Source organism: Priestia filamentosa, assembly GCF_900177535.1.
GTDB lineage: Bacteria > Bacillota > Bacilli > Bacillales > Bacillaceae_H > Bacillus_I > Bacillus_I filamentosa.
The window spans coordinates 689,501-747,171 of the sequence record NZ_FXAJ01000002.1; the positions used below are offsets into that span (position 1 = coordinate 689,501).

Consider the following 57,671-nt stretch of genomic DNA (forward strand, 5'->3'; position numbering starts at 1 on the left):
TGACACCCGGCTTATTCTTTATGATTTCATGCTGCTCAGCGCTTTTTATGATCGGATTTGCCTGTTACTTCGGGTTAAAAGCATTTCATACGTTGTTTTAAATCTTGGACAGTCACCCTTTCCTCTTTCTGGTAATAAGTTGTAACAGAGGAGGAATCAAGAATGACAATCCTATATACAAAAGAAACGCTAGAAGAAAATCCAACCTTGTTAGAGCCTTGGGAGCGAGATGTGTTTACTCGTTTTAGTGAAAAGCTCTCTGACAAAAAAGCACCTTTCCCTTGTATTCCAGCTACGCAAGGATTTGCATTAAACCAATTACGGTATGGATTTTTACGTGATATCCGAACAGAAGAATCAGCTCAAAATTTAAAAGAGCTGTTATCCCGCTATACAACGATTTCTCGTTCGACGGGGAAATACGCTTCCTTAATTATATTTGCCGAAACGCCAGAAGAAGTAGTGGAAGAGTATGAAATTGAGGACTACTATCACTGGTTTTGGAATACGTTAAATACACTTGCCAGAGAAGATGAAAAAGAGTGGCCAACGCACATTCCAAAAGATGCAAACGATTCAGCATGGGAATTTTGCTTTCACGGTGAGCGATATTTTATGTATTGCGCCACTCCAGCCCACCAAAGACGTCAAAGTCGTTCCTTTCCGTGCGTGATGATGGCCATTACACCACGCTGGGTATTAGAGACGTTTAATAATGCATCAAAGCAACAAAGTCAACGTGTACAAGAAGCTATCAGAAAGCGCCTTGCTGCCTATGATAGCATTGGTCCTCATCAAGATTTGAACGTGTACGGAACAGAAAATAACTATGAGTGGAAGCAGTATTTCCTCACAGATGATGAAACGTCTCCTACAAAATGTCCGTTTGAATATCTCTGGAAAGAAAAACATGTTAAATAGCGTAAAAAGAGCCGAGAAAAGGAGAGAAAACCTCTCTTTTTTCAGCTCTTTTTAATTTGTTTTACTCCATATGCGCCTCATCTGCTCTCAGGACAGATGGAAGGAGACCAGGAAAAAGCGCTTCTAAATCTTCCGTTCGAAGAGAATAGAAATGCTGCGTTCCTTCAATACGCACTTTAATCACACCCGCTTCCCTTAGCACTTTAAAATGATGGGAAAGCGTGGATTTTGCGACGTTTAAATGTAAATAAGGACTGCAATATTGCTCTGTTGTTTCCGAAAGTCCTTTCACAATCTTCAAACGAAGCGGATCGCTCAGCGCATGTAAAACAGACGGTAATTTAATATCTTGTCTTGATGGTTGATATGGTGTTCTCATAGATTTACTGTATCATACTTACTAAGCTAGAGCTACTTCTTCTTCTTCTCAACATTTCCCAGGTCAAAATGATTGCAGTCTTAATTCCTTTGTGATAAAGTTTCATTGTTCGATACTTATAGAACGAATAACAAACGTGTAATCTCATCTCTCTTTGGGAAAAAGAAGAGGGAAAGAATGATTTTAAAGTTCGATGAAAGCCGAACAAACTAAAGGAGGATATCTCATATGATCGGAATCGAAGCAAAAATGGTAGTAAGAGAAGACAAGCGCGAAGAGTTTTTACAAGAAGCAAAAGCGTTAATTGCAGGAACGCGCAATGAAGAAGGAAACATCAGCTATACGCTATTTGAAAGCACAGAAAACAAAAATGAATTTTTAATGTTAGAAGAGTGGAAAGACGAAGAAGCTGTAGCTTTTCATAATGGAGCTCCTCATTTTGTAGCATTTGTAGGCAAAGCAAAAGAACTTCTTGCAGGTCCTTTACAAGCTAAAAAATTTGAAAAGAACGTCTAATGTGTCGAAAGAAAGGGAGATGATCATTATGAATTCAGTACTTGAAACATTAAACGATCATCGTTCTATTCGTCAGTATACGAATGAACCGGTGTCAGAAGAGCAACTCACTGCGATTATTGATGCTGTACAAGCGGCGCCATCTTCTATTAATGGTCAACAAGTTACAGTGATTACCGTGCAAAATCTTGAAACAAAGAAAAAGGTAGCAGAGCTTACAGGAGGTCAAATGTGGATTGAGCAAGCTCCTGTATTCCTTTTATTTTGCGCAGATTTTAACCGTGCGAAAATCGCAACAGAGCTTACAGGCACAGAGCTAGAAGTGACAGACGGAGCAGAAGCGGTGCTTGTTGGTGCGACAGATGTGGGGATTGCTGTTGGAACGGCAACAGCAGCGGCTGAGTCTATGGGGCTTGGTACAGTACCAATCGGGGCAGTGCGCGGCCGTGCGGACGAGATGATTGAGCTGTTTGATATTCCAGAATACGTATTTCCTGTATGCGGTCTTGTTGTTGGTCATCCGGCAGACCGCTCAGCGAAAAAACCGCGCTTCCCGCAAGAAGCTGTACGTCATGCTGAAAAATACAACAATAATCTTAAAGGATTCGTTCAACAATACGATGAACAAATCTCGGCTTATATGACAAACCGCACAAATGGAAAAGAAACGCGCACATGGTCAGAAACCATTTCTTCTCTTTATACACGCGTTTACTATCCACATATTAAAGAAATGCTGAACAAACAAGGCTTCAGCTTGAAAGAATAGATTCAACAAAACGAGGGGACAACATCTGTCTCCTCGTTTTTTATGATTTGTCCCATTTTATAAGCTTAATGATAATAAAAACCGCTTGCAAAATGGCTAAAAACACCGCGAGACAAAGAACAGCAATCAGCACCATTATGAGGTTTGCACTTAATAAGTTTGGAAAAAATATGTTCATAAAAAAGACTACAACGCTTGCTGAGATTAACGCAAGGGTAATATAAGCAGAAATCCATTTATCCCACATAAACTCGCTCCTTTTTCTTCCTTTATTGTTGATATGTCCCCAGCGCCTCGTTTTTATGCATGCTAGGTTTTCCTTTTCAGGAGGCGGGGAATAATCCTTTATACAGCGGAATGAAAAAGGAGAGATAGAATGAAAAAACTAGATGCAGTAATTATCGGCGGAGGCCCCTATGGATTAGGACTTGGCGTTCTTGCTGAAGAAATAGAGAATTTAGAGGTTCTTGTATTTGAGCGGGAAGATTCCCTTGAGTGGCATCCAGGCATGTTACTTGATGGTACAACGCTACAAGACGCTTTTTTAGCTGATTTAGTCACGCTATTAAACCCCAAAAGTCCTTATACATACTTAAACTATCTTCATGAACATGATCGTCTTCATGCTTTTTTCTTTTTTGAAGACTTTGAAGTGCCACGAAAAGAGTTTAGTTCTTATTTGAAATGGGCCGGAAGTCAGCTCCCAACGCTTCGTTTGCGTCATGAAGTCACAGACGTGTTAGAAACGGGAGATGGATACACGGTAAAGGTGCAAAACCATGAAAGTGGGGAAGAAGAAACATACGAAACACGCCATGTTGTACTTGGAACAGGGCATGAACCAAATGTTCCGGAATTTGTGCATTCTTTACCTTCACATGATGTATTTCACACAAGCAGCTATCTGTATCGAAAAGAGGAGATTAAAGAAGGAGAGACCGTCACAATTATCGGCTCTGGTCAAAGCGCTGCTGAAATTTATTATGACCTTCTACAGCGAAAGCGAGACGAATCGTTCACCTTAAATTGGTATACACGTTCTGGCGGTTTTTTTCAAATGGAATCTGCTAAAATGGCTCAGCAGTTATTTTCGCCAGACTATATCCGCTATTTCCGAACACTTCCTGTTAACAAGCGAAAAGGCACATTAGATGACTTAGCAAAGCTACGACACGGGGTGAAAGGATCTTTGCTAGAGTCCATTTATAAAGAGCTTTATCATCAATCAATTGATGGGGAATCTCTTACTACCACGATTATGCAAACAACGTCTCTTGAAGATATCGAAGAAAAAGAAGAAGGCTACACGCTTACGCTTCATCATACAGAGAAAGACGAAACTTTTCACGTTCACTCCAATAAAGTTATTTTAGCTACAGGTTATAAACCACGGATCCCTCACTGGTTAGAACGATTCGAAAACAAAATTGTATGGGAAGATGAACACGTATTTAAAGTAGATGATCATTACCGAATTGTAAGAGAAGAAGAAAGCAAGGGACATCTTTACACGCTTACAAACCTAGAATACTCGCACGGCTCTGGAGCAACAAATTTAAGCTTATCTCCATACCGAAATGCGACCATTTTACACCATATGACCGGAAAGGAACATTTTCGTATTCCGAAAAACTCGGTATTTCAAACTTTTTTCCCAAAGGAAGAAGAGCTATAATATAAGAAAGCCACACAGAACAGGCTGTGTGGCTTTCTTATTCACCAATGAATTTAGGACTTGTGATGAGAGCGGTGTTCTTTTTCTTGTATTCCTGCTAGTTCGTTTCGAAATGGACGAAACGGGCGTTGTACAACATTTGAAGTTAAAAACCACAGCGTTGCCAAAAAACCAATTCCAATAAAAGCGATTCCCGCGAGAATTCCATACAGCCATAGGGAATGATCGAACAGGAAAGAAAGAATCACTGACCCAACACCTCCTTCACTATTATTGTAAATGACAAATATTTCATCGACAAGTTAATCTTTTATTACATTTTATTTATTATATGAGAAAAATAATTATTTTATAAAACCCCGTTTTTTTTGGCATTTTGCCTTTATTATCATATATTAAAATAATAAAAATGAGAGAAAAGAGAGAAATGGGAGGAAAAACGTATGCTTGTAACCAAAAGACTTCGTTTACGACCGATGCTGCTCGGGGATGCTTCGTCTCTTTTTAACGTGTGGTCTGATGCAGAAACAACGAAATACATGGACATTGAGCCCTTAACATCACTCCATCAAGCAGAAGAGATGATTTCATTTTTTATCGTGTTAACACAGAGAGGAAAAGGCCATCATTTTACGCTTGTTACCGAAGATAGTAAAGACATTATTGGTACGTGTGGATTTCATGAATGGAATCATGATCATCACCGAGCGGAAATTGGCTATGAATTAAGTAGAGACTACTGGGGCCATGGCTATATGAAAGAGGCGCTTCTTGTTCTGCTTCATACAGGATTTCATCAATATGACTTAAAACGTATTGAAGCAAAAATTGATCCTCATAATCATCGGTCACGTTACTTACTAGAGAGTCTTGGATTTCAAAAAGAAGGCGTACTTCGTTCATATGAAGAGCTGAAGGGACGCCGAGTAGATCTTGAACTTTATTCACTTCTTAAAGAAGAATTTACGCTTTCGTTGAAAAAAAATTCTTAATATTGTGTTTTATCCTATCTCTCAACACGAGAGGATCAAGGGATTTTAAAGAAGACACCGTTTTTTCGACATGCGGAAGCAATAAAGGTGACGTTTCGCAGTGAGCAAACCGTTCTTGAAAAGGCCACGGACCGTCTGTCTCAAGAAGAAGCTGCGAAAGCGGAATACGCTTCACTAACTCTTGATCTCGTTTCCGGTAGCACACTTCAGGCGTTACCGAGACATAATAGCCTGCATTTATAATGTGTTGCGTTGTCTGTTCATCGCCTTTAAACCAGTGAAAATGCGCTTTCTTAATCTTATGTGCTTGAAGATGGCGGTAAACAAGCGGAGCACCCGTATGAACCGCATGCAAAAGAAGAGGGAGGTGATACGTTTTAGCCGTTTGGACCATCTCTAAAAATAGCGCTTCGTATTGTTCTTTAACGTACGGATGAAAGGCATCTTCACGGTATTGTGGCATCCCAACTTCACCTATAGCTGAGAAATGAGACGTTTCATGACTCATTAAATCATGCCACTCATGGAGATCACGAGAAGATGGAAGCGGATGCTCTGGATGAAAACCAGCGGCTGCAATAATGAAGTTCGGATAGCGGCTTTTTAATTCTAATGTACGATAACTCGAAGTTAAATCTGTTGAAACAGCTACAACGCCCGTAATTCCATAATCTTGCCAGCGTTTAATTCGTTCTAGAATATTGGAGTATTCAGCAAGGTGCAGGTGCGCATCAATCATCTAAAATCATCCTTTATGTATATAAGAGTTATCATTTATTATAAAGAAATGAGACGCCTTCGAAAAGAATTCTTGTTTAAACTAGATGATTCACCGAAAATATAAAAAACCTTATTTAGGACTGATTCTGTGCGTAAACTCACAATGAATGAGATGAAAAGCAATCATCTAAAATCGCATAAAATTCCTAAGCATTTTATTTTTTCTCATCTCAAAACGTTAAGTTAACTTAGTTTATGAGATGAGAAATCGCTCTTTTACTCAACTTCCTATAATATATATTATGTAAACTAGAAAATTGAAGAAAGTGAAGAGGCTTTATTTCTTTATCCCCTATACTCATGTTTCTCAGAGAAGTTTTTCTTTTTGGTTTTTAGATGTAAGCTCCAGCTCTTCGTGTTAACATTCTCATTTATTTTAAACTTTTATGCCGCTTTTATAAATCTTGCTTCATAATGTCTTAACTCCTCATGATTTTAATGTAAAAACACATATTACAATCACTATTAATGAGTTAAGCGCATTTTGATCATTTTTTACATCTCATTTGGTATATTCCACTGGTACATTAAAATCCTAAGGTTATCTTAGAAATGATTAAATGGCGAATCTCGTTTGTCTCAGAATATTGAATTCGCTGTGTATTTGTATATGAATTAGTAAATTAAGGTGTTGAGAAAGCCCGCTTCTTTAAAAGATATGGTCTGAATTTAGAGTAACAAATTGACTTGAAATCAAAAAAAGGTTTTAGTTTTAGGAGGAGATGAAAACGAGCGCTTCTTCCCCTTTATCCGCTTGTTATTGAGCTTTTTACAGATTGTAAAGAATCACGAATGTAAAATATTGTATAAAGTAAATTTATCACTTAGCCGCTTTTCCTTACATCATTTGATTTTTAGATTTAATTATTTTCTGTATAATTTAAATATTGAAAAATAAGTTATGTGAGGTATAATTTATTGATATGAAAATTACTTAAAGGGGTTTAATGAAAATGTTATGGTTTCTAGCTGCTTTGGGAACGGCTCTATGCTTTGGAGTGAATAATACTTTATTTAAATGGGGTGCTCAACAGCATTTAAATAAAGTTTGCATTCAACTTTTCTTCTATTGGATGTCTTTTATTATTATCTTGTCATTTACGTTTATTACAGGCAATTTTAAGTTTCATCTATTTCCTATTTTAACAGGCGCTCTAATCGGGATTTTAAATGCTAATGGGAACATCCAAATGTCAAAAGCATTTGAAAAAGGACCTGCTAGTATCACTTCTACCATTATTGCTATGAACACAGTAATCGTGGTCATAGCTACATCTATTTTATTTCCTCAATCTATACCTTTAACAAACTGGATTGGAATCTTCATTATTATATTTGCTGCTATGATTATTCAGTACCAACCCCAAAAAGCCATTATGGTGGACTATAAAATATGGCTTTTAAGTTGTTGTTTAGCTCTTATATCTATAGGTATGGTTGGTGTAATTATGAAATATGGTACATATGAGCACTATAGTTTTATGGAAATGCTTGTTTCAATGTATGGAGGCGGAGCTGTTTATTTAAGTTTCTTAGCTCGCAAGGAGTTAAAGAAATCACTTGCTCATAGGATTGAAATAAAAATAGGAATACTCGTTGGTGTATTAAGTACTATTGGATATAGTTGTTATTTGTTTGCTTTGAAAGAAGGTCCGTCTAGTGTAGTTTATCCGATCATTAGTTTAAATTGCGTTGTTGTATTAATTGGAAGCCTCATTATTTTTAAGGAGAAACTTAAAAGATATCAATTAGTCGGGATTATTCTCACTCTATGCGGAGTAATATTAACAAAATTATAAATGATTATATACTAAAAAGCCTCTATCTAACTAAGAGGCTCTCTTTATATCTATAAATGTACAGCAAAATATAACGGGAATATATAACGTATTCCTTTTCATTTTTAAGGAATACCATTCCCTTGAAGACGTTCTACATAGGTTGGATCTATAGGGTTATTTCCTCCCCACTGTACATATCCACTACTATGTCCTTGTGTATTAAAATATAGAAATACAGTTATGGTTAAGCTTGTGATACCTAGTAAAGGGATTACAAATTTCTTCATCTCTTTCTCCTTTGTAAATATAATCATCAGTTATTAAACTATTCTTTCATAGTATCGTACAAATTGCCAAGGTTTGTGTGCACAAGAGAAGATGCCGCTTATTCCAGATCCAGAGCTAAAAGAGCAATCTCCGTTCTATAATAGCATGCAGATAGTAAGGGTCAAACCTAAATTGAGCCCCAACATTGGTAACGTACAAATACTCCTTTAATTATTACTAAGAATTTTGGACTTATTATAAGATTATTGCCCTATGCCTTCTCCTGTTTGAATTAGCTCTACAACGTATCTATAAGCCTTGAAAAGCAAAAAACCAATCCCTTTGTTTAACGCTGCATAAACAATGAGGTTGGTTTTCACTTATTATTTTTATTTAAATACAAATTTTTTAGAATACTTAACTTTTAGAACACTGTATAATCAAAAAATAGATTATAATACACTACATTACTTAGCTTAAGACCTAATCAAAAGTGGGATTTATTGTGAATTAAGCATATATCACAAGCCACTTGTCAAGGCTACTGATTTTGGAATGCAGGAAATAAACTGATTGATAAATTCATCGATTTCTGCTTTTGTAATGATATACGGAGGAAGTAAACGAATCGTATTTCCATTTGTAACGTCCACTAACATTCCCTTATTCAGTAATTCTAGTTGCAGTTTTTTGACGTTTTTATGAGTGTCATGCATACTGATTCCAAACATCATGCCGCAATAACGTACTTCTCTAATAAAAGAGGAATGTTCCATCTGTATTTTTTGAAGTTTTTCATTTAAATATAAGGACATTTCATAAGACTTTTGCATTAAACCATCATCAATTAATGTTTTTAATACCGCTAACCCTAAAGCCGTACCAAGTGGAGAATGGGCGAATGTTGTTCCATGGTCACCTGGTGAGAATATATCATAAAGTCGTGTTCCTACTATTATCCCTCCTAATGGTGTACCTCCACCCGCTGCTTTACCGAATTGAATAATATCAGGAGTAATATCAAAATGCTGATAAGCAAACAATTTTCCCGTTCTCCCTATACCACTTTGCACCTCGTCAACAATAAATAACATATTATATTGTCTACAAAGCGCTTCGACACCTTTTAAATACTCCCTTGACAAAGGATATACCCCACCACTTCCTAATACTGGCTCAAGCATAAGAGCAAGCGGTTTTTTCTTGAGTATTGTTCTTTCTAGTTCCTCTAAATTCTCGCGTTCCACTTCATATACGGGAATAGATGTACGAGGGAAATTCTGATATACATTTTCTTGTCTTGTAAAATGAAGAGCACCTAATGTACGTCCATGAAAACTTTCTTTGAGTACAACCACTCCATCCCTTTTTTGATTTGTTAGATGTCTATACTTGTGGATTAGTTTTAAGGTTGCCTCGGTAGCTTCCGCGCCAGAGGTTGTATAATAGACTTTCCCATCCCTTAAAGAATAATCAACCAATTGTTTAGCATATTCAATAGCAACTGGGTTCGAAAAATGAAAAGGAAGATGTAAACACTTTTCAACTTGTTCAAAGGCAGCCTTTATAATATTAGGATGATTGTAGCCTAATATATTCACTCCTACACCAGAAAATAAATCAAGGTATTCTTTACCGTTGACATCATAAAGCTTACAACCTTTTCCCTTTTCTATAGCCACTGGCATACGGAGGTACGTAGACATTAAATATTCTTTATCTAATTGAAACCAATTGATCATAACTGATCCCCCTTAGGTGCTGTCACATTCATAGCGATACACAATTTTGAGCCAACTTTTGGATTGAATTTACAGCACCATCATCTTCTATAATTTGAGTTTATGATATTTTTAATCTTCTACTGTAATATGCGATTAGAAACCTTCGCTTCTCCTAACTTGCAAGGAGGTGTCAATAATGATATCCAACAGCTTGTTATAGGGAATTCCTGCCGCATGAGCACTTTTAGGAAGTAAACTGTTTTTTGTCATTCCAGGCAATGTATTCACTTCCATAACATACGGAATTCCATCTTTTATAATCATATCAACTCTAGCATAAACACTACATTTCAACGCTTTATAGCAAGACATTGCAGCTTCAGAGACGCGATCATGGATTGGAGGTGGAAGTTCGATAACCTCCTCAATCGTAGCACTATCATGGTATTTCGTATGATAATCAAAAAACTCAGCCGTATGTTGAATTGAAATGATGGGTAAGAGATTTCCGTCCAAAATAGAACATGTAATTTCTTCGCCCTTTATATATTTTTCAATGACTACTTCAGAATCCCATTTGAATACCTCTTCAAGAGAGGAAAGTAAGGAATCCTGATTGTTTACGATTTTTACTCCTATACTAGAACCACCTAAATTTGGTTTTACGACTAATGGATACCCCATTTTATCTATCTCATCTAATTGAAGATTTTCTATATTGGAAAGGTGAATCCAATCTGGTGTTTGAATCCTCTCATAACGAATCATTTTTTTCGCTATATGTTTATCCATACAAATCCCGCTGGATAGCATTCCACTTCCGGTGTATGGGACGTCAAGAATTTCTAGAGTACCTTGAACCATGCCGTCCTCCCCATATTTACCATGAAGAGCTAATAGGGCAATATCAAGATCTTTTATATTTTCAATAAGATCTTTTTTGTTATTTAATTTAATAGGTAAAACTTCGTATTTATTCTTATCCAAATGTGCAATCATTTCTTCCCCTGTCATGAGGGATACTTGTTTTTCGGAAGACACTCCTCCCATAATAACGCCAACTCTCATTTTTCCAACTCCTCATTCAATGTATCACCAATTATTCTAATTCCTTGGATAATATCCTCTTCGTTCAATCTAGAGAACCCTAATCGAAACGTATTGCCTCCTCTTCCATCCGTGTAAAAAACATCCCCAGGAGAAAAAACAACTCCCTTTTCATAACACTTTTTCAAAAGTGTACGAGTATTAATTTCTTTTTCTAACTCTATAAAAAGATGAAGTCCCCCGTCTCCCGTTATTCTCTTTAATGGAATGTATTGATTACAAGCCTGAAGGGATAGTTCATATTTCTTCTTATAAACAGCCTTCGCTTTTTTTAAATATTTTTCAAAATAGCCATCATGCAAATATTGAAAAAGCACTGCCTGATCCAGTGTGGAGGTGTGAATAGTCCTTGCTCTTTTCATACTTTCCAGCCAGTGAATTAATTCTTTATCTGCTAAAATCCAACCAACACGTAAGCCTGGAAAAAGAATTTTTGAAAAGCTGCTGATGTAAATAACGTTGTTTCCAGATCCGGCGAAAGTCAATAAAGGTGCTAGATGGGAACCTGAGTAACGTAACTCCTCATTAAAACCATCTTCTATAATAGGAATTTGATATTTTGAAAAGAGTTTCATGATTTTGGTCCTTTTTTCAGAGGAGGTCACAATCCCGGTCGGATTATGATAGGACGGAATTAAATATGCAAAATCAAAATCCGCTTGTGATAAGCTTTTCTCAACTTGATCAATATCGATACCATCATCCTTCATGTCTATCCCATGGACCTCAAGTCCATGTAATCGAAAAAGTTTTAATGCGGTATGATGAGTAGGATTTTCACATATAATACGTCCTGATTTTTTAGTTAGGGAAGACAAGAGGATATCCAGCCCCTCAGTGAAGCCATTTGTAATAAGAATATCCTTATTCGAAATATCTATCCCTTTCATTTCCATATAGTGTAGAAGGTAATTTATTAGGGGTTTATAACCTTTTGCATATCCGTAGTTCAAAACAATATCTCCTTCAATTGACATCCGAGTGAGAAAAGCCCTTTTAAAGTTTTCCATATCAAAAAGCTTTTCGTCTGGCGCAATGCTATTGAATGAAATCATTCCTTTTTCCCAGCGAACACCATGTTTCATCAAATCTAATTCATCCGCTAGCAAGGTAGCGGTATTGACCTTTTCCTTCCAGTCTAGTTTTATAGATGGTGTTTTGGATACATCGACTTTCCCTACAAAATTTCCTTTCCCCTTTATCGCATAAATGAGGCCTTCTTGTTCTAAGTCCGCGTAAGCTGTGAGAACAGTATTTCTACTGACCGATAATAATTTACTGAGTTCTCGGGTAGATGGAAGCTTCTGGTCCTCCAACAGGTGTCCTTTCATAATCATTTTTTTAAAGTAATCCTTTAATTGAATATAAACCGGCCGATTATCCGTAAGCTTAAAATCATTAAACACTTCCTTTTCCCCCTTGCTATCATTTTTACATAAGTCAACGCTACCTCAAAAGGTCCACCACATATGTATTTTCTTTAACTAGCGGTATGGTTTTATTCCCCATCTATATAGTTTATACATATAGATAATATTGTTATTTAAAATTCACTTTATCTTCCTTCTTTTACTTTAGCGATATTCCGCGTTATAAAATAACTCCCTGTTCCCGGGTTACACATTTTCCTATGCAACCGAAATATGAGCAGAATTACAATTTTGAATGGAGATTGTCTTTGCACCTAAACTAGCGTCGTGAATTCACATAAATAAAAAGGATACTGTTCATCAGCATCCTTTTTATTTATGTTAGGTTATAATTCCCTCTTGATAATCCTCTATCTTTTTAAGTATCTCTAATTGACCATTTTCAAAAGTGATCTGCGGTGTATAACTATCCTTTGGAAATATAAAGGTCCAGGGCATACTTACCTCAGGTGGAATAGTCAGCGCAGGTAGAGTGAATACCTTGTCTGCGATCACCTCTCCCCCTATGCTGTAAAGTAACCTTGTGTTCATAAAAGTAAAAAGATAATCCGTACAATTATGGACCAATACAGTCACTAGTAGGTCTTCGTTATGGTTGATTGCTTCTCGTATGGGAGAGCAAAAAATGGCGGAGTCTTTTAGATGTTTTGTTTCATTAAAAATTCTTTTAATATTTTGTCGGTCCTGATCAGCTAATGCTCTATCCCAAGACGTTTCAAATTGTAATTGTCGCATGATTATAACCACCTTTTGAAGGTTAAGTGTAACATAAGTAGAAGAAAGACTGAATTAAACTAATTTGTCTCATTCATTGATGAATGAAAATATCCTTGTTCAATTCTATCTCATAATCTTACTATATTAAGAAATAATTTCGGTTTATCTTTATAGAACGGGCGTAGAAAACTTTATCTTGAACAATATGAAATGATGAACCCTTCTTCATCAATAAGGTGGTAACAAACCAAAAAAAGCTTAAAAATTATTTAAGCTTTTCCATATGAACCTCAAAATTAAATGTATTTTTCTCCCTTTTGTAAATAAGGGTTTTCAGCATTTAAGTATGTGCTTTTTAATTGTTTTTATTTTAGAATAGTTAACTTTTAGAACATTGTATTAACAAAAAATGTATGATGAAGTAGTCACTATTATACGTAAGATAACAATATACAATATCATATCAAACCGCGTTCCTATCAAAAGCTTCTCTCATTTTTATAATTTAACTATTTTCGTTTCCACGCCAAAATGGTCAGATACAACTAATTTGTTCGTATTATTAAAGATTACATTTGAATATTCTACCTGAACAGATTTATTTGTTAGAATTAAATCAATTCTTAAGTCTTCCTTGTTGTCACTCCAACCCATAATTTTACCTTTCACTGTAATTCCTTCATCCTTTTTCTCCGCAAGATGGTATGTGTCATAAAGACCATGAGTTAGCAAGTATTCATAGCCTTCTCCTTTAAGAAAAGCATTGTTGTTAAAGTCTCCCATCAGAAAGAATGTTTCATCCTTCTTTACATGTTGAAGAAGGTGATCTGCTTGAGTTTTAAATGGTTCCTCTTCATCATGCCACCATCCCATATGACATGAGTAAAAGGAAATAGGTTTGTTATTGTATGTAATTGTAGTACCGACAATTTTTCGTGTTTTCCAATGATTAATCACGTCTGTTCCCTTAGAAACAAAAAATGAATGGTTCTCTATCATCGGATGCTTTGTTAGGATAGCCACTCCTTCTTCGTATGTTTCATAAGCCATATGAGCAAGATCCCAAAAGAACGAGTATTCAGTACTACCTAATGATTTAAGTTCCTGTAACAATACGAGTGCAAAATTGTTTTCTCTTATATTGTCATATATATATGGCTTATCAATAGATTGACTTACCTCTTGTAGGGAGATAACATCATATGATTTTTCCTGGATGATTTGCGCTAAATACTTTATTTTCTCTATTTGATCTTCCTCCTGCCAGGAATGACAGTTTAAAGTTAAGATTTTCATTTAGTTTATACCTCCGATTGACTTTAGGTATTCGGTTAAAGCGCACGTTGAATAAAAAGGTTTTCCTCTTGTAGCAATTAAAAAGGAGGAGAAACTCCTCCTTTTTTAAAAGATTTACAATCTATCTATTAAAACAAAACGTATTTGTTTTTAGCCATTTGACTATTTAGAATAAGTTATTTTAAATTACACTTTAAAAGTAACTCTTGTCGTGACACCTCTGAAGTAGAGACTTGGTCCATATTATCTAATTTTTCTAGAGTATTTGTAATAATAATAGGGGTAACAATCTCTTTATTTTTACTTTCTAAGAAATGGATATCAAAGGTTGATAACACATCGCCTACTTTTACAGATTGTCCTTCTTCTACAAATGTTTCAAATCCTTCACCTCTAAGATCAACTGTCTCTAATCCAACATGAATTAGAATTTCTACGCCGTTTACAGACTTAATTCCTATCGCATGTTTAGTTGGAAAAACTTGAACGATCTTACCCTCAACTGGGGATACAAGCTTCCCTTCTTTTGGGATGATCGCTATACCATCTCCCATCATTTTATTTGAGAAAACAGGATCAGGTACTTCTGCTAAGGAAATAACTTCTCCATTAAGAGGCGAATATATTTCTTCTGTTTGAGTTTTGACTTTCTTTTGAAATAAATTTTTAAACATTTATGTCAGCTCCTATGTTTTAGAATAGTTCTTTGATACATGTGGTGAAAGACGATTCATTTGTTTCAAAAAGATATATGTATAGTACTTAAATTTGTATATTTTAATAGATTTCTTCTCTTTGTTATAACTTATTAGGATTCTTCATTTTGAGACACTTTAATATGTTGTCGGTACTCAACATACTTTCGAAACAATGTTTCCCCAACAATAAAAAAGGTAGAAAAAGTCGGAACTGTAGTGCCATCACTTAACTTAGTTTCTGAGCAATTAGCATATAAGTTGTAGGGAGTCATTCTGGCTAACACGTTATTTCTTAAATTTGTTATAGAAATGAAGGGAATTCCTTTAGAAACGATCGATTGCACTGTAGGAACCATTATCGGTGTATCACCTGATAAGGAGATAATAATAATAACATCTCGAACCGTTACATCTCTGATAATCATCTCAAACTCCGAATGAACTCGTATAACATGTAAGTAGCGCTGCACAGCACGAAACATTCTTTGTAGTTCATATGCGCAATTCAACTGTAAATCCCCAGTTCCATAAACAAATATCCGCTCAGATTGCTCTATTAGCTCACATATCTCATGAAAATTTTTGGTTTTCGTATATTTTAGAGTTTCTTGTATGTCTGTGCTCAATACCTCCATACTGCTTACTTGCTCACTCGGTCCTTCTTGGTCTTCCCATTTTAAAAAAACACGAAATTCACTATAACCACTAAAACCTAGTTTTTGGGCTAAGCGGAGAATGGATGAACGAGAAACATTGCATTTGTCTGCTAAACTGTTGATTCCTAACTCATAGCACGAACTTTTATGATTTAAAACGTATTTTAAGATATGAAAATCATTTTCATGTAATTGATTATAGTGTTTGTTAATTAACTCTTCTAACTTCATTATTTTTATGCCCTCCCCAGTTTTTTATATTCTATCACATTCTTTAATACGTAAAGGAGAGGACGCAAAATCAAAAGAACAAGAAGTTTTCATGATTTTTATATCTTTCTATTTACCCCTATTCATTAATATAGATTTTAAAATATACTCTAAAATTCCGTGCGGTTCTTTATGATTTGTTCTAAGAAATAGAAATACAATATTTGTTTTATAAGGACTTCACCCCTTGTGATAACTATTAAAGTTTTCTTTATATACCTTCTGTTCAATATTGTCACCGCTTGCATTATCTTTATAGCATATGTAAAAAAAGGCAACAATAAATCACAAGCATTATGGGCCTAATCACAGTTTTTGTTCTTTTTCTCATCTTCTAGGAATTTTCCCACCAACGATAGATTTACTCAATGAACTCTAAAATTTAAAAGACATCAGGGCCCAATTCATAGTTGATTGAAACACAAAAGCAACTGAGTATATGAGCTATTTTAAATGCTTAGCAGAATAAAAGTTTTTCCTTCTTAACCTCCTTCTCCATACTACTTCTCTACATTTAATGGTGAACAAGAGAAAATTCCCATCCTCTGTGAAAAATCACAATAATAGTGATTGTGACCAGTTTGCTTTCGAATTATTGCTGAAAGGAAAATATGTGTGTGAAAATAAGGAAAACGTTCCCTACTATGAAGGAGGAAATCATATGTAATCAAAATAGCATTGAGAAAGCAAGACCCTGCCTGTTTCCTATGGTTTTTGAGCATCAAGGAATTATTTTTGTTATTTGAATGAGGAGGTTTTATTTTATGATGAAAGCGGTTCAACGTTTCGGCGGAGCAATGTATGTACCCGTTATGCTTTTTTCGTTCGCAGGTATAGTAGTGGGGCTAACTATTTTACTTCAAAACCCTCAGTTAATGGGTAATCTTGCAGATCCTGATGGTCTTTTGTATAAGTTTAGTTATATCATTCAAGAAGGTGGATGGACAGTATTTAGACAAATGCCCATTTTATTCGCAATCGGAATTCCAATTGCCTTAGCAAAAACAGCTCAAGCCAGAGCCTGCATGGAATCACTTGTTGTATATTTAACATTTAACTATTTTGTAAGCGCTATCTTGACTCTCTGGGGAAACAAATTCCGTGTGGATATGAATGCCGATATTGGCGGTGTAAGCGGACTAACGGAAATAGCTGGTATTAAAACATTAGATACAAGTATTATAGGATCCATTTTAGTCAGTTGTATTGTTGTTTATATTCATAATCGTTATTTTGATAAAAAACTACCCGATTTTCTAGGGATTTTTCAAGGCTCTACTTATGTTTTTTTTATCTCATTTTTTGTCATGCTTCCACTTGCATTTATTGTTACGTTTATTTGGCCCATTGTTCAGGGAGGCATCGCATCCTTACAAGGTATTCTCGTTTCTTCAGGCGTTTTTGGAGTAGGTTTGTACACATTCTTGGAACGAGCTTTAATTCCAACTGGCTTACATCACTTTGTGTATACTCCATTTATTTATGGACCAGCTATAGTAAACGGTGGGATTAACACGTATTGGATCGAACATCTCAATCAATATGCTTCTAGTGCGTTATCATTGAAAGAACTCTTCCCTCAAGGAGGATTCGCTCTTCATGGGAATTCAAAAATATTTGGTGTTTTGGGAATTGCATTGGCTATCTATGCAACTGCCAAACGAGAGAAAAAGAAGGTAGTCGCTGGATTACTAATACCGGCTACCTTAACGGCTGTTGTTGCTGGTATAACAGAACCTATTGAATTTACTTTCCTCTTCATTTCCCCACTTTTATTTATTGTACATGCTCTTTTAGCGGGGATAATGGCAGCGACTATGTATGCCTTTGGTATTGTTGGAAACATGGGCGGGGGGATGATCGAAATGGCAACTCAAAATTGGATACCACTCTTTCATAATCATTGGATGACTTACGTGAAACAATGGATGATTGGTCTTTCCTTTACCGCTATTTACTTCTTTACTTTCCGTTACTTAATTGTGAAGCTGAATGTGGCAACCCCAGGTCGTGAAAAAGAAAATGGAACCGATGCCAAACTCTATACAAAGAAAGATTATAAAGCCCAAAAACAACATGGTTCAAATAAGGATGCAGCCCCTGCAGATGCTTATTCTAATCAAGCTCTGCTTGTACTCGAGGCGTTAGGTGGAGCGGATAATATTTCAGATGTTTCAAATTGTGCAACCCGCTTGCGTGTTAGCGTTATTGATGAAACAAAAGTACAAACAGACGCCGATTTTCGTGCCAGTGGTGCCCATGGGGTTGTCCGAAAAGGTACCGCTATTCAAGTCATTATAGGCCTTTCTGTTCCTCAAGTAAGAGAGAGAGTTGAGCGGTTTATTACCAAAGCTAATGCTCAATAAGTTTTTCTATATATTTATAAATGTGAAAAAAGCCGTACCATTTTGTTGAATGATACGGCTTTTTTGTTTGTTTTTTTTATTACGATTGCTTGAAGCGTTCATGTATATTATTTTGTTTGTACGTTCCCCCTTCACTAAACTCCATTAATTCCATTGAAAGAGCTAAGTATCTTTTTTCAAACAAACAAGCGAAATGCTCCTTCATCACCTCAAAAAGTTCATTACATACTTTATCTTTCTCCCCTGGAGAACGCCCGGCTCCAATCTTTAAAGTAGCATGTACAAATGCATCATCTTCTTTTCCATCAGCTATCTGATAATGTGTAAGTTCCACTGCTCTTGAACGAATTCCTCCTACAGGAAAGGTGCCGTTTTGCGCTATGAGCGTGCTATTCACTTTCTCAAGTAATGTTAGAATATCTATTTCTTCCTTTATATTATCTGTGTACTCCACAATAAAATGAGGCATCTTTTCCCTCCTCTAAAGAAACCGCTATCAGTTATGATTTACAGTGCTTTCTTTAACATTCATTTTACTCTTTCTATTAAATTTAGAATCACCAACAATTATATTTTCTAATTTCCCAAGTCCTTCAATTTCCGTCACTACTTTATCCCCTGCTTTAACTCCTTTAAGGCCTTCTGGTGTACCTGTTAAAATAACGTCTCCCTTATCTAAAGTCATAAAACTGCTTAAGTATTCAATCAATGCCGGAATGTCGAAAATCATATCCTTCGTTGTTCCTTTTTGGGTAAGTTCATCGTTAATATAAGTACGTATTTGTAGATTCATTGGATCTTTGATATCATCCTTATCCGTCAGCCATGGTCCAATAGGCGTACATGTATCACGATTTTTCACCCGTAAGTTCGGACGATAATAGTTTTCAAGATAATCGCGAATCGCATAATCATTAGCGATGGTGTACCCCGCCACATAATGATAGGCATCTGTGCGCTTTACATTTCTAGTTTTTTGACCTATTACGACTGCAAGTTCACACTCATAATGCATATAGTCAACACCGTCTGGACGATGTGTTTCCGCTTTATGTCCTACAAATGTGTTAGGACCTTTTAAAAAGACAAGCGGTTCTTCTGGAGCATTAAACGCAAGTTCTTTGGCATGGTCCGCGTAATTGAGACCTAAAGCAAAAACGGTTCGAGGCTGAACAGGTGGCAACCAGATAACTCCATCTTCTGACAAGAGCCGTCCATCAGTTAGACGGAGTAAACCGTTTTCTTCAACCGCATCATGTATCCCGCCGCTATAAGCTATACGAGCTCTCTTCATATTTTTCCTCCTAACTTCACTTCATCCTCAGCGACAATTTGATTTTCTAAAAAACCTATTTGATCGATTTCAATTCGAATGTGGTCCCCTTTTTTAGCTATTGGGGCATTTTCAGGAATCCCTACAAGAAGGACATCTCCTTTAGTTAAGGTCATAAATTCGGTTACATCCGCTATTAACTGTTGGATTGGACGAATGAGATTACTTGTTGTATTTTCTTGTTTTAATTCGCCATTAATATATACTCTTATCCCTAAATGACCCGGGTTTTTAACTTCACACTTCTCCACAATCCAAGGACCAACCGGACAAAAACCGTCGCGAGCTTTTTGCTTTATTGCTGGTCGGTATACACTTTCATGAGGAACACTCACATCGTTTACAATTGTAAATCCTTCTACATAATGGAAAGCTTCGTTCATTGAAACATTTGTGGCCTGTTTTCCTATGACAATTCCAAGTGATGCGCCTATTTCTAGTTCATCTATGTCTACGGGGCATGGAATAGGCATGCCGTGCCCAATCACTGTATTCGCTGGTTTAATATACATGACCGGAGCTTTTGGAGGTTCTTTATAAGGAGCCTCATGTATAGCGTCCCCTAATGAGCTTAGGGTACCTTTATAATTTAGTAATGTCCCATAAATTGTGCCGCTTATGGGAGCATCAAGAACTAACCCCTTTGTTTTATGGAATATAGCGCTAGTTCCTGTATAGCTTGGATCTATTGCTGTTTCTTCCCTATATGAAATTCCATGCCTTTTTATTTGTACATTACTCATCTTGTCACTCCTCACCTAAAGTATCTTATAGCTTGTTTCTAATGATGGTTTACGCCTTTTACATCGTTTCCTGTATTTGATTTCACTAAAATTTCATCAAAATTCCCTGTTTCCCGTTTTGTAGAAAGTATGGTACCTAGATAAGCGCCTAAGAACCCAAGTGGAATCGATACAATTCCTGGAGAGGTTAAGGGAAATAAAGGTTCTCCCACAAATAGAGCAGCACCTTTTATTGGACTCCAGATACTCGGGCTTAATGAAACGAAAAGAAGTGTTCCTATCAATCCAACAAGAATTCCTGTGATGGCACCAGTTATATTGAAACGCTTCCAATATACTGTAAATAAAATAACAGGCAAATTAGAGCTAGCTCCTACTGTTAAAGCAAGTGAGGCTAAAAAAGCTACATTCATATTTTGAACAAATAAAGCTAGGATAATGGAAAGAACGGTAATGCCAATAGAAGCAATACGAGCCATTTTCATTTGTTGACCTTGTGTTGCCTTTCCATTTTTCAGAATTTCATTATAAAAATCATGTGAAAAAGCGGTGGCTCCTGTAATAACAATGCCTGCCACTACCGCTAATATCGTTGCAAATGCAACAGCTGAGATAATAGCAAATAACGTCTCTCCCCCAAGCATTTCTGCCAATAAAGGAGCGGCCATATTTCCAGCTGAGTTTGCGGCCATAATTGTATCAACTCCTACAAATCTAGCAGCAGCAAATCCTAAGAAGATAACCATAATATAAAAGAGACCTATAATCCAAATCGAATAAACAACAGACTTTCTAGCCACTTTTGCATCTGGAACAGTCAGAAATCTGCTTAATACATGAGGCAAACCAGCTGTGCCAAGAACTAAACCAAGTGTCAGTGAAATAGCATCAAGACCATTTGTATACTTTGCCCCAGGATTTAAATAGGCTTCTTTAAGTGGTGTTGCCGTTTTCATTTCCTGGAATACACGGATAAAATTAAAGTCAAACTTACTCATAACAAGAATAAAGATAAAAATTGTCCCGCCCAAAAGAAGAAAAGCTTTGATTATTTGCACCCAACTTGTCGCAGTCATGCCTCCGAAGAGAACAAAGCTAAGCATAACAATCCCGACGATAATGACAGAAAGTTCATAGTTGATACCTAATAAAAGTTTAAATAAGGCTCCAGCTGCTACTAGCTGAGCTAGCATATAGAAAATCGATATCGTTAACGCATTAAAAGCGGTGACTGCTCTTATTTTTTTAGATCGAAAGCGCTCTGTAATCATGTCAGCTAGCGTATACTTTCCTAAATTGCGCAGCGGTTCTGCAACAAGCAACAATACGACGAGATAAGAAACAAGCGCCCCGTACATCAGAAAAAGGCCGTCATAACCAAAAAGGGAAATGGCTCCAATTAGACCGAGAAAAGAAGAAGCAGACATAAAATCACCTGCAATAGCAAAACCGTTTTGCCATCCTTTTAATCCCCCTCCAGCTGTATAAAAAGATCGAGCATCTTTCGTCTTTCGAGCTGTGTAAAAGGTAATTAAGAGAGTGATAAAAACAACTAAGAGAAAAAGTCCGATAACTTTACCGTCCATCCCGCTCCATCTCCTTCTCTTCTGTTTCTAGCACATTTTTTGCGATTTGGTCGAATTCGGCTGCTTTCTTCATATATAAATGACAAACTCCCCATGTCATAAAAAACTGGGCAAAGGCAAAAGCCCAGCCCCATGAGAAAGGATCAATGAGCGGTTTTGTTAGAATATTAGAGTAAAAAGCTAATACTGGAAGTAGTAACGAGAATACTAAGAAAAAGATGGTAGTGAACAACGTAAATCTCTTTTTAGTTTTTATTAATTTTTGAAAAGGAGATGAAACTACCATTCTTTTATAATTAAGCGAAACAGGGGTTTCAGCTGCTTCTTTCTTTAATTCCATCTTAACTTCCTCCCTTAATTCTACTTTCCATTTTCATAAACTAGTCTTGATTAAAAATAACGAGCTTTAATTCCAGCATTTCTTCCATTGCATATTTTATTCCTTCTCTTCCCGTGCCGCTTTCTTTCACTCCCCCGTAAGGCATATGGTCCACACGAAATGTAGGGATATCATTAATAAGAACGCCCCCAACATGTAGGTTATCAGCCATCTTTAAAGCAGTATGAATGTTCTCTGTATAAACCCCAGCCTGTAAACCATATTTAGAATGATTGACTTCTCTTGCTGCTTCTTCCATTGAAGCTATCTTATTTATCACAACAATGGGAGCAAAGACTTCTTCACAAGAAACCTTTAAAAATGATTTGGCATTTAAAACAACCGTTGGAAGTAAGGCATTTCCTTTAGTTTTTCCCCCAAATCTAATTTCTGCTCCTTGTTCCTCTGCCTCTTTTAACCAACCTAGTGTACGATTTACATCTCTCTTAGAAATGAGAGCTGACACATCTGTTTCTTCATCTAATGGATTTCCCACCTTTAATTTTTCTGTTTCTTTTACGAACTCTTCAACAAACTCTTCATAAATCTTCTCGTGAACGTAGATGCGTTGAAGAGAAATACAAACTTGTCCTTGAAAAGAAAATGCACCTTTGACACAACGAGAGACTGCTTTTTTAATAGGGACTCCTTGATCAATCACAACGGCCGAATTTGAACCTAGTTCAAGCGTCACACGCTTTAGACCTGCTTTATTGCGAATGCCGATTCCAACGCTAGGACTTCCCGTAAAAGTTATAGCAGCAATCCGCTGATCACCTACTAATTGATCACCAACTGTTTTCCCGCTCCCTGTTATGATGTTTAGAGCACCTGCTGGGAGACCTGCTTCATGAAACAAATCGGCTAAGAAGTAAGAGGAAAGAGGAGTCTGTGATGCAGGCTTGAGGACAACCGTATTTCCAGTAGCAATTGCGGGTCCTACCTTATGAGCAACTAGGTTCATCGGAAAGTTAAAGGGGGTAATAGCTCCAATAATGCCGATAGGCTTCTTTACCGTATAGGCAGTGCGATTCTGTCCTCCTGGAGCTGCGTCAAGGGGTAAAGTTTCCCCGTAAATCCGTTTTGCTGCTTCAGCTGCAAATTTATACGTATGGATAGTTCTCTTTACTTCTTCCCGTGCTGCCGTAATCGGTTTTGCTGCTTCATTTGCAATAATTCTTGCCGCTTCTTCTTGACGTTCTTTAAGCAACTGAACGACTTTTTCTAAAATGTCAGCCCGTTCATATGCTGGCATTGCCGCCATTTTCTCCCTTGCACGATAGGCTGCTTCTATGGCCATCTCAATTTCCTTTTCGCTTGCTACAGGAATTTCAGCAATTCCTTCATCAGAATAAGGGGATGTTAAAAGCCTATACTTCTCTGCTTTTTGCCAGACTCCGTTAATATATAAATCTCTTTTTAGTTTAGTTTGTATTGCCACGTCTAAGCTCCTTTCTTAAGGTTGTGCTGGATTAGATAACAAGCTCATCCCTTTGTATATATTCGTTCATATCATTCAGTTTATTTGGCTCTCCTTTTATAAAATCAAGCCAACTTATGATCACGGAATTAAAATCCTCTCTACCATCACATTTTTTTATTTGAATTAATAAAGAAGCTCCGTTTTTGTTTATAAACATTTGATGGCAGACTCCCTCATAAGATGAACCATTAACCTCTACTTTCAATTTATATAACCCTGGCTTAGGCAATCTGTATTCCCTATCAACATGAATCTCCATAAAAATATTATTTTGTCCCACATGAGAATAGTAGATAGATGTTCCTTGAACTTGGTAAGGGCGCCCAAGGTAGCTTGGTATATCTCTCACGCGTCCATGCGCAAGCAACCCTCTAATAGCTGTTGAACTGATTTTTTCATAGTGATGCTTCACTTTTGAAATCACAGTCACCTCAAATTCACCCTCGCCATGCTCTGCCATTGTTGCTATGTTCCCTTTTCCTTTCGCTCCATAGCAGTAATCAAACCCTGCTACAACGTGCTTACATTGAAAACTACATATATATTGATCTACAAATTCTTTAGGAGAGAGAGCAGAGAACTCTGGAGTAAATTCAACAATAAATAACTTCTCCACCCCTAATTCTTTAAAACCTTCTTCTTTGACTTTTAGTGGCGTTAAATATTTCATAGGCTTCTTTTCTGGAAACAAAATGTCTTTTGGATGGGGGAAAAAGGTCATCACGCCAAATTTCAATCTTTTTTGCTTTGCGATCTGTTTAGCCTTCTCTAAAATGGCTCGGTGACCGACATGAATTCCATCAAAGAAACCTAGTGCTAAAACACAAGATTCCCGCTTACAAACCGATGATTTTTCTATTGGGTAGCGAAGATGAATGGTTTCCATTCTGCTCTCCCTCCTTTTTAAGTTAGCTGTGGGGTTGTTAGTCTACTATATTTCCCTTCATAAAAAGCAAGTGGTTTTCCATCACGCAAGATAACATCCTCAACTTCCCCGATAAATAACGTATGATCTCCTGCTATTTGGCTTCCATATACAGTGCAAATAATGTTTGCTAAAGACTCTCTTATAACTGAACTCCCATTCCTCTTCTCAAAGGAAACATTCTCTTTATCACTTGATTGGCCTGCGAACAACATGGACACTTCCTGCTGTTCTTCGGATAGAATATTAACGGAAAAACGCCCTGATTTTTTAATTTTGGAAAGCATTTTTGCTTTTTCATCTATCGAAATTAATACGAGAGGTGGGTTAAGCGAAACAGACATAAAGGCATTGGCTGTCATCCCATGAACTTCTCCATCTATATCGGTTGTAATAACCGTAACGCCTGTAGCGAATTTTCCCATTGCATTTCGAAATGTACGAGTATCCATTACAAATCCGCCCTCCTAGATCACAAACTCTGGTTTTCGTTGTGCAAGGTTTGGTTGTTTTGTGGAGATTTCTTCATTTGTTTCAATATCTAGAAAAGGTGACGTTTCATTAAACCAGCTATCTGGTGCTTTTGCTCCCCAGAATGTTTGGCGTCTAGGATCATTTAAATCCCAACGGACCGGTTCAAAGTCGTTATCGCTTGTCAAATAATCTCCATTGTAGAGTTCAATACGATAGCCGTCTGGATCTCTTAAGTAAAGGAAGAATGCATTGGATAAACCATGACGAGCAGGTCCTCTTTCGATATTTTCAGCATATCCTAGTGAAGCAAGAACATCACAACAATGAATTAGAGCTAATGGATCTGGAAGCCAGTACGCAAAATGGTGAAGTCTTGGACCTTCTCCATTCATAAATGCCTGATCATGCACAGTTTGCTTACGATGTAACCAAGCAGCCCAAATACGATTTTCTTCTGTTGTTGTATATTCTGAACAAGCAAAACCAAGTTCGTTTATGAAAAAATCATAGGCTTTCTCAACATCCGGAACGGCGCAATTCACATGATCAATACGCTGAATACGAGCACCACTGTATAAATCATAGCGCTGGATTAATCGTTCTGCTTTTTCAATTTCGCAAAAGAATTCGAGTGGAATTCCTGAAACATCATGCACATGTAATGCTCTCCCAAGGGCATGTTGTTTCCCTTTTTCTACCCATTTGGTTTTTAAACCTTTTGACTTAAAGAGCTCTTCAATACGCTCTAAATCTTCCTCTTTCTCGACCTTATACCCGAGTGCTTGTACCCCTAGCTTTTCAGATTTTTTCAACACTAAACTGTGATGAGTATGTTCTTCAAGCCCTCTCAAATATACACAATCATCTTTCGTTTCTGTTTCAATCATCCCTAGAGCTTTCACATAGAAATCTTTAGAACGATTCAAATCTTTTACGTTAAGTACAGTTCTTGCAATTCGAATAATATTAAAGTTCATCTCCTTTATCCCCCTCTTCCCCTTATTTACTTTCCACAACTTCTTCTGAGCGATTTAGAAATTCTTTTACACGATCTACATACTCTTGTTTGTCATATCCGTTATAAAGGGCACTTGCCATCCGAACTGGATCACCAAAGAAGAAACGCTCGTAAAGTGTTTGACGTGAACCAAATGCGCTTATACATATATCCCATGCAAGACGATACAACTTCACTCGGTTGTAAGCGTCTCCATTTGCGGATTGAAGATACTTATCGAGATCCGAGCGAATCGGGGAATGGAAATCTGCTTCATTTGGAATGGCCATTAACCCGCTTGCTCCCATTAACTGCATAATTTCAGTAAAGCGAGGATACAATTTCGGGAAATAGTGACGAGCAACATTTAGCGGGGCAAACTCCGGTGTCATTGTGCCCCATTGATCCATTTTGGCATTAGCTTCTGAAGCTGTTACATATGCTTTCATTGTTTCGAGTCCAATAATCACTTCTGAAATTTTTTCTTGAATATGCTGATACTGTCCAATATTGATTGTTTCTGCCATAAGTTGAAGGGTACCAAGAATAAACTCTGTTTTCGCAATATTTTTGGAGACAACTTGGTGGGTCATATGAACAACAGCATTGCTAGCATTATAAGCCTCATTACACGTCTCTACGTCTCCTAAAGAAAATACGCGATCCCAAGGTACGACTACATCATCAAACACAACAATCGTATCCATTTCTTCAAAACGTGAACCTAATGGATGATCAAAATTTGATTTACCATAATCAAATGATTCACGACAAATGAATTTTAACCCAGGGGTATTATTAGGAATGGAGAATGCATAGGCATATGGATTTTCTTCTTCTGATTGTTTCAATAATGTAGAAGGAAAAACCATAATTTCATCAGTGATTCCACCTTGGGTAGCCAGTAAACGCGCTCCTTTGATTATAACTCCTTCAGATGTTTTTTCTTTAATTCTCGCGGCAATGTATGGATTTGGGAGCTGTGCCGTGTTCACTCCTCTGTTCACTTGAGGATTAATTAAAGTGTGAGTTAAAGACAAATCGTTTTCGCGGCAATATTCAAGATAATTTTCCATGTTTCCCGCATACATTTCGTCTTGTTTTCCGAACATATCAGCTGCCGCTCCATATGCCATCATGCCAACATTAATGTAGTCTGGAGAACGTCCCATCATGCCATTATTGTATCTCGCCCACTCTTGCATCATTTTACGTCGCATCTCTAAATCTTCTTTTGTTTTTGGCTGCATAAACGAAGTTCCAATTCGATTTCCTGTCGTTGGTGAAACGTACGTCATATAGTCCTTTTTATCCCGATCATGCTGCATATCATATAGCGCTGCCTGTGTTTTCATCACGCCTTTAAAAGCTGGATGCTCAGATACATTTCCTGTTACTTGTTCTCCATTAATCCATACATTTGCTTTTGCCTTATCAACGCGTTCGATATATTGTTTTCCTGTTTTAGCTGGCATCTCTCTTTTCCCCTTTCACTCATCTCTGTTCGTTCTACTGCTATCCTGTTAAGGATCATCACTTTCCAAATTGAGGGATATGATGATTACCAATAGCTACATGAATAACTTTTGGTTCGGTATAAAATTCAAAAATAGCGTAATGTCCTCCCTCACGACCAATACCGCTATCTTTCATTCCTCCAAATGGAATGCGAAGATCACGAACATTTTGTGCATTAATCCAAAGCATGCCTGCTTCAACTGCTTGTGCAACTCTGTGCGCTCTTTTAATATCGTTTGTCCATACGTATCCAGCTAGACCATATCTCGTCTCATTGGCTAGAGAAACGACTTCTTCCTCTGTTTCGAATTCAATAACAGCCATAACAGGTCCGAAAATCTCATCCTGACATACTTTCATATCATTTGTTGCATTTAATAGAAGTGTTGGTGGAACAAAGTTACCTTCTTTTACTTCTTCTGGTACAGTTCCTTGAACAACTTCACAACCTTCTTCTTTCGCAATCTCAATATAGCGTTTTACTTTATTGAAGTGGTTTTTTTCAATTAAAGGTCCAAGCTGTGTAGAAGGATCCATCGGGTCCCCGATTTTAATATTTACTACACGTTCTTTTAATGCTTTAACAAATCTATCTTTTATATTTTTGTGAAGAAACACGCGTGAATTCGCTGTGCAGCGTTCACCGTTAAAAGAAAAGATTCCCCAAACAGCTGCATCAAGTGCTTGATCAAAGTCTGCATCATCAAAGACAATCAGAGGAGACTTACCTCCAAGTTCCATAGATGTTTTCTTTAATGTATCCGCTGAATTTTTTATAATTGTTGAACCTGTTGTTGTTTCCCCTGTAAACGATATAGCTTTTACATCCTGATGAGCAACAAGAGCAGCGCCAGCATTCTCTCCAAATCCATGTACGACGTTAAAGACTCCGTCTGGTAACCCAGCTTTATGGATAATTTTAGCTAACTTATCTGCTGTTAGGGGCGATAACTCTGCAGGTTTTAAAATAACTGTGTTTCCTGTTGCTAGAGCGGGTGCTACTTTCCAAGTCTCAAGCATAAATGGAGCATTCCAAGGTGTAATAAGTCCAACAGGTCCAAGCGGCTTATATAATGTATAATTAATAAATTCATCATCTAGCGGGTATGATTCTCCGTGTAATTTCGTTTGAACTAGGCGGGCATAGAAGCGAAAATTTTCTGCAGCGCGAGCCGTCATTTTTTTTGTTTGACTAATAGGAAGACCTGTATCCATAGATTCTAAGAAAGCAATCTCTTCAATGTCCTCATCAATTAAATCTGCAATTCTATTAATATACTCCATTCGATTTTTGACTTTCATCTTTCCCCATGAACCTTCAAAGGCCTCTTTAGCAGCCGCTACCGCTTTATTTATATCTTCTCTTTGACCAGATGACACAGTATTAATGACTTCATTTGTAAATGGATTTGTATTTTCAAATGTCTCTTTAGAGCTTGTTTCTACGAATTCACCATCGATATAGAGTTTTACATGTTCAACACGTACATCTTTCATTCCTGTTGGGGTAATAGCTGTCTCGTTCCTCATCTTTTCACATCCTTTATATCATTTCATTGTTGCACTTTAATTCATTTATTTCGCTGTGACTTTATCAAGTTCAACATAGTGCTGTAAGACTGCACGAATCTCATCTTGAAGTTCCTTTGTTGGCAAATCCATTGGTAAACGAAGGATAGGTTTAATACGGCCCATCATACCTAGCGCTGCTTTTAGTGGAGCTGGGTTCGTATCTTTAAAAAGAACATCATTTAATGGCATTAACTCATAGTGGAGATTTGCAGCTCTCTCTACATCGCCTTCTTTCCATGCATCATAAACTTCTGCAACTTTTTTAGGTTCAACATTTGCTGTAGCACTGATATAACCAGCTCCGCCAATTGCAAGCATTGGATAGCAAAGTAATTCAATACCTGAATAAAGAAGAAAATCTCTTCCACACTCTAACAACACACGGTTAACATGCTCAAAATCTTTGTTTGATTCTTTAACTCCAATAATATTAGGGCAATCTGTATTTAATTTGGCTAGTGTCTTTACTTCTAAATTCACGGATGTTCTTCCAGGAATGTTGTAGACGATAATCGGAAGGTTCGGTACTGTGTCTGCCACTTTTTTGAAATGTTTGTAAAGAGCATGTTGAGATGGTTTGTTGTAATAAGGAACAATAATAAGGACCCCATCTACTCCCTCAATCTCACTAGCTCTTTTGGTTAAATAAAGCGTTTCTTCATGATTTGTAGATCCTGTTCCAGGTACAAAAGGAACCCGTCCATTCACGGCTTTAGCCGCTCGCTCTATCACCTGAATTCGTTCCTCAATTGTTAAAGAGCTAGGTTCTCCTGTCGTTCCAGTTACAGAAATACCATGGCTTCCACTTTCAATATGCCAATTAATAAGAGATTCTAAAGTCTCAAAATCAACAGAACCATCTTCAGTAAATGGAGTAATGATAGGAGCAATTGATCCTCTTAATTTTTGTTTTGATTGTTCGAATTTTGACATCAGTTTTTCTCCTTCTTTCCTGAATTTTTTAAGCAATTACTCTTACACTTATAAAATAACTAAAAATTATAAATATTTAGAATTTTATATTGGTATCGCTTACAAAAATAATGTATCATAATGTCAGATATATGAAAATTACTTAAAAAATTGGTTTTCCATACGAAAAAAGTATACCGAAACAAGGAGGATAAGCTTATGGACTTAAGACAGCTCCGCTACTTTACTGCTATTGCTGAGGAAAAACAAATCACAAGGGCCGCCAAGAAACTACATATGGCACAGCCCCCTCTTAGTCATCAGTTAAAATTGCTTGAACAAGAATTAGGTGTTTTACTATTAGAACGTAACGGAAAAGAAATGGAACTTACAGAAGCCGGAAAAACATTGTATAAACGTGGTAAAGATCTTATCGAAAAGTTAGAGGAAATTAATATAGAAGTTCAAGAAACAGGAGAAGGACTTAGAGGAATATTAGCTTTTGGGACTGTAAAGACATGCTTTTCTTATTTATCAGAAAGAATTCGTCTATTTAGAGAGCAATACCCTTTAGTAACATATAGAGTCCTTGAAGGAGATTCCTATGAACTTACCAAATACCTGCAAGAAAGAAAGATTGAATTTGCAGTTGTTCGCTTGCCGGTAGATATGGATAATTTTTCTTTTCTGCCTCTACCAAAAGAAAAATTTGTAGCCATTGTTCCCGAAGACTTAGAGATTTATTCATCCCTTTCATTAAAAGAGATTGCCCAAATGCCGCTTATGCTATTACACCGTATAGATGGAACAGGGTTGTATGAACTTGTAATTGAGGCCTTTATGAAGAACGATTTAACACCTAACATTGTATGTGAATGTGCAGATGCCGCTATCCTTTTATCTCTTGTAAAATCAGGCTCTGGCATTACCTTACTTCCTGAATCGACCTTATCTTCGTTTCCTTTAAACGGATTGAAAATCATTAAAGTTAATGACTGTGTTATTGAATCAAAAGCAGCTGTGATTTGGCTAAAAGATCGTTACATATCTAAAAGTGCCAAACGTCTTATTGAAACGTTTAATATTTAGCGGCGAAGAATCTTAACTCCATCAAAAAGCACTAGGGTTACCTATTAGCCCTAGTGCTTTTAACATCATAACTTTATAGTTTATACTCGCGATAGATTCTCAAACTTCCAAAATGGAGATTGTACCCCTATTACTTGTTCGATAGCGTGCTTTTGGTGCGGTGATAAAATATTTGTGGGAAGTCCTTTGATTGTTTCATGATACGGGTCTTCTCTTACCTCACTTTGTAACCCACTTATCCCTTCTATAATTTTCAGGGTGCAAATTGGCACATATGCTGCACTATAACCTCCTTCATGACATAGAACTAAACGTCCCCCACAAATCTGCTGAGCTAATTCTTTTATCGCAACAGCCATTTTTTTAAACCCATCTGCTGTTACCATCATTTGTGCTAGAGGATCGAAAACGCTTGCATCTTGACCGGCGGCTACAAGGATAATCTCTGGTTTAAACTGTTCTGCTATCGGACTAATAATTTTCTCTATAGCATGTAAATATCCCGCATTTCCTGTTCCAGCAGGTAGAGGGATATTTACATTAAAACCAGCTCCTCTATCTTCCCCAACATCCTCAACATCACCTCGATTAGACGGAAAATTATATTCTTGATGAAGGGAGATTGTTAATACTTCTGGATCATCATAAAATGAACTCTCCGTCCCATTCCCATGATGAACATCCCAGTCTATAATTAAAATCCTCTTCAAGTTATATTCTTTTTTCGCATAATGGGCAGCAATTGCTACATTATTAAAAAGACAAAATCCAATACCTTTATCCCTTTCAGCGTGGTGTCCTGGTGGTCTTGTGAGAGCATATACATTTTTAACTTCACCTTTCATCACTGCATCAATCCCTGAAATAACGCCTCCAGCAGATAACAGCGCTATCTCATAAGAACCTCTCCCGACAATGGCTAATTCTCCTGCATCTCCTCCTTCGGTCCGACTTAAGGATTCTACTCGATCAATGTATGAACGAGCATGATTCCATTCTACTTCTTTCCTTGTAGCGGGACGAGGCTTTAAAACGTGGAGCTCTTCTATAAATCTACTTCTCTCTAAAAGATTCTTCACTCTTCGCTTACTTTTTGGACTTTCTCCATGTTCATCAGCCTCAATCCATCCACCTGGTGATAAAAAAAGCGCTCCATTTCCTGTATCATGCCAAAAATAGCTTTCATCACAAATAAACCCTGTTTTATTCCCCATTTTCATTCCTCCCATATCTCTTAGAGAAGTAGTATACAATCACTTCTTATTTTCTAACTTTCTCTTGGCTATTATCCCTCTCTCATAACAAGTGAAGGGAAGTCTATAAATGCTAGCTTCCCCCAGATGCCGTGCTTATTCAGAAACTCAAATTTGTTCCTTAAATCTTTTAAGTGCTTGATCCATTCTGCTAATGATTTCTTCCACTTGTTCACTTGTAATAATAAGCGGTGGTGCAAGGGCTACTGTGTTTGTCCCTTTCCAATCAAAATAACGTAGCTGCAATCCTAGATCCATACAAATATCTGTATATTGTGCTGCAGCGTGTTCTGATGGGTCAAATGGAATACCACTCTCTGGGTCTCTAAACAGCTCTATCCCTGCTAAAAGGCCAAGCCCTCTTACTTTTGTTACATATTTATGATTTTTCTCTAAATATTGAAGTCCTCTTAATAACTCTTCACCACGCATTCGACTATTTTCCACAATGTTGTCTCTATCAATCATTTCAATCGTTTTTAATCCGACTGCACAGGCAACAGGATGGCCGCTATATGTGAATCCGTGAAACATCATCTCATCAGATTGCACAAACGCTTCCCTAACATGCTCTCTCATAATTACGGCTCCAAGATGAGCATATCCACTTGAAATTCCTTTTGCTACACAAAGAAAATCTGGTACTACGTTCCAATGATCCACACCAAACATTTTTCCAGTACGTCCAAATCCGCAGATTACTTCGTCAGCAATCATTAAGATACCATGTTCATCACAAAGTTTACGTACTGCTTGAATATATCCTTTAGGAGGAAATCTTACTCCTCCTGCTCCTTGAATTGGTTCGATAATCACAGCAGCAATGGTATCTGCCCCCTCTGCTTCTATTGTTCCTCTAATAGAGCGTGGATAGTTTGGATCAGTTTTATCTCCAAGTTCAGCTTCTACTGCATGAGCTGCTGCTTTAAGAAAGTTTGGAGCATTGGAAGTTGTAAACTTTTGAAATCCTTCGATCCCCGTAGCACTTGTAGCACCTACTGTAACCCCATGGAATGATTGATCTAAGGAAATAATCTTTGTACGCTCTGGCTGTCCTTTCACTTTCCAATAGAAACGAGCCAACTTGAAAGCTGTATCATTAGATTCTGAGCCTCCTGATGTAAAGAAGCAAACATTCAAGTCCCCAGGCGCCATTGAAGCCACTTTTTGTGCTAAAAGAATGGCTGGTTCATTTGATTGTCCACTAAATGAAGAGCTATAAGAAAGTTTTAGCATCTGTTGTTTAGCCGCTTCGGCTAACTCCTCATTTCCATATCCTAAATTTACATTCCAAAGCATAGACACCCCATCAATTCGTTCTTTACCTTGTAAATCTTTAAGATACACTCCATGACCCTCCGAAAAAATAGTAGGGGGACCTGATAGATAATGTGCTTTTGGGGGAGTTGTTGGGTGCAAATAATGTTTCTTATCAATCTCTGCTAATTCGGCATGTGTAAAAGTAGAACCTTTAGATAATTTTTGCATGCGTATTCCTCCTAAATTATATTAATTAAGAAAAAATCTCCTGTCCTCACTTAGGATTTCCATCAAGTGTTGCTTCCTCTTTATTAGATAAGAATGCTTTAAATTCTTTTGAGGATGAAGATCGAACAACAAGATAAATAACACCTAGCCCTAACCACAAAATCCCTACTGTTTTCCCAGCTGTCGAAAGTCCCCATAAAATATAGAGACACACGATGGTTCCTAGTGATGGAATGATTACATATTTCACTACATTTCTTTGCTTGTTTTTTATATAGTAATGGTTAATCACACATATATTGACAAAGGCAAACCCTAATAATCCACCAAATGCGACAAGATCTGAGACCAATTGCATATTTAGCGATAGAGCTCCTATGATGCCAGCTATAGACATTAAAAGAATGTTATTAACCGGTGTTTTATATTTCGGATGGATATACCCAAAAAACCTCTTTGGCATGACATTATCACGCCCCATTCCTAAGAGTAAGCGACTTGAAGCTGATTGACTTGCCAATGCACTTGCTACTCCAGAAGCTATAATCATTACTGTAATAAAGGTCTGGAGAAATAGACTACCAATAGTATCGAGTATGTTAAAAAAGGCTGTATCCGGATTTTTAATCACTGTATAATGACCTACTATAATTACAGCTAAATAGGTCACTGAAACATAAAATATGGTTTGAATAACGCATGTGAACATGATAGCTAGTCCAATCTTATTCCCGCCCACACTCGTTTCTTCTGCTAAAGTTGTAATTGCGTCAAATCCAAGATAAGCAACGATTACAATAGCAGCTCCGCTAATAATAGCACCAATAGAGAAGTGACTGGAATCATAGATCGCCTTAAATTGAATAAGAGATACATTTCCTGTTACAATATAATGGCCTGCACTTATGGCAAAAACTAAAACAGCTAAAATCATTAAAAGGACTAATACTGTATTTACTTTAGCAGCAACTTCAACACCCATTATATTTACTACTGTAATAGGAAGGGCAAAGATAAGGACCCATGCCCACACCGGAATACTTGGCACAAGAGCATGTGCAAAATTAGAACTAATAAGAAAGGTAAGCATCGGAATTAAAAGATAATCAAGTAGCATTCCCCATCCTGCAATAAAACCTATCTTAGGATGAAGCGCATGCTGTGCATACGTATAAGTAGAACCAGCTACAGGATATGCTTCTACCATTTTCCCAAAACTGTAGGCTGTAAATAACATAGCAACAAATCCAATGATATAAGAAAGCACTGAATGTCCTTCGGAAACGACTGTTATAATTCCAAATAAGGACATCGCTGCTACTGGGGCCATGAATCCTAGACCGAAGATGACTAAATCTCTTAACTTTAGTGTTCGATTAAGTTCAATTTTATTTGGACGAAAGGCTATGTCATGTACTGATTTCTCTGTCTCCAATCTTCTCCCCCTTTCTAAATAGTCCCTAAAAAAATTGAGTTCTCACTACATCTCTTTTTCTGACAATATAAAACTTTCTTCATTCTTCCCTAATAGAGTTAGGAGAAGAATGAAATTTAGCCACCATACCAGTTCATTGCTCGTTCATTTAAATCCACCCAAACATGTTTTGTTTGAGTATACATTTCTAGGGCTTGTACCCCTAACTCACGCCCAAATCCGCTTTGTTTTGTTCCGCCAAATGGGGCTCCACTATCCAGAAAGCTATAGGCATTCACCCAAACGGTCCCAGCTTTAATTCCGCGTGCCATGCGATGTGCACGTTTTAAGTCATTTGTCCAAACTCCAGATGCTAATCCATAAATGGTTTCATTTGCCTTTTGAAGGGCATCCTCTTCGTCACTAAATCGGATAATAGAAGCTACTGGTCCAAAAATCTCTTCTTTAGCAATCGTCATTTGATTCGTAACATTTTCGAAAACGGTTGGTGTGAAGTAGTATCCATCTCCAGCTCTTGTAAAGCGTTCTCCTCCTGTTACTAGATTGGCTCCCTCTTCTATTCCTATTGACACGTACTTTTCAATTTGTTCTAGCTGTTTATTTGAAACTTGAGGACCCATTTGAGTTGTTGAATCAAGTGGATTTCCAACACGTATAGATTGGGCTTTTTTAATGAAGCGTTCTATAAATTCCTCATAAATCGAATCTTGGACAAAAATTCTAGATCCAGCTGCACATACTTGTCCTTGGCCGAAATAGATTCCGAAAGACGCCATATTTATCGCATCTTCTAAATTTGCATCATCGAATATAATATTTGGTGATTTTCCACCAAGCTCTAGTGAAACAGGTTTTAAATGTTTACTTGCTGATTGCATAATAAGTTGGCCTGTACGAGTCGAACCTGTAAAAGCAATCTTATCAATTCCAGGATGAGAAACTAGAGCATTACCTGCTGTATGACCGAATCCTGGTACTACATTGATGACCCCGTCCGGAAGACCCTCCTCTTGGAATATCTTAACTAACTCTAAAATGCTAACTGGTGTTTGCTCTGCCGGTTTTATGACAATAGTATTTCCCGCTGCAAGAGCAGGAGCGACTTTCCACATTGTAAGCATGAGTGGAAAATTCCATGGAACGATTGCTCCGATAACGCCTAAAGGTTCTCTTAATGTATAATTAAATCGGTTCATTGGAGAGGCCAATGTTTCTCCACTTAGCTTATTTGTCATACCCGCATAAAACTCTAAAACATCAATTGTTGCTGGTATTTCAATCAGTTTAGTCTCGTTAATAGGCAATCCATTATCTGCTGATTCTATTTCAGCAAGAAACTCTGCTTTCTCTCTCATTTTTAAGGCAACCCTATATAATAAGCGTCCCCGTTCACTTGGGTCCATTCGTACCCAAGGTCCATTTTCAAATGCTTGACGAGCTGATTTAACCGCATATTCTACATCTTCTGTTCCTGCCTCTGCTACAACGGCATGTACTTCCCCAGTCCCAGGATTAATAGATTCAAAACTTCTGCCTGAGATGGAATCAACCCATTTTCCATCAATAAACATCTTATAATGTTTCATATCCCAATATCCCCTTTCTACTGTAGTCTGTAGGAGAAACTCTTTGCTAATCTCGCCCTAAGTAATTTCTTATCCATGTGGTTTAGCTTATAGGTTCCTTCCAGTAATTAAAGATTATCAAGACACAGCTTTAATTTATTGGATAAATCGGAACAATCAGAATATTTTTTGAAGAGTAATAGAAAAAAGCATTCTTCATAAGCAAAGAATGCTTTTTTCTGAATCTATTTGTCATATTCTTTGATACCTTCTGCCAGTAAGCCTATATGGGGTTATATATCCAAAATCCCTAAATTCATTAATGAGATGGGACTGATCATAATATCCATTTTCATAAATAACATCATCTATAGTGGAATGGTTATTATTTAACAGCATATTTAATGAACATTGAAACCTGATAATTTTACTAAACAGTTTTGGGGAAATGCCAATGTGAGTTTCAAATTGTTTACGCAAATATCTTGTTGAATAGCCTACTTCACTTGCTAATTGATTCATAGATATATTGCCCCTCGTCGAGTAAAGAAAATGTATAGCTTGTTCCACAGGGGATGATGTATGAAAATCAAGCAATATATTTCTCAACGTTCTATTAAATATATCTATCCTCTTTATAAAGTACTCTTCTCCTACAATTCTTTCTACAATTGTATTATCCATTGAAATAAGCTCAATTAAAGGAAGTTCTTGATCATGCAGTTCCTTTAAAGTATAGTCCATTTTTTGAATATGATAGAGATACGGAATTCTAATCCCAAAGTAAGTCGTATTTGGGATTAGATTTATACACTTACTTTTACTAACATTCCCACAAACCTTTGCCCCTGGTAAACGTTTATCACAACTAATTAGAATATCAATACATCCATCTGGCACAACCGTAACTTTCTCTTTTATATCTCTCATTTTAAATTGATAGAAAACGAGAACAGGCTCATTCTTTAAACCTTTCTCCCTATGTTCCACATAATACTCTGTGTAAGATTGAAATTCAGGTTGGGACGGTAAATAGCTATTATTATTTACGTTAGGTAAACAAATCACCATGTATATCTCCTTTAAATAGTTAATGGATATTAATCATAAATGTTTATGTAATTTCTCATATTTTAATAAGATACGGTTCATCCCTTAGTACTGAATAAACATCGATTATTTACATTTATAAGAAAACGCTTACATTAAAGTACTTATTATTTCAACTCTAGAATGAATCTCTTGTATCTATCTCCAACTTTATTGTATCTATTATATAGATTCTTCTAAATAGACTCAAGTATTTGTCAGAATATCCTTTCTTATAAGCTTATATCTTTATCCCTATGCTATATAACCAATGCTTTTCCCTTCGTAATTATGTCCATTAGTTGTCTTGGACTGTAATAACTAAATTTTTTATATTCATTAAATGCGCTTGATCATAATATCCACTTTCCTCAATTATATCGCATATTGAATAATTCTTATCGTTCATAAACATAGAGAGAGAGCATTGAAAACGAACAATTTATGAAAATAACTTAGGAGAAATTCCAATATCTTGTTCAAATTGTTTTACGTACATATCTTGTTGAGAGTCCCAACCTCTGAGCTAAATCGTTCATTGTGATATTTCCTTTACTTAAATGTATGTTATATAAGGCATTCATCACAATGGGAGAACAACGATCTTCATTTAAAAATAAGGTACCTATTGTTCCTTGAAATCGCTGTATTCTCTCTTCAAATGAAGGGATATTAGCTAATTGATACGCAGGATCATCTAATGACAATATATCCTTTATTGGCATTTTACACTCAACTATATCTTTCATAGAACAATTCCATGTTAAAGATTCTCCTCCTAGAGGAAATCTCACACCGAAGTATTCTGCCCCTGGAGTAAGTTGGATTTTCTTACTTCTAAGAACACTTCCACAAACTTTCCCATAAGGAGCTTGAGGCACACAAGTAAACCAAATATTTATACATCCGTCAGGCATCACCATCATCGAATTAAAAATAGAATGGCATTTAAATTGATAATACAAATAGAACTTGTTTCTTTTCTGATCAAACTCTCTCTTTTCTATAAAATAAGCTGTCTTCATTTTAAACTCGGATTGTAAAGGAATCTGAAAACATCATTTTTTCCTATTCCTCATCTATATTAGAGCAATAGTAGATAGTAACATTATAAGAGCAAGTAGAGTTTAAATCTTCTTTTTTGTTAACTTATTTTACACGTTATATTTTAATCATGTCCTAAATATGATTGAAATATCGTTTGTACATTTTCTCCAAATCATGTGGTCACTTCCATCTCCCCAGTAATCCTTCAGCAAATAACGGGGTTCCCCTAGTTTTTTCTTCCATATTTTCTGGGCATTGATATATCCGCTATCCAAACAAAATTCTTTAATTTTCCGATTCTGCAAGGTAAGAACCATTACATTGAAAAGTAGGGTCCCTATACCCATTCTTTGATAATTAGGATGAACAAATACCGTTCCTATCTCATTCCATTCTTTTAATTCACCATTTGTACAACGATTAATCAGATCACTAGCAGGACCATATTCAATAGTACCAATAACTTGATTATGCTTTTTATCCAGAGCTATTAGGAAATATCGGTCCTTTCCACAGCTATCAAAATCACATTTTAAGTATCTCTTCTTATCTTTAATTTCATTTTCCATATCCTCAAGTAACGCTGATAAACCTTCTTTGGCAAATGTATCTTGAATGACGGTTTTAAAAAATTGATGAATTTCTTCATTTTCTTCCATTCGTGGTCTCCTAATTTCAACCTTATTCACTTAAAATCACTCCTTACGATTCTAAAATCCTCTTTTCAATTTAACTTTCATACTTTTTATTTGGTCAGTCCCATAAAAGCTACATAGTTAGCTATGGTCTTTACGATTTTACTGTTCTAGCAGCCTATAAATACAATATATCTTAAAAAAACTTGATCCTTGCTTAAAAATGAAGAAAAAGCTCAAAAAAACTTGAGCTGTCTTCAGAAGATCTTATTATTAGACGTGTATAAATACTAAGACTCAAATCGTTATATTCATTAAAACCAGATACAAAATGGGGATAGTGACTAATGTGCAAAGCGTTGTAAAAAAAACGGCTAATGAGGCAAAATATGAATCTCCCCCATATTTGAGAGCGTATAGGGAAACAGTAGGTGCACAAGGCATACCAGACATAAGGACAGCTACACCAATCAATGTAAATGGAAGAGGCAGTAGTGTCAGAGGGAAAAGAATAAGCGGAAGAATAATCAACTTAACAATGGCTATTTGCCAGATTGAGACATTTTTCAATAAAAGAAATACATCTTTGACCTTTATATTTTTCAGTAAACTACCAATTAATATCATAGATAGAGGAATAGTCATTTTCCCTATAGTGTTTAATATATCCGATACAAATTGAGGGAATCCAATTGGTAAAAGAAAGATAAGGAGACCAGCTATTGTTGACAAGATACCGGGATTAAAAAAAACCTGTTTCCATGGAAATGAAGATGTAGAACGAAGAAACAAATAAATGCCATAGCTCCAAATAAGTAGTAAGTAAGCAAAATTGAACATGGTAGCATATATAATCCCTTTTTCACTAAATAGAATATAGCAAATGGTATAACCAATAAATCCTTGATTACCAAATATGATTAAAGCTTCAAATACATTTTTTCGCTGAGATGCTATTTTAGAACGCTTCCTCATCAACCGAGCTATAACACATGCCGATAACAACACATATAACGATGAAATAAAAAGAATCAATAATTCTTTTCCCATACTATAGGAAAATGGAACGTTCATTGAATACAATATAAGAGCTGGAAGAGTAATATATAAGAGCAACTGAGTGATGACCTCGTTTGCATTAGCATCTAAAATATTGATTTTTCTCGCCACATATCCTATTGCAGCCATACTGTATAAGCCAATCATCTCTTTAACAAAAGCTAATAAGAGTACAATATTCATCATGTCATTTCTCCCTAAATTCAGTGATGCTAAAGACAGAATAAATACATTTTTGTATAAAAAAGACCCTGTTATTGATGGATTCTGTTTTAATTATGAGCTTGAAAATACGCTTATCATCTTATTGCCTATATCTTATGCTCGATAACATTTCTAAGCAACTTGGCTACGGGTAATTTTGATGATGCCTCAGTTTTTTCACCACTGGGATTGAAAAGATGCTAAGTACTGTGACGACTAGCACAACAGTTTTACGCTGCTAAATAGCGGGATGAGTAAGCTGTAGTGTTAAGGAATCTGGCTTTTCTTTGTATTATTTGCATCATATGTTTTAAGGCACTTTTACGAGAAAATAAAAGCAATACAGTAAAACTGCATTGCTTTTTGATTATGACACAAAAGTACTAAAACGAACTTTTATCAGGATCTCAGAATAGAAGATTGATCACTCCTCTTCGAAAAGTGCTAGGGGACTAAATGCTTCATAATGAATATTTTCTCTTGATACACCCCATTTTACTAATATGTTCAGAATAGATTCCATAAATGGAATGGATCCACACAAGTAAAATAAGGATTCTTTTGAAGAAACAGTAGATGTTAATACTTCTCGATCAATGATTCCTTCTTTATCAAAATCATGTCCCATCCGGTCCTCTTTATTAGGGGAGCTATAACAAATAAAGGATGTGACGTTTTCTTGATTCTCAGCTAATTCCGCTACATATTCTTTAAAGGCATGTGTTTTACTATTGGTGGCTCCATGAACAAAAGTTACTTGACGTGTAGATTGTGTTTCAACTAAAGTATTTAGCATGCTGAAGACAGGCGTAATCCCAATCCCTCCACTTATCAACACAACGGGTAATTCACTATGATCAAGAACAAAATCTCCTGCTGGAGCGGAAAATTCTAATTGTTCTCCAACTTTTACTTGATTATGTAAATAGTTTGAGACAATACCGTCTGGACTATCATCATGAGCATCTTCACGTTTTACACTGATTCGATAATACGGTTTTCCTGGAGATTCTGAAAGACTGTAGTGACGAATATGAGTATACTTTTCACCTGGTATCGTTGCTTTTAGCGTCAAATACTGTCCAGCTTTGTAAGAAGCAATGCCTTTTCCATCAGCAGGTTTTAAATAAAAGGATGTGATATTGTCACTTTCGTCAACTTTCTTATCTACGTAAAAACTTCGATATCCATGCCATCCACCAGGCTGACTCTTTGTTTCTTCTTCAAGATTCTTCTCAAGGTTAATGAAGGCATCCGCAATATATCCATAGGCCTTTCCCCAGGCTTCAATAATTTCATCAGTAGCAGCATCTCCTAAAACATCTTTTACTGCTTGAAGTAAAGTCTCCCCCACCACAGGATATTGCTCTGCTTTCACCCCTATAGCACGGTGCTTTTGAGAAATTCTTTCGATTACGGGTTTGATAGCCTCTAAGTTTGTAATATGTTCTCCTGCAGCATAAACCGCGTATCCTAACGCTTCCTGCTGAATTCCGCGTTTCTGATTTGTTTGATTAAACATATTGTACAAATCAGGCTCTTTTGCAAATAGTAACTCATAAAATCTTTTGCCAATTTCTTTACTATGTTCTTTTAAAACCGGTACTGTTGATTGCACAATTTCAATTGTTTTAGGGTCAAGCATTTCGTTTCATCCACCTTTTATAACTTATTGAGATAAACTATAGCGTTTATACGATGTAAGTTGGACATATGTACCAATTGATATTATGTACAAGAGCAGTTATGCATATCCATACTAAAGGACATTCTGGCTCCTTATATCCAAATGACGGTAGTGAATTAAATAGATAATAGGCAACTCTTTACGCTTTCTTACTTTAATGACAAGTTGTAACTGTCGTATACCTTAAATAGCCTTCTATCATCCAAATGACAGAAGGCTATTTAAAGTAAGATAATTTGCTGACTACATGCAACATAGTTATCTTTTTCATTATTTAGCGGACTTTTAACAAGTCCGCTATTATATATAAATTTGCGATAATAAAAAAATCGAGTTGTGATAAAAGTCTTATTTAGCTGTGTATCCACCGTCAACAAGAAGTGTTGTACCTGTTACAAAGTCATTTTCAGCTAAGAAGATAACAGCATGTGCAATTTCCTTTGGTTCACCTAGTCGACCAATAGGATGTTTGGCTACTAGACCATCATAGTACTCACCCATTGCCTCTTTGTTCACTAGTCCAGTTTCAATAAATCCAGGAGCTACAGCATTTACTCGAATATTCCGATCCGCATATTCTAATGCAACGGACTTTGTTATTAAATTGACAGCACCTTTACTTGCAGCATATGGAATAGAAGTTGGTTCACCAACTGTGCCCAAAATAGAAGAAGTGTTAATAATAGAACCGCCACCCGTTTTAAGCATTTGACGAAGAGCGTATTTAATCCCGTAAAAAACACCATCTTGGTTCACAGAAATCACTCTCTTATATTCTTCAGCCGTTAATTCGTGAGTAGGTGTTTGAACACCAACCCCAGCATTGTTAAAGATGATGTCTAACCCTCCAAAATGTTTGACGGTTTCAGAAACAAGATTTTCAACTGATTGCTCATCAGCCACATTAACTGTGATAAATAAAACATCCTTATATGTTTTTTTCAACCCTTTTTCGACGCTTACTCCAGCTTCATTATTGTAATCCCCAATAACGACTTTCACTCCTTTTTCTAGAAAAGCTTTAGCAGTAGCTAATCCGATACCAGAAGCACCACCCGTTACAATTGCAACTTTGCCATCTAAGTTTGTCATAATCTAATTCCCCCTTGAAGTAATAAAAAGGATTAACAAGCTCTTCATATTTTTTCTTATCTTCTCTGTTTTATACTTACACCCTGAGAACCAAAACAAAATAGAAAATATAATCTCTGCTACCATTTTTGAAAAGCGCTAGAGAAGCTACATGATCACTTCCCTCACTATTTCTGGTGACAATTTTCACTTTATTATCACAAGCAAATTAGTTGCTTTGGCTAATGGGAATCTAAGAAGGTTAGGTTCCATTGCTTTTCCGAGAAAAATACTAAAAATATAAAAAGCTCCCTGTTTACTAACAGAGAGCCCTTTATATTTAAAGTTATTCATTTAAATGAATGTAAAGCTTTTTAATAAAATCTGAATCTATATCTACCATGTAAAAAGCACCTAAATTGTTATGCAGCTTTTCAACCATTTCTAAGGCATTCTTATAAGCTGTTTTCAATTCACACTCTCTTAGTTTTGCAGTTATTGAAACATAGTCATGATAAGATTGAACACTTATATCCGCCTCTAAGTTTTTGGTACTGTTTAACCAACGTTCTACCGTTTTTTCCTTTACTCTTATGAGTTGTAATATATATTTTTGCACTTGTGTTAAAATCTCTAAAGAGCGTGCTAACTCTCCTCTTTTCATTACATTTACACCCATCAGCCAAGCGTTTACAACATTATTAAAAGTGAAATTTACATTTTCATGAGTCATTCTTTCTGGACCAGATCCACCTAATTCTTCAAGCAAAGGCTGTAATTGTTCTGTAGAATCGTAAATATACATCGACTCAGGATTTGGGAAAACTCCAGTAGATTTAAAACTTTTGATAATTTCTATTTTTGATTCAGGGAGAAAATGAAACTCTCCCCGAATCATATTTGAAAATATGACTACCTCTGTTCCATACTCATTGTAAAATATCAAATCAGCGGCATTTACTTCAGAGATCCAATGTCTTGAGTTAAAATGATTTATATTCTGATCCCTAATGAATATATAAAACTCAACATCTGAATGCTGATCTCCTTCTCCTTTAGTAAAAGACCCATACATCATACAAGCTGAGACTGATTCATCTTCAATACATTTATTTTTAACGTTTTGAATGATTCTCTCTTGAATTAGCACATTCAACACTCCTTATCTAATATTTTTATTTTTAGATAAGGGGTTTATCAAACACTGGACAGCATGAGCAACACATATAACATACTCCTTCCATTTTTAATTAACATGAGTATTAGGTATAGCTCCTCTTATTCAAAAAATGCTTGAGAATATTGAACAACCCCCCGTATGTTTTTAAGAGCGTCCTTAGTTAACTCCATGGCCATAAAGACTTCGGCTGGGACTTCGAATGGTGATTTTATATTCCATAAACTTGCTGGTTTGAATCCGAATTTTGGATAATAATCTTGATGACCTAATACAATAACAGACTGATAACCAAGCTCTTTTGCTTTTTTTAATGCATGAGTAATTAATAAACTTCCGATTCCCTTTTTCTGTTGATTTGGTGATACAGAAACTGGGGCAAGAGCCAGAGAATCTACAGTCCTGTCATCATTTACGATTTTAATTTTAGATAACATAATATGACCTACAATTTCGTTATCTACTGCCACTAATGAAAGTTCAGGAATAAATGCATCCGATGTTCTAATCCGATGTACAAGTTCATGCTCTTTCTGATCGCTAAACTCTGCTTGTAAAAATGCTTGTTTTACAAGTTCTTCTGTTTTTTGATAATCCTCCTGACTTTCTTGTCTAATCATTATCGGCATTTCATCTCATCCTTTATTTTTTCTTATCTCTTTTTGAATTTTACGAAGCGCCTTTTTGGAACCGCGTTCTATATCATGCTGTGTTTTTCGGGTAGTATAATCGATAAACAAGGTCTCTAAATCATAGCCGTCTGGATATAGTTCCTTTGCTGATATTTCTAGGGAAAGACGCTTAACATTTACTTCTACAAATTCTTTATTGTAGAACACTACAACATTATAGAAATTATCCTTTTCTCTATAGATAATCCCAAAGTCATTGTAATCTAATAATTTCACACGATCGCCTTTTCTGTATTCATCCTTTTCTTCAGGCTTTTCTTTAACAACCTTAGGTTTTCTGATTTTATTCTCATCTACCCGCTCTAAATGATATCCTTTGTTCTCCATATAGTACTTCGCTCTTTGTAGAACATTTTCTCGTACATTCATTTTTCTAGAAATCCAAAGCGCGTTACTTTCTCCTGATTTTCCTATTAATAATTGATACATTGGTTCTAATGTATCGCTATTAAATTGCATTGCTGCATTCATAAAATCGCTGTGCATTTCTGAGAAACGTTTAATTTCGCCATAATGAGTTGTCGCTACTGTTATACATCCCATTTGGTAAAATTCCTCTAAAATTGAAATTGCAAGTGCAGCTCCTTCATTCGGCTCTGTACCACTTCCTATTTCATCAAATAGTAAAAGGGTATTATTGTTGGATGCGCTCATAATCTCTGATACATTTTTCATATGAGATGAAAATGTACTTAGCGCATTCTCTATACTTTGATTGTCTCCAATATCAACAAAGATGTTGTCAAATACGGCTATTTCCGTTTCTTTGTTTGAAATAATGTGAAAGCCTGACATGGCTGCTAATGTGACTAACCCGATGGTTTTTAGAACAATGGTTTTCCCGCCAGCATTAGGACCCGTAATAATCAAGCTACGATAATCTTTCCCTATCTCAAAATGAAGTGGCACAGCTTCTCTTGTTAAAAGGGGATGTTTACAATGGACCAATTTGATATATCCATAATCATTTAACTTCGGTTCTATCCCTCCAACATGCTTACTGAACTTTGCCTTCGCAAACACCATATCATATTGACTAATCAGGTCCATATTGATCTTGATTTCATGAATATTCTCTAAAAGCATTCCTGATAACGTAGCTAATATTTGATACTCTTCTATCGCCTCTTCAGCTTTTAGACTTGAGAGTTCCCCATTTAGCTTTGTAATGGTATTTGGCTCAATAAAGACAGTAGAACCTTTAGAAGAAACCTCAATTACCGTTCCTGGAACCTGATTTTTATAGGAAGCTTTAATAGGAATTGTATATCGATCATCTTTTTTACTAATAAAGAACTCTTGAATATACTTTTTATGTGAACTGCTATTGAGAAATTTATTTAAGCGTTCCTTTATTTTTTCCTCAGCCGCTGCCATGTTATGCCGTATTCGTTTTAGCTCTCTACTTGCCGCTGAATCTACACGATTTCCCTTAATTGAAAAATTAATTTCTTCTTCAATACTTTTAAATTCAGTCATTGAGTGGGCGTAAGATGTTAATAGGGGAGCGAAAAACTCTTTATTCATCATAAATTTTTTCATTTTTCTACACCCTCTTAAGAAGTCTGATACACTTACCAACTCACTTGGATCAAGCATCATCCCTTTTTCAAGATTTTGTATTGTATGATCAATATTAGATATGCCTAAAAACGGCACATGACCCTCTGCGTCTAAGATTTCTCGTGCTTCTGTTGTTTCATTTAAGCGATGTTTAACTATTTTTATATTTGTACTTGGCTTTAATTTATCTAGTAATTGTTTACCTAATCCACTTACACAATAAGATCTAACAATCTGTTTTAATTCGTTATATTGTAACTTTTCATAAGTTGCATGATTCATTTTCCATTCTCCTCACTGTGATTTATTCATTTCACAAGCGAAGATACCTACTCATTAGATTTCAATGAGGTTTCAAACATAGAAGAATATTATTTACTACTTATCTAAACACAAAAAAGCTGCGGGGATACCGCAGCTTTTTACATTACAAGGCAAGTATAATATATAAGGAAATAAGCCATTAAAACAGAGCTATTCCCTTACTATTACATGCTTTATAAAGTACTGTAGGTATCTTCATAGGTTTTAAAATAAATCCATAGCAAATACAGGCACATTATGTACCTCATTCACTGCTGCTATCGTATTTATTTCATTTAACTTTTCCTATTTAGAACCTACCGCACTCACAAAAAGCACCTCTCATTAATTTATTGTAATTTTCATTGAAATCTAATTTAATAATTTTATCATACTATGGATGGATAAAAAAGTAAAGTTGAACTACATTTTTGTTCTTAGAAATCACTCTTCATTTTTCCGATAATAATCCCCTATTTTATCTATACGGTTGGTCCATATGCCCCCTGAGTAATCGTTTGGAAGCCTTTTTAAATCTTGAACAGAATCAAAACCAGTTGAAAATTCACTTCCATTCCCACCAACAATAATTGTACGAGTATTGACATCATCCATTCGATTTAAAAAGCGGTTTGGCCATCCCCAGAGGATAGGAGCGATTTTTTCTGGTATATGTAATTCTGTATTTTCACAGGCATTTGGTACATTCCCTGTCCATCCTGTTGCTATATATGGAATAAGACAAGCTTTCATCGTTGCTTTGGACATAACTTTTAAATTTGGCATTTCCTTTTTCAATGAATCAATCGGTTCGTCTCCCCCATAAACCGTTATATTTTCCAACCGTTTCTTAGAAAAATGGGATAAATACTGTGCTAATTGTCTTCCTTCCTCTGGATCATTACTTTTTACATGAATAAGAAATGCTTGATGAGGAAAATATTCCATTACTTCATTCAAGGAAGGCATAAGATTAACTCCCTTACCTCGAAAAGGATATGTTTTTCCCCCATCAGCCGTATATCCGTATCCAATATCTAATTTTTTTAACTCAGCCATTGTATAATCCCTTGTAACGCCCCTTCCATTTGTTCGGCAATCTATTGTCCAATCATGAAATACGGCAAATTGATTGTCTTTTGTGATATGCACGTCAAGTTCAACCATATCAGCTCCATCCTCAAAAGCAGCTTTCATAGATGGAATGGTATTTTCTAAAAAATTGTGCTCCGGTTTGTAAATCCTTTCAGCTGTACATGTATCATTTTGAATATCTTTCATAGTAAATGTTTGCGCAACGCCCCTATGAGCAAGCAAAAAGGGCTGACTCTCTCTTTTCTGAGCTAGTAAAGAACTATTATTAAAGTAAATAAAAGCTATGATCACTCCGAAAATAAGCCATGTAGTTCTACGTTTAAAAACTTTTTTTAAAAACTTCATAGTCTCCTCCAATTAGTCAATATAACTTGTTATCAATTTAGAATCATATAAAAGACTATGAGTAATTTCAATAATTGAACGATTACAAATTCCTATTAATATTAGCATAATTGTAACTACAAATAATTTTAATCACTAAGTAAGAAAATAGTTATAAATACTTTATGTATACTCTAGTTAATATATTAAGAATTAATGAGAATAAAAGATACCTTACCTCTTTTATATGAACTCCAAAGGAGAAGGAATTATTTCCCCTTATTCTTGTAATCATTCGTTTTCATGAGATTTGTTAAGAACCTCGCTTTAGCTTCTCTATACTCTTCCATACTTTCACCGTTAAATTCTTGTTTAATTTGATTATATTGTTGTCTCAAATTTTCGTTTTCCTTTAAAACCTCTGTGATTTTCCAAAATATATCGAGAGATGAGTTTCTCACTGTTAATTGGATACCTAAAGGAGGGTTTCTGGCGTCATCCTTAAACGAAATAAATGTATCAGATGACACACTTCCTGCATTGATATGATAGTATTTTACTAGAACCTCTTTTGATGAATTAAAATGCTCTTGATTCACTATTACTTGAATATCTACATCCCCTTTAGTAAGACTTCCGGGTACAGCTGTACTTCCTACATGATGAATTTCCGCATGGGGAAATAACGACTGTAACTTTGTTTTTTCTTCTAAGAATAACGTTTCAGCTGCTTGACGAAATACATATTCTGCTTGAAAGTAAACTTTCTCTTCCGTAATAAACCCCTTTGACTAGCAGTATAGTGAATTTTTGTTTCTAAGGAACTTTATGAACTTAATTGAACATCGCCTGATGAAGGATGTTTCTCAACTTTATACATCAGGTTAATATTTAACGCCCCCTCATATTGTAATCGTTTTCCTATCATTAGTAAATTTGTATAATATTTAAATCTAATTTACATAAACTATTCTGGGGAAGTGAAGAAGCCATAGACTCTTTATTAATAAAGAGTCTATGGCTTTTTTCTCTTTTATTCATTTTACTTTTAGATAATAATTTTATATACGTGACTACTTGTATGTTAGTAAAACAGTGCTTAATGCATTACTAATCCACCATCGACATTTAAGCATTGACCCGTAATAAAAGAGGCCAAATCAGAAGCTAAAAATAATACGCTGCCAGCAATATCTTTAGGCTGGGCCAAGCGGTGCAAAGGTGTCAATTGAATAATTTCGTTTCTGACATCCTCTTTTGTCTCATGGCTAGAATCAGTTGGATAAGTCAGACCTGGAGCAACAGCATTAACAGTGATACCAAAACCTCCTAATTCCTTGGCAAGATTTCGGGTATACCCAAGCAGTGACATCTTCGCTGTTGTATAGTCGTGATAAGGAACAATTGGAAAATGTATTAAGTTACTAACTATATTAATCATTCTTCCTGACATTTGGTTCTTCATATGAGGCATTGCAGCCTTACATATATTATAAGCGCCACGTACGCTTCCTTCCCATTGTTTGTTGTAATCTTCCCATTCCATCTCCCACGCTGTTTTTCTCGTTTTAGGGTTAAAGGTATAGTGACTTAATGCATTGTTTACAACTACATCAATGGCACCAAAAGAATCAACAATGGCTTCTATCATTTCATTTACTTGATTGCTATCTGTCACATCTGCCCTAATCGCAACGGATTGACCACCCATTTCCTCAATTTCCCTAACAACTTTACCCGCCAGGTGCTCATTGTTCAAATAATTAATAACAACAATTGATCCTGTGGTACCAAACTGTCTAGCCATCTCAGCTCCAATTCCCCTGCTTGCTCCTGTAATTAATACTATTTTCTGCTTTAAATTCATGGTTACTCCACCTTCTATTCAACATCTGGATCAAAACGTTCTAAGTTCTCTTCTACATTCCGTTCAATATCTGTCACTCTTACAAGATCAAGGAGATTAAATCCTCCATCATGGTGCCAACCTGGCTTTGCTTGATTCATTTCCCCGACTGGAGTAATTCTATTTACACCCAATCCTCCTAGGCAGTCGGCTAGTTGGAATAACCTCGAAGGAGCTACTGCAACTCCGCATGACTGTAAATATGGTTGATACGGCTTAATGATATGAACTGCCTGCTCAATTGATTCTACTACTGAGTAAACGTGAATAGAGCGATTCAAGGGAGAACCTTCAAATCCAAGTTCCTTATGATAAATAACAGTCCAAGATGTACCCCTTTCGCTTGAAAGAACTGTTACATTCTCTTGTTGCAAGGACTCTAGCTCAAAGCGGCTTCTTAACCGTTGAATAGACATAGCCTCTGCATCTGTTAGCTTCGCTCGTGGTCTTTTTTTATGATAACGTTCAAGTTCTGCGCCTAACATTTGGGCGAATTGTTTTGCGCTAACTCCTCCACCTTCTTCCACAAAAACGGCCTGGGGTGATAGACAGCTTTGTTGGTCATAAACACTAATATCCTCCGCTAATTTCTGAATGGTTTGATAATATAAATCAGGAGTCAAAGCTTCTCTGCCAATTAAGGAAAAGCTAATTTTATGACCATAACTTAAGAACTTCTTATGAGGGGGAACCTTGTCTCTCAGTTTTTCAACAGTATCATTTGCTCCATAAACAACTACAGCCTCGCTATTTTCAATGGCTGTTATTTCTAATCCATTCGTTCCCCCTTTCCATGGGAGGATCGCAATCGTTTCGGCAAGTTTTTCATCAACCTCCGCCAATGACTCTGTAAACAAAACAGGAAGCAGAGGTTCAGCCATTGAGACTTTTCCGATCGTACTTGATTTCACCATGAGTCCCATTATTAAACTCCAAATTTGAACCCCGGGAACATTTCCGGAGAAAACGTGAAAAATGGTACCTGGTCCAAAAGCCCTGCTCATACCGCCGGATTTTCGAGGGCGAAATTCATCTAACATTGCAGGCTGGTCGAACTCTTCATCGAGAAAGCGCAGTAATTCTTTTTTTCGAAAGGTACGCATATATCTTTTTAGTTGCAATCGAACCATCTCTTGATCATAACCCGTTATAATAGGAATAACTTTTTCTGCTAACTTACGAAGCGGATAGTTTGGATTTAGCCATTTTTGAACAGCCATATCAATTTTGTTGATAATATCAGCAATAGGCATAGAAGCTAAATACTGATTACGATTGATTTGCACTTGATGAATAATTTTTTCTAACACATCCCCTGTAATAACAGGAACTTTTAATGTGAAAGTAATATCGCTACTCTCAATCGTTTTCAACTGAAAGTCGTTTAATTCAATGGAATTAGGCACATGAAATATATTTAATTCTTTTATAGTTTTCACTACCTTACCGCACCACCTGAATTTGACTGTATTAACTGATCAACGGCAATGGAACAGCCTCTTGCCTCAGAATCTTTTATTCTTCCAAGCAGAACGAAACCATTTTCCGTTTGATAGCCAAGATCTTCTGTTAAAAGGGCTAGGCACGAATTCCAATTGGCAAGATCGTAATGGGCAATAACACCTTTCTCCCCCTCTTGGACAGGTTCTAGCGTTTCCGTATTTAAAATAACGGTTTTTATCCAGGGACCTGCCGCTTTATCGTGGAGAACAGATGGATACAAATAGCTACTTACAATCGTTTGATCATAGATTTGAGAACTGAGTTCCGTCATTCCATACATATTGATGCATTTATCACGACCGATTTGAAAATACGTCTGAAACTCAGTGTACAACTGCTCCATATCCACTTCCCGTGACTGACCTTTAAAACCTCCTGTATCAAAAATTCGGCTTTTTTCTGGTAGCCTGAATTGGATTCTCTTTTCTTTTAAGTAATCGAGGATATGAACATAAGCAAAGCTCGCTCCCATTAGCATCACAGGCTCTCTTTTCTCCTCACATCTCTTTAATTGGGAAACAAACCTTTCGAAGTTAAGTCCCTCTTCACTGAAAAAGAATTCGCTGTTCTCTGTTCCAAAATAGGACACAGCATTTGATAAGTATCTTGATAAGGAAGAATTTTGGTTAAGATCTTCCGCAGGTGAAAGCACAAAAATAGTCATCTTCTCATAGTCTGGCATCACAAATCGCTTAAACGGCCTTTTCATAGAAGCGTCCCAAACAGTAAGATCAGGATGATAATTTTTCCCTTTCGCCTCAGGATTCGTTGTCCCACTTGTCATAAAAACAGCTTCTGCTTCCTCGATTGGTTCACAAGATAGCGTTAATTCCTTGTACCCCTGAATTGGCATTGGGGGAATATCTATCCATCTTTTTACTGTCAAAGGCGTTCTTTTTCTCGCCTGACAAAATTTCTTATAAGCCTTATTATGCTTAAACTGATATTGAAACAATTTTAGTGCTAGCTCATTATATGTTGATTCAGCAATATCAGGATTCGTTTGCTTTTCTTGTGCATTGCTTTCGATAAACTGTAAAATTTCATCTGTAACCTTTTTTGAATCTTCTCTCATTCTAAACGCCCTCTTTTCAGTCTATTAGGTATAGTTATAAGTATTAGTTGTAGAAAGATAGTAGTGAATGCTCCAATTAATAAACTATTAGAAAGCATTGTACCTAAGATTCCATCTATATTACCGGAATAATGGGGTAATGAAAGTGCAAGCAATATGGATAATCCGATGATAAGATAATTTTTGTCCGTATTTTCCGCTTTAGTAAGAATAGAAATACCTGTAGACACAAGTGTAGCCGCAGCAGGCAAAAAGATTCCTCCTACAACAGGAGAGGGTGTTAAAGCAAGTAACGCTCCAACTTTCGGAAAGAATCCAAACAGGAGGAAAATACACCCAGCCACCATAACCGGATATCTTGAAGCTACCCCTGTCAATCTCAGTAATCCGACATTTTGAGCATACGCAGTAGTAGGGAATCCTCCAATAAGGGAAGATAGGAATGAACCAGCGGCTTCGCCCGCAAACCCATTGCGAATTCGTTTTTTATTAATTTCAGTATTCAGCATTTCACCTGAAGCTTGGTATACTCCCATTGCTTCAATAATGGCTACAATATATACGACAAAGAAAGTTAAAAAGGGTTCCCACTGAAACGTTAAATTTCCATATGGAAGAAACTGTGGAATTCCAAACCATGGTTTACTTTCAATTAGAGAGAAATCAGCTTTTCCAAGCATAACGGCAAGCATGTCTCCAACAACTAGTGCAATTAAAAAGGAAAAAGATTTCCATAATCCTTTACCAAAAAGAGATAAACTTAATACGATGAGGGAGGTTGTAATTGATAACGTTAATGTTGATGGACTTGCAAATGATTCATCCCCAGGCGCCCCTCCTAAGAATTCAGATAGAGTGAACTCTGATAAAGATATTCCAACAAGAAAAATAACGGTCCCTGAAATGACAGGGGTAAATAACGACTTTAAACGGCCGATAATACCTGTAATAGATAAAATAAACACAATAATTGCACTTAAAAAAATCCCCCCGCTCGCAGCAGCTAAGCCGTTCGCTTTACCTGCTGCAATCATAACCGAATCAAAAGCAGCGGACGGTCCCTGCACAATAGGTAATTTTACTAGCTTAGTAGCCTGAATTAATGTCACTAACCCAGCTACAATGAATATAGCACTTACGATATTTGCCGATTGTGAAAGAGGTAAACCGATCATTGCAGCAACAAAGATAGGATCTAGCCAAACGTTTGAAACACAAACATGCTGCAATCCATAGAGAAAGGTTTTTGAAGACGACAATTTTTCATCCAATGCTATCTTTTCTTCATAATGATTAGTAGTATCTTTTGCTTCTTCCTTCATAGCTGTCTCCTTACGCTGTAGTGTTTACAATTCTGATCTAGGCTGCCATAAAAACGGATATTTTGTTTTATTACATAAATTCCCCCTTCTGCTTTATCTCAGTTAATCCGTTCAAGTGCCTATTTTTTCTAGGATTTTTTAAAATAGGTTGGCTCTAAAAGCACTCCAAACGAAAATAGAGCATAATAAAAACCAGGCCCACTTTTGGACCTGGTATAGTATAGTAATAAAGAATAATGTTTATCTTAGCTACTTTCCTACGCTGGTATAATCCAGATCAGGTCCAAAGGGTTAAAAAACATCGGTTTTTCTCTCAGCCCCGTTTCGGGCACCCCTAGTAGAATTGTATATTTATTTATCGACTCTAATAATAACTTTAAAATCTAGATAAGTAAAGACTCATATAATGGTAGGAAACTTTATAGTCTATAAAAATAGATTAGCCTCTACTCTTTTGATAAATAATCATAGACAGTTTCAGTTACAGGAACTCCTTCTCTCAGTCTCATTTCCTCTTTTACTTGCTCAGGCTCTCCTGGTACCATGACCTTTGAAAACCCCTCGGCAGGTGTTATTTCATGAAGTTCCTTTATCATTTGATCCATATTGGCTAGAAATGTATCATGATCAGTGAAAATAGCCGGGTTAATGGCACATAAGAAATGTCCAAGTTTACGTTTCTTTGAATAGTCACCATACATTGCAGTAATATGAGGACCAAATGCTGCTCCAGCAAGTAGACCTGAAAGCACATCCACTACCATCGCAAGTCCATAACCTTTAGGCCCAGCAAATGGCAGCAAGGCTTTTACTTTGTGTGGATCTGTAGTCGGCTTTCCGTTACCGTCCACTCCCCAATCAGAAGGAATAGAGGTACCAGCTTCGCGCGCATGAAGGACTTTCCCAAAGGCGACATTGCTTGTAGCCATATCAAGAATCACTGGTTTATGTTCAAGAGCAGGAAAACCAAATGCGATTGGGTTTGTACCAAAAAAAGGATTAGCTCCACCAAATGGCACCACTACTTTATCTGTATGAGTCATAACCATACCAATCATTTTATGTTGGGCAGCTTGCTGGGCAAAATAAGACAATGCCCCGCAGTGACTGCTGTTAATAGCTGTTACCATCCCAATTCCGTTTTTATTTGCTAATTTGATAGCGTGGCTCATCGCTTCCTTAGCAACTACATGACCCATGCCATCATCACCATCAAAAACAGCAGCAGATGGAGCTGTATCTCTTATAGAAAATTGGGGACTAGGGTTTAGCCCTCCTTCGGTTAAGCGTTTAACATAATGTTCCGTTCTTAGTACACCATGAGAACTGACTCCTCTTAAGTCTGCGTGAATCAAAACATCTGCTACTACAGTCGCATGATCTTGGCGAAGACCAGCCTTTGTTAATTTCTTTCCAACAAGTTCCTTTAATTGATGATAAGCAACAATTACATCTGTCATTTGGCTAAACTCCCCTTTTTAGCATTTTCGTCTTCTTTTTTAATCTTCATGGCCTTTTTGAATTTTCCTTCTTAAATTAGCTTTTTCAAAGGAATGGGAGGGATAACTAGCGGTAAATATGTGAAAATTCCCCGCTTAGAGAACTAGATAGAAATAAACAAAACGCATCTATATAGGACTATGCAAGAAAGGATAATGAAAAAACAGATCATCTTATCGCTAAATAAAAAAGAACCCATTTTGAAAATATATCATTCAAAACGGATTCCCACGTTACTTTTCAGAAAAGGATAATCTTGTTATTCTCTTCGGCGATTCAATTGGTACTTTGACCAGGCTCTTTTATAGTTATATTCTATTTATTGTTTATCCAGGGAATACTCTACGACAAGCTATATGTGCTGCCTGTACTCCTCCTCCTGCATTTATGGCTGCGCCAAGGGGACCACCAACAGACGCTCCATAAGCAGCTGCTCCTACAGTTACCATAGCCACACATTCATCAAAATCTGCTTCAGGATGAGAGTTTCTAAACATTACGGCTAAACCATCAGCATTTTCGCTAATCTTTTCTCGAATATCATCCGTAATTCCGTTTAAAATATTTTCACTTTCCTCAAAAGTGTAACTCAATCCGTTTTCAAAACCATTTACCGCATTATTTACAGCGTCGTTTACTGTACGACCTGCACTTCTAAGCTTATCTTCAAATGACATACGGTTGCTCCTCCTAAGGACTTAATTTATCAGATTCTTATATATCTTCCTCACTTATAAGAAATTATATTCGATTCTTAAAAAAGGTTCTTAGGTATCTAAGTATCCTGAATCTCGAAGGAGAGCTTTTAAATTTTTATAATAAAGAAGAGGTATCAAAATCATTCGCTTTGATACCTCTTCTTATCTCATTCTATCCTTCCACTCATAAAACGAAGCACAGTTTTATTGAATTTTTCCACTTCATCCACAAACAGCGCATGGCTGCTGTTTTCAAAGAAAACGGTCTTGGCGTTTGGGATATGCTCCCCAACCCATGCAGGACCTCGCCAATCAAATACACTATCTTTTTGAGCTACTAATACTAAAGATGGTAAGTTAATGTGAGGTAAAAAGTCTCGCCAATCATACCGAGTATGATCAGCCATGATAGCAACTCGAGCAGATGGAGGCGTTTTTTCCATTTCAGTAAGCATCATGTCCCTTTCCTTTTTTGAAAGGTCTGTCGAAATAATGGTGTTGATTTGATTTTGGTTAAAATGAGCTGTATCTAATTGAACTTGTGCTTTCATGTATTGAAAGGAAGCATCATCATAGCAGCTAGCATGAGCGTACTTCCAGTCAAAATCATAATACTGTCTTGGTG

Annotated in this window: 55 protein-coding genes and 1 riboswitch (2 of these 56 running past the window's edge); of the genes, 9 read left to right on the forward strand and 46 right to left on the reverse strand. The window is 36.4% G+C overall.

Annotation, left to right across the window (positions count from 1 at the left end; genetic code table 11):
* Together B9N79_RS10485 and B9N79_RS10490 are read left to right on the forward strand one after the other, a co-directional pair.
* On the forward strand, nucleotides 1-101 hold the final stretch of the coding sequence (locus B9N79_RS10485) for a LysE family transporter (protein ID WP_026009704.1). It extends 526 nt beyond the left edge of the window; 101 of the gene's 627 nt are visible here — the last part of the coding sequence; its start codon lies off the left edge, out of view; the stop codon is at nucleotides 99-101.
* 61 nt (nucleotides 102-162) lie between these two features.
* A complete protein-coding gene (locus tag B9N79_RS10490; protein WP_046217327.1) occupies nucleotides 163-921 on the forward strand; it encodes a YqcI/YcgG family protein in 759 nt (252 codons plus the stop codon).
* Between the two features lie 61 nt (nucleotides 922-982).
* Here the strand turns inward: B9N79_RS10490 and B9N79_RS10495 are convergent, their stop codons facing one another.
* Nucleotides 983-1,300, reverse strand: a complete 318-nt coding sequence (locus B9N79_RS10495; RefSeq protein WP_019394279.1) for an ArsR/SmtB family transcription factor — start codon at nucleotides 1,298-1,300, stop codon at nucleotides 983-985.
* Nucleotides 1,301-1,528: 228 nt separating this feature from the next.
* On the opposite strand from B9N79_RS10495, the gene B9N79_RS10500 reads away from it, so the two are divergent.
* Both B9N79_RS10500 and B9N79_RS10505 read left to right on the forward strand, forming a co-directional pair.
* Entirely contained in the window at nucleotides 1,529-1,816 is a 288-nt protein-coding gene (locus B9N79_RS10500) for a putative quinol monooxygenase (RefSeq protein WP_046217328.1), read from the forward strand.
* A gap of 28 nt (nucleotides 1,817-1,844) precedes the next feature.
* Nucleotides 1,845-2,585, forward strand: a complete 741-nt coding sequence (locus tag B9N79_RS10505; RefSeq protein WP_019394277.1) for an NADPH-dependent oxidoreductase — start codon at nucleotides 1,845-1,847, stop codon at nucleotides 2,583-2,585.
* Nucleotides 2,586-2,625: 40 nt separating this feature from the next.
* Here the strand turns inward: B9N79_RS10505 and B9N79_RS10510 are convergent, their stop codons facing one another.
* Entirely contained in the window at nucleotides 2,626-2,832 is a 207-nt protein-coding gene (locus B9N79_RS10510; RefSeq protein WP_019394276.1) for a hypothetical protein, read from the reverse strand.
* 129 nt (nucleotides 2,833-2,961) lie between these two features.
* On the opposite strand from B9N79_RS10510, the gene B9N79_RS10515 reads away from it, so the two are divergent.
* Nucleotides 2,962-4,260, forward strand: a complete 1,299-nt coding sequence (locus B9N79_RS10515) for a lysine N(6)-hydroxylase/L-ornithine N(5)-oxygenase family protein (protein ID WP_046217329.1) — start codon at nucleotides 2,962-2,964, stop codon at nucleotides 4,258-4,260.
* A 53-nt stretch (nucleotides 4,261-4,313) separates the two neighbouring features.
* Here the strand turns inward: B9N79_RS10515 and B9N79_RS10520 are convergent, their stop codons facing one another.
* A complete protein-coding gene (locus tag B9N79_RS10520; RefSeq protein ID WP_019394274.1) occupies nucleotides 4,314-4,508 on the reverse strand; it encodes a hypothetical protein in 195 nt (64 codons plus the stop codon).
* Between the two features lie 195 nt (nucleotides 4,509-4,703).
* Here B9N79_RS10520 and B9N79_RS10525 point away from each other — a divergent pair, with 195 nt between their 5' ends.
* Nucleotides 4,704-5,252 (forward strand): GNAT family N-acetyltransferase, encoded by a 549-nt coding sequence (locus B9N79_RS10525; RefSeq protein WP_085118220.1) that lies wholly within the window; start codon nucleotides 4,704-4,706, stop codon nucleotides 5,250-5,252.
* On the opposite strand, the gene B9N79_RS10530 is transcribed toward B9N79_RS10525, so the two are convergent.
* Nucleotides 5,224-5,991, reverse strand: coding sequence for a TatD family hydrolase (locus B9N79_RS10530; RefSeq protein WP_085118222.1), 768 nt, complete (start codon nucleotides 5,989-5,991; stop codon nucleotides 5,224-5,226). The genes B9N79_RS10525 and B9N79_RS10530 overlap by 29 nt on opposite strands.
* A 994-nt stretch (nucleotides 5,992-6,985) precedes the next feature.
* Between B9N79_RS10530 and B9N79_RS10535 the strand changes: the two genes are divergently transcribed.
* Nucleotides 6,986-7,831: a DMT family transporter gene (locus B9N79_RS10535; protein ID WP_040057528.1), complete on the forward strand. Its 846-nt coding sequence runs from the start codon at nucleotides 6,986-6,988 to the stop codon at nucleotides 7,829-7,831.
* Nucleotides 7,832-7,935: 104 nt separating this feature from the next.
* Here the strand turns inward: B9N79_RS10535 and B9N79_RS26085 are convergent, their stop codons facing one another.
* The 8 genes from B9N79_RS26085 to B9N79_RS10570 all read right to left on the reverse strand — a co-directional run bounded on the left by B9N79_RS26085 (nucleotide 7,936) and on the right by B9N79_RS10570 (nucleotide 15,939).
* A complete protein-coding gene (locus B9N79_RS26085) occupies nucleotides 7,936-8,100 on the reverse strand; it encodes a hypothetical protein (protein WP_019394270.1) in 165 nt (54 codons plus the stop codon).
* 501 nt (nucleotides 8,101-8,601) lie between these two features.
* Nucleotides 8,602-9,822 carry an aspartate aminotransferase family protein gene (locus B9N79_RS10540; protein WP_040057527.1) on the reverse strand — a complete coding sequence of 407 codons (1,221 nt, stop codon included), beginning with the start codon at nucleotides 9,820-9,822 and terminating at the stop codon, nucleotides 8,602-8,604.
* Between the two features lie 135 nt (nucleotides 9,823-9,957).
* Nucleotides 9,958-10,872, reverse strand: coding sequence for a D-alanine--D-alanine ligase (locus B9N79_RS10545; protein WP_040057526.1), 915 nt, complete (start codon nucleotides 10,870-10,872; stop codon nucleotides 9,958-9,960).
* Nucleotides 10,869-12,317 carry a MocR-like pyridoxine biosynthesis transcription factor PdxR gene (gene pdxR, locus B9N79_RS10550; RefSeq protein WP_046217333.1) on the reverse strand — a complete coding sequence of 483 codons (1,449 nt, stop codon included), beginning with the start codon at nucleotides 12,315-12,317 and terminating at the stop codon, nucleotides 10,869-10,871. The genes B9N79_RS10545 and pdxR overlap by 4 nt, the downstream gene beginning before the upstream one ends.
* A 345-nt stretch (nucleotides 12,318-12,662) precedes the next feature.
* The gene (locus B9N79_RS10555) at nucleotides 12,663-13,076 is read right to left on the reverse strand and encodes an SLAP domain-containing protein (RefSeq protein ID WP_046217334.1); all 414 of its coding nucleotides are present in this window, start codon (nucleotides 13,074-13,076) and stop codon (nucleotides 12,663-12,665) included.
* Between the two features lie 480 nt (nucleotides 13,077-13,556).
* On the reverse strand, nucleotides 13,557-14,354 hold the full coding sequence (locus tag B9N79_RS10560) for an endonuclease/exonuclease/phosphatase family protein (RefSeq protein ID WP_040057523.1): 798 nt from the start codon (nucleotides 14,352-14,354) through the stop codon (nucleotides 13,557-13,559).
* Between the two features lie 176 nt (nucleotides 14,355-14,530).
* Nucleotides 14,531-15,028, reverse strand: a complete 498-nt coding sequence (locus B9N79_RS10565) for a PTS sugar transporter subunit IIA (RefSeq protein WP_019394264.1) — start codon at nucleotides 15,026-15,028, stop codon at nucleotides 14,531-14,533.
* A gap of 134 nt (nucleotides 15,029-15,162) precedes the next feature.
* A complete protein-coding gene (locus B9N79_RS10570) occupies nucleotides 15,163-15,939 on the reverse strand; it encodes a MurR/RpiR family transcriptional regulator (RefSeq protein WP_040057522.1) in 777 nt (258 codons plus the stop codon).
* An 803-nt stretch (nucleotides 15,940-16,742) separates the two neighbouring features.
* On the opposite strand from B9N79_RS10570, the gene B9N79_RS10575 reads away from it, so the two are divergent.
* Nucleotides 16,743-18,344 (forward strand): alpha-glucoside-specific PTS transporter subunit IIBC, encoded by a 1,602-nt coding sequence (locus B9N79_RS10575; RefSeq protein ID WP_048896797.1) that lies wholly within the window; start codon nucleotides 16,743-16,745, stop codon nucleotides 18,342-18,344.
* 79 nt (nucleotides 18,345-18,423) lie between these two features.
* Here B9N79_RS10575 and B9N79_RS10580 read toward each other — a convergent pair whose 3' ends face one another.
* Genes B9N79_RS10580 through hpaI form a run of 12 tightly spaced genes read right to left on the reverse strand, consistent with a single transcriptional unit; the run spans nucleotide 18,424 to nucleotide 30,287 of the window.
* A complete protein-coding gene (locus B9N79_RS10580; RefSeq protein WP_046217335.1) occupies nucleotides 18,424-18,813 on the reverse strand; it encodes a 5-carboxymethyl-2-hydroxymuconate Delta-isomerase in 390 nt (129 codons plus the stop codon).
* Nucleotides 18,814-18,840: 27 nt separating this feature from the next.
* The gene (locus tag B9N79_RS10585; RefSeq protein WP_085118225.1) at nucleotides 18,841-19,638 is read right to left on the reverse strand and encodes a fumarylacetoacetate hydrolase family protein; all 798 of its coding nucleotides are present in this window, start codon (nucleotides 19,636-19,638) and stop codon (nucleotides 18,841-18,843) included.
* On the reverse strand, nucleotides 19,635-20,420 hold the full coding sequence (locus B9N79_RS10590; protein WP_046217337.1) for a fumarylacetoacetate hydrolase family protein: 786 nt from the start codon (nucleotides 20,418-20,420) through the stop codon (nucleotides 19,635-19,637). Before B9N79_RS10590 ends, B9N79_RS10585 begins: the two co-directional genes overlap by 4 nt.
* 38 nt (nucleotides 20,421-20,458) lie before the next feature.
* Nucleotides 20,459-22,006, reverse strand: a complete 1,548-nt coding sequence (locus tag B9N79_RS10595; RefSeq protein ID WP_046217338.1) for a solute symporter family protein — start codon at nucleotides 22,004-22,006, stop codon at nucleotides 20,459-20,461.
* Entirely contained in the window at nucleotides 21,996-22,346 is a 351-nt protein-coding gene (locus B9N79_RS10600; RefSeq protein WP_046217339.1) for a DUF485 domain-containing protein, read from the reverse strand. The genes B9N79_RS10595 and B9N79_RS10600 overlap by 11 nt, the downstream gene beginning before the upstream one ends.
* Before the next feature lie 40 nt (nucleotides 22,347-22,386).
* A complete protein-coding gene (locus B9N79_RS10605) occupies nucleotides 22,387-23,826 on the reverse strand; it encodes an aldehyde dehydrogenase family protein (RefSeq protein WP_376752402.1) in 1,440 nt (479 codons plus the stop codon).
* A 31-nt stretch (nucleotides 23,827-23,857) separates the two neighbouring features.
* Complete coding sequence (locus B9N79_RS10610) at nucleotides 23,858-24,754, reverse strand: hypothetical protein (protein ID WP_085118227.1); 897 nt, start codon at nucleotides 24,752-24,754, stop codon at nucleotides 23,858-23,860.
* A 17-nt stretch (nucleotides 24,755-24,771) separates the two neighbouring features.
* On the reverse strand, nucleotides 24,772-25,245 hold the full coding sequence (locus tag B9N79_RS10615; protein ID WP_046217341.1) for a flavin reductase family protein: 474 nt from the start codon (nucleotides 25,243-25,245) through the stop codon (nucleotides 24,772-24,774).
* Nucleotides 25,246-25,260: 15 nt separating this feature from the next.
* Nucleotides 25,261-26,244: a 3,4-dihydroxyphenylacetate 2,3-dioxygenase gene (gene hpaD / locus B9N79_RS10620; RefSeq protein WP_019394253.1), complete on the reverse strand. Its 984-nt coding sequence runs from the start codon at nucleotides 26,242-26,244 to the stop codon at nucleotides 25,261-25,263.
* 22 nt (nucleotides 26,245-26,266) lie between these two features.
* Complete coding sequence (gene hpaB, locus B9N79_RS10625) at nucleotides 26,267-27,739, reverse strand: 4-hydroxyphenylacetate 3-monooxygenase, oxygenase component (RefSeq protein ID WP_085118230.1); 1,473 nt, start codon at nucleotides 27,737-27,739, stop codon at nucleotides 26,267-26,269.
* A gap of 58 nt (nucleotides 27,740-27,797) precedes the next feature.
* Complete coding sequence (gene hpaE, locus B9N79_RS10630; protein WP_019394251.1) at nucleotides 27,798-29,312, reverse strand: 5-carboxymethyl-2-hydroxymuconate semialdehyde dehydrogenase; 1,515 nt, start codon at nucleotides 29,310-29,312, stop codon at nucleotides 27,798-27,800.
* A 45-nt stretch (nucleotides 29,313-29,357) separates the two neighbouring features.
* On the reverse strand, nucleotides 29,358-30,287 hold the full coding sequence (hpaI, locus tag B9N79_RS10635) for a 2,4-dihydroxyhept-2-ene-1,7-dioic acid aldolase (protein ID WP_048896798.1): 930 nt from the start codon (nucleotides 30,285-30,287) through the stop codon (nucleotides 29,358-29,360).
* A gap of 198 nt (nucleotides 30,288-30,485) precedes the next feature.
* Here hpaI and B9N79_RS10640 point away from each other — a divergent pair, with 198 nt between their 5' ends.
* Nucleotides 30,486-31,355 (forward strand): LysR family transcriptional regulator, encoded by an 870-nt coding sequence (locus tag B9N79_RS10640; RefSeq protein ID WP_046217343.1) that lies wholly within the window; start codon nucleotides 30,486-30,488, stop codon nucleotides 31,353-31,355.
* 80 nt (nucleotides 31,356-31,435) lie between these two features.
* Here the strand turns inward: B9N79_RS10640 and B9N79_RS10645 are convergent, their stop codons facing one another.
* The 22 genes from B9N79_RS10645 to B9N79_RS10750 all read right to left on the reverse strand — a co-directional run.
* A complete protein-coding gene (locus tag B9N79_RS10645) occupies nucleotides 31,436-32,569 on the reverse strand; it encodes a class II histone deacetylase (RefSeq protein ID WP_085118232.1) in 1,134 nt (377 codons plus the stop codon).
* A 147-nt stretch (nucleotides 32,570-32,716) separates the two neighbouring features.
* The gene (locus tag B9N79_RS10650; protein ID WP_046217345.1) at nucleotides 32,717-34,096 is read right to left on the reverse strand and encodes an aminotransferase family protein; all 1,380 of its coding nucleotides are present in this window, start codon (nucleotides 34,094-34,096) and stop codon (nucleotides 32,717-32,719) included.
* A 46-nt stretch (nucleotides 34,097-34,142) separates the two neighbouring features.
* The gene (locus B9N79_RS10655) at nucleotides 34,143-35,531 is read right to left on the reverse strand and encodes an APC family permease (RefSeq protein ID WP_019394246.1); all 1,389 of its coding nucleotides are present in this window, start codon (nucleotides 35,529-35,531) and stop codon (nucleotides 34,143-34,145) included.
* A gap of 116 nt (nucleotides 35,532-35,647) precedes the next feature.
* On the reverse strand, nucleotides 35,648-37,117 hold the full coding sequence (locus tag B9N79_RS10660; protein ID WP_019394245.1) for an aldehyde dehydrogenase family protein: 1,470 nt from the start codon (nucleotides 37,115-37,117) through the stop codon (nucleotides 35,648-35,650).
* A gap of 231 nt (nucleotides 37,118-37,348) precedes the next feature.
* On the reverse strand, nucleotides 37,349-38,167 hold the full coding sequence (locus B9N79_RS10665) for a helix-turn-helix transcriptional regulator (RefSeq protein ID WP_046217346.1): 819 nt from the start codon (nucleotides 38,165-38,167) through the stop codon (nucleotides 37,349-37,351).
* Nucleotides 38,168-38,664: 497 nt separating this feature from the next.
* Nucleotides 38,665-39,210, reverse strand: coding sequence for a hypothetical protein (locus B9N79_RS10670; protein ID WP_085118234.1), 546 nt, complete (start codon nucleotides 39,208-39,210; stop codon nucleotides 38,665-38,667).
* 147 nt (nucleotides 39,211-39,357) lie between these two features.
* A complete protein-coding gene (locus B9N79_RS10675; RefSeq protein WP_026009700.1) occupies nucleotides 39,358-39,921 on the reverse strand; it encodes a GNAT family N-acetyltransferase in 564 nt (187 codons plus the stop codon).
* A 243-nt stretch (nucleotides 39,922-40,164) separates the two neighbouring features.
* The gene (locus tag B9N79_RS10680) at nucleotides 40,165-41,112 is read right to left on the reverse strand and encodes an AEC family transporter (protein ID WP_239695470.1); all 948 of its coding nucleotides are present in this window, start codon (nucleotides 41,110-41,112) and stop codon (nucleotides 40,165-40,167) included.
* Nucleotides 41,113-41,554: 442 nt separating this feature from the next.
* Complete coding sequence (gene hmpA, locus B9N79_RS10685; protein WP_046217348.1) at nucleotides 41,555-42,775, reverse strand: NO-inducible flavohemoprotein; 1,221 nt, start codon at nucleotides 42,773-42,775, stop codon at nucleotides 41,555-41,557.
* A 390-nt stretch (nucleotides 42,776-43,165) separates the two neighbouring features.
* A complete protein-coding gene (locus B9N79_RS10690; protein WP_046217349.1) occupies nucleotides 43,166-43,909 on the reverse strand; it encodes an SDR family NAD(P)-dependent oxidoreductase in 744 nt (247 codons plus the stop codon).
* A gap of 325 nt (nucleotides 43,910-44,234) precedes the next feature.
* Nucleotides 44,235-45,038, reverse strand: a complete 804-nt coding sequence (locus B9N79_RS10695; RefSeq protein ID WP_046217350.1) for a hypothetical protein — start codon at nucleotides 45,036-45,038, stop codon at nucleotides 44,235-44,237.
* A 128-nt stretch (nucleotides 45,039-45,166) separates the two neighbouring features.
* Nucleotides 45,167-45,694 (reverse strand): GNAT family N-acetyltransferase, encoded by a 528-nt coding sequence (locus tag B9N79_RS10700; RefSeq protein ID WP_046217351.1) that lies wholly within the window; start codon nucleotides 45,692-45,694, stop codon nucleotides 45,167-45,169.
* Nucleotides 45,695-45,700: 6 nt separating this feature from the next.
* Nucleotides 45,701-47,602 carry an endonuclease MutS2 gene (locus B9N79_RS10705; RefSeq protein ID WP_046217352.1) on the reverse strand — a complete coding sequence of 634 codons (1,902 nt, stop codon included), beginning with the start codon at nucleotides 47,600-47,602 and terminating at the stop codon, nucleotides 45,701-45,703.
* A 465-nt stretch (nucleotides 47,603-48,067) separates the two neighbouring features.
* Nucleotides 48,068-49,063 (reverse strand): glycerophosphodiester phosphodiesterase family protein, encoded by a 996-nt coding sequence (locus tag B9N79_RS10710; RefSeq protein WP_085118236.1) that lies wholly within the window; start codon nucleotides 49,061-49,063, stop codon nucleotides 48,068-48,070.
* Between the two features lie 248 nt (nucleotides 49,064-49,311).
* Nucleotides 49,312-49,821, reverse strand: coding sequence for a GrpB family protein (locus tag B9N79_RS10715; RefSeq protein WP_046217353.1), 510 nt, complete (start codon nucleotides 49,819-49,821; stop codon nucleotides 49,312-49,314).
* A gap of 320 nt (nucleotides 49,822-50,141) precedes the next feature.
* Nucleotides 50,142-50,909, reverse strand: coding sequence for a 3-oxoacyl-ACP reductase (locus tag B9N79_RS10720; protein WP_085118239.1), 768 nt, complete (start codon nucleotides 50,907-50,909; stop codon nucleotides 50,142-50,144).
* A gap of 14 nt (nucleotides 50,910-50,923) precedes the next feature.
* On the reverse strand, nucleotides 50,924-52,387 hold the full coding sequence (locus B9N79_RS10725) for an acyl-CoA reductase (RefSeq protein WP_085118242.1): 1,464 nt from the start codon (nucleotides 52,385-52,387) through the stop codon (nucleotides 50,924-50,926).
* Nucleotides 52,387-53,526 (reverse strand): LuxE/PaaK family acyltransferase, encoded by a 1,140-nt coding sequence (locus tag B9N79_RS10730; RefSeq protein WP_046217356.1) that lies wholly within the window; start codon nucleotides 53,524-53,526, stop codon nucleotides 52,387-52,389. Before B9N79_RS10730 ends, B9N79_RS10725 begins: the two co-directional genes overlap by 1 nt.
* Nucleotides 53,523-54,848 (reverse strand): solute carrier family 23 protein, encoded by a 1,326-nt coding sequence (locus B9N79_RS10735; protein WP_182928719.1) that lies wholly within the window; start codon nucleotides 54,846-54,848, stop codon nucleotides 53,523-53,525. Before B9N79_RS10735 ends, B9N79_RS10730 begins: the two co-directional genes overlap by 4 nt.
* 237 nt (nucleotides 54,849-55,085) lie before the next feature.
* A riboswitch (TPP riboswitch) is annotated at nucleotides 55,086-55,194 on the reverse strand.
* 100 nt (nucleotides 55,195-55,294) lie between these two features.
* Nucleotides 55,295-56,308, reverse strand: coding sequence for an ureidoglycolate dehydrogenase (gene allD / locus B9N79_RS10740; protein WP_046217357.1), 1,014 nt, complete (start codon nucleotides 56,306-56,308; stop codon nucleotides 55,295-55,297).
* A 366-nt stretch (nucleotides 56,309-56,674) separates the two neighbouring features.
* Nucleotides 56,675-57,025: a hypothetical protein gene (locus tag B9N79_RS10745; protein ID WP_048896799.1), complete on the reverse strand. Its 351-nt coding sequence runs from the start codon at nucleotides 57,023-57,025 to the stop codon at nucleotides 56,675-56,677.
* A 188-nt stretch (nucleotides 57,026-57,213) separates the two neighbouring features.
* Nucleotides 57,214-57,671, reverse strand: partial view of an alpha/beta fold hydrolase gene (locus B9N79_RS10750; RefSeq protein WP_019394227.1) — the 3' portion only. It continues 361 nt past the right edge of the window; only the last 458 of its 819 coding nucleotides appear in the window; its start codon lies beyond the right edge, outside the window; its stop codon occupies nucleotides 57,214-57,216.

Coding starts and splice junctions, on each gene's coding strand:
- hmpA (WP_046217348.1), bottom strand. CDS start 42,775: ATGCTTGACCCTAAAACAATTGAAATTGTGCAATCAACAGTACCGGTT.
- hpaI (WP_048896798.1), bottom strand. CDS start 30,287: ATGTCAAAATTCGAACAATCAAAACAAAAATTAAGAGGATCAATTGCT.
- B9N79_RS10585 (WP_085118225.1), bottom strand. CDS start 19,638: ATGAAGAGAGCTCGTATAGCTTATAGCGGCGGGATACATGATGCGGTT.
- B9N79_RS10680 (WP_239695470.1), bottom strand. CDS start 41,112: ATGATGAATATTGTACTCTTATTAGCTTTTGTTAAAGAGATGATTGGC.
- B9N79_RS10665 (WP_046217346.1), bottom strand. CDS start 38,167: ATGGTGATTTGTTTACCTAACGTAAATAATAATAGCTATTTACCGTCC.
- B9N79_RS10505 (WP_019394277.1), top strand. CDS start 1,845: ATGAATTCAGTACTTGAAACATTAAACGATCATCGTTCTATTCGTCAG.
- B9N79_RS10670 (WP_085118234.1), bottom strand. CDS start 39,210: ATGAAGACAGCTTATTTTATAGAAAAGAGAGAGTTTGATCAGAAAAGA.
- B9N79_RS10530 (WP_085118222.1), bottom strand. CDS start 5,991: ATGATTGATGCGCACCTGCACCTTGCTGAATACTCCAATATTCTAGAA.
- B9N79_RS10540 (WP_040057527.1), bottom strand. CDS start 9,822: ATGATCAATTGGTTTCAATTAGATAAAGAATATTTAATGTCTACGTAC.
- B9N79_RS26085 (WP_019394270.1), bottom strand. CDS start 8,100: ATGAAGAAATTTGTAATCCCTTTACTAGGTATCACAAGCTTAACCATA.
- B9N79_RS10590 (WP_046217337.1), bottom strand. CDS start 20,420: ATGAGTAATGTACAAATAAAAAGGCATGGAATTTCATATAGGGAAGAA.
- B9N79_RS10500 (WP_046217328.1), top strand. CDS start 1,529: ATGATCGGAATCGAAGCAAAAATGGTAGTAAGAGAAGACAAGCGCGAA.
- B9N79_RS10745 (WP_048896799.1), bottom strand. CDS start 57,025: ATGTCATTTGAAGATAAGCTTAGAAGTGCAGGTCGTACAGTAAACGAC.
- B9N79_RS10640 (WP_046217343.1), top strand. CDS start 30,486: ATGGACTTAAGACAGCTCCGCTACTTTACTGCTATTGCTGAGGAAAAA.
- hpaB (WP_085118230.1), bottom strand. CDS start 27,739: ATGCCAGCTAAAACAGGAAAACAATATATCGAACGCGTTGATAAGGCA.
- B9N79_RS10560 (WP_040057523.1), bottom strand. CDS start 14,354: ATGAAAATCTTAACTTTAAACTGTCATTCCTGGCAGGAGGAAGATCAA.
- B9N79_RS10730 (WP_046217356.1), bottom strand. CDS start 53,526: ATGAGAGAAGATTCAAAAAAGGTTACAGATGAAATTTTACAGTTTATC.
- hpaE (WP_019394251.1), bottom strand. CDS start 29,312: ATGAGGAACGAGACAGCTATTACCCCAACAGGAATGAAAGATGTACGT.
- B9N79_RS10515 (WP_046217329.1), top strand. CDS start 2,962: ATGAAAAAACTAGATGCAGTAATTATCGGCGGAGGCCCCTATGGATTA.
- B9N79_RS10660 (WP_019394245.1), bottom strand. CDS start 37,117: ATGAAACATTATAAGATGTTTATTGATGGAAAATGGGTTGATTCCATC.
- B9N79_RS10690 (WP_046217349.1), bottom strand. CDS start 43,909: ATGACAAACTTAGATGGCAAAGTTGCAATTGTAACGGGTGGTGCTTCT.
- B9N79_RS10595 (WP_046217338.1), bottom strand. CDS start 22,006: ATGGACGGTAAAGTTATCGGACTTTTTCTCTTAGTTGTTTTTATCACT.
- hpaD (WP_019394253.1), bottom strand. CDS start 26,244: ATGAACTTTAATATTATTCGAATTGCAAGAACTGTACTTAACGTAAAA.
- B9N79_RS10615 (WP_046217341.1), bottom strand. CDS start 25,245: ATGGATACTCGTACATTTCGAAATGCAATGGGAAAATTCGCTACAGGC.
- B9N79_RS10645 (WP_085118232.1), bottom strand. CDS start 32,569: ATGGGGAATAAAACAGGGTTTATTTGTGATGAAAGCTATTTTTGGCAT.
- B9N79_RS10565 (WP_019394264.1), bottom strand. CDS start 15,028: ATGTTTAAAAATTTATTTCAAAAGAAAGTCAAAACTCAAACAGAAGAA.
- B9N79_RS10720 (WP_085118239.1), bottom strand. CDS start 50,909: ATGAATTTAAAGCAGAAAATAGTATTAATTACAGGAGCAAGCAGGGGA.
- B9N79_RS10700 (WP_046217351.1), bottom strand. CDS start 45,694: ATGCCGATAATGATTAGACAAGAAAGTCAGGAGGATTATCAAAAAACA.
- B9N79_RS10510 (WP_019394276.1), bottom strand. CDS start 2,832: ATGTGGGATAAATGGATTTCTGCTTATATTACCCTTGCGTTAATCTCA.
- B9N79_RS10535 (WP_040057528.1), top strand. CDS start 6,986: ATGTTATGGTTTCTAGCTGCTTTGGGAACGGCTCTATGCTTTGGAGTG.
- B9N79_RS10735 (WP_182928719.1), bottom strand. CDS start 54,848: ATGAAGGAAGAAGCAAAAGATACTACTAATCATTATGAAGAAAAGATA.
- B9N79_RS10570 (WP_040057522.1), bottom strand. CDS start 15,939: ATGAAGTTAGAAGAGTTAATTAACAAACACTATAATCAATTACATGAA.
- B9N79_RS10575 (WP_048896797.1), top strand. CDS start 16,743: ATGATGAAAGCGGTTCAACGTTTCGGCGGAGCAATGTATGTACCCGTT.
- allD (WP_046217357.1), bottom strand. CDS start 56,308: ATGACAGATGTAATTGTTGCTTATCATCAATTAAAGGAACTTGTTGGA.
- B9N79_RS10705 (WP_046217352.1), bottom strand. CDS start 47,602: ATGAATCATGCAACTTATGAAAAGTTACAATATAACGAATTAAAACAG.
- B9N79_RS10600 (WP_046217339.1), bottom strand. CDS start 22,346: ATGGAATTAAAGAAAGAAGCAGCTGAAACCCCTGTTTCGCTTAATTAT.
- B9N79_RS10555 (WP_046217334.1), bottom strand. CDS start 13,076: ATGCGACAATTACAATTTGAAACGTCTTGGGATAGAGCATTAGCTGAT.
- B9N79_RS10495 (WP_019394279.1), bottom strand. CDS start 1,300: ATGAGAACACCATATCAACCATCAAGACAAGATATTAAATTACCGTCT.
- B9N79_RS10490 (WP_046217327.1), top strand. CDS start 163: ATGACAATCCTATATACAAAAGAAACGCTAGAAGAAAATCCAACCTTG.
- B9N79_RS10710 (WP_085118236.1), bottom strand. CDS start 49,063: ATGAAGTTTTTAAAAAAAGTTTTTAAACGTAGAACTACATGGCTTATT.
- B9N79_RS10610 (WP_085118227.1), bottom strand. CDS start 24,754: ATGGAAACCATTCATCTTCGCTACCCAATAGAAAAATCATCGGTTTGT.
- B9N79_RS10580 (WP_046217335.1), bottom strand. CDS start 18,813: ATGCCTCATTTTATTGTGGAGTACACAGATAATATAAAGGAAGAAATA.
- B9N79_RS10525 (WP_085118220.1), top strand. CDS start 4,704: ATGCTTGTAACCAAAAGACTTCGTTTACGACCGATGCTGCTCGGGGAT.
- B9N79_RS10650 (WP_046217345.1), bottom strand. CDS start 34,096: ATGCAAAAATTATCTAAAGGTTCTACTTTTACACATGCCGAATTAGCA.
- B9N79_RS10545 (WP_040057526.1), bottom strand. CDS start 10,872: ATGAGAGTTGGCGTTATTATGGGAGGAGTGTCTTCCGAAAAACAAGTA.